The following is a 55,834-nucleotide window of genomic DNA, read 5'->3' on the forward strand; positions in this document are numbered from 1 at the left end:
TACGTCTCTCGAGGGCTTCAGATGCGTCCGTGCTTCTCACGAGCGATCGCCGTGAACTTCCCGGAGAGTAGCGGGTGCGTCGAACTCACATCCAGGTGTCGCCACAACTGTGGCGAATTTCAGCCGTCAACGGCAGCCGAATGCCACGATAGTTGACACGGTCTTGTCGCGGGCCGCAGGATCGCAGGGCCGCGTGAAGGCCGCAGAGGCAAGAGGGGTGACCTCCCGATGGCACATCAGGCAGGAGGGCAGCGGCCGGCACCGCGGCCCGTCCCCGACACCTGCGCGACCCAGGCGTACCTCCAGGACTACGCCGTACTGCTGGAATCCCAGGTCTGCCCGTCCCTGGTCGTCGACCACCGCTGGGACGTCGTCATGACCAACGGCGCGTTCGAGACACTTTTCCGCGGGATGCGCCGGCAGGCGACGGCCATGCCCGGGGACAACTTCCTGCGGTTCGTCCTCTTCCATCCGGACGCGGGTGACATCCTCGGCGAGCACGAGCAGGGCTGGTGCCTGCCGATGCTGGCCCACCTCAAGGCCGCCCTGGAGACGTACGGTCACGACCATGAACTCCAGGCCATCCGGCGGGACATCGCCCAGGACCCGCTCATGGAGGCCGCCTACCGCCAGGGCCTGCCGCACTGGATCCATGCCGTCGGCGAGCGCGCGACCCGGCTGGACGGGGCCGTCCGGCTGCTGCTCCACCCCGACCCGCGGCGCGGCCCCACCGAGTGCCGCGTCGTCGAGGAGACGCCGGAGATACTGCGCGACCTCGGCTACCGACGCCTTTCGATGGTCCTGCGCGAGAACCGCCGGCCCGCCGCCCCCGTACGCCGTCCGCGCCGCTCGCGCGGTACGGCGGCCCATCTCACGGTCGTCCCGGCCCCCGAGAACTGACCCGGCACCGCCGGCGTTCAGGTCGCCGGCGGCGCCGGGTCGAAGGGCGAGCGCCCCGCCACCCTTACGCAAGCCACTTGCATGACTTGCGCTACGCTTGCGCGCATGACACGACGACTTGCGGAAGTGGCGAAGAAGGTCGGCGTCAGCGAAGCGACCGTCAGCCGGGTGCTCAACGGCAAACCCGGCGTCTCCGACGCCACCCGGCAGGCCGTGCTGACGGCCCTTGACGTCCTCGGTTACGAGCGCCCCACCCAGCTGCGCGGCGAACGCGCCCGCCTCGTCGGCCTGGTCCTGCCGGAGCTGCAGAACCCCATCTTCCCGGCGTTCGCCGAGGTCATCGGCGGCGCGCTGGCCCAGCTCGGACTCACCCCGGTGCTGTGCACGCAGACCAAGGGCGGCGTCTCGGAGGCGGACTACGTCGAACTGCTGCTGCAGCAGCAGGTCTCCGGCGTCGTCTTCGCCGGCGGCCTGTACGCGCAGGCGGACGCCCCGCACGACCACTACCGGCTGCTCGCCGAGCGCAACATCCCCGTCGTGCTGGTCAACGCGGCCATCGAACACCTCGGTTTCCCGGGCGTGTCCTGCGACGACGCCGTCGCCGTCGAGCAGGCCTGGCGGCATCTGGCCTCTCTCGGCCACGAACGCATCGGGCTGGTCCTCGGCCCCGGCGACCATGTGCCCTCGGCACGCAAGCTGGCCGCCGCGCGGGCGATCGCCGCCGACCTGCCGGAGGAGTTCGTCGCCCGGGCGATCTTCTCCATCGAGGGCGGTCACGCGGCCGCCTCCCGGCTGATCGACCGGGGTGTCACCGGCATCATCTGCGCGTCCGACCCCCTGGCGCTCGGCGCGGTCAGGGCCGCCCGCCGCAAGGGGTACGGCGTGCCGGGGCGGATCTCGGTCGTCGGCTACGACGACTCGGCCTTCATGAACTGCACCGAGCCCCCGCTCACCACCGTCCGCCAGCCCATCGAGTCCATGGGCCGCGCGGCCGTGGAGCTGCTGAACGCGCAGATCGGCGGCACCGCCGTACCCGCCGAGGAGCTGCTGTTCGAGCCCGAGCTGGTGGTACGCGGATCCACCGCGCAGGCCCCGCGCGGCTGAGTTCCCGGGGGTGATCGGAAAGATCCAGCCAGCTGTCAAATAATTACAGAACTCGCGCGACATCTTGCGGACGGATGTCGGCGGTGCTTGAGTGTGCGGCGCCCACCGCTCCTGCCATGAGTGCCATCAGGGGGTCCACCGATGACAAGCACCGGGTTCCGCCGTACCTTCGTCGCGATCGGCGTCTGTTCCTCGCTCGCCCTCGCCGCCACCGCCTGCGGCTCGGGCAGCGGCGACGACTCGGCCGGCGGCAAGACACGCATCACCGTCAACTGCGAGCCGCCCAAGAGCGCCAAGGTCGACCGGAGGTTCTTCGAGGCCGACCTCGCCTCCTTCGCCAAGCAGAACCCGGACATCGACGTCGTCGCACACGACGCCTTCCCCTGCCAGGACCCGAAGACCTTCGACGCCAAGCTCGCCGGCGGCCAGATGGAAGACGTCTTCTACACGTACTTCACCGACGCCAGGCACGTCGTGGACATCCACCAGGCGGCCGACCTCACGCCGTACCTGAAGGACCTGAAGTCCTACGACACCATCCAGCAGCAGCTGCGCGACATCTACACCGTGGACGGAAAGGTCTACGGCATACCGCGGACCGGATACAGCATGGGGCTGATCTACAACCGCAAGCTCTTCCGGAAGGCCGGCCTCGACCCCGCCAAGCCCCCGACGACATGGGACGAGGTCCGCGCCGACGCCAAGAAGATCGCCGCCCTCGGAGACGGCACCGTCGGCTACGCCGACTACAGCGCCCAGAACCAGGGCGGCTGGCACTTCACCGCCGAGCTGTACTCACAGGGCGGCGACGTCGTCGGCGCCGAGGGCAAGAAGGCCACCATCGACACCCCCGAGGGCCACGCCGTCCTGCAGACCCTGCACGACATGCGGTGGACCGACGACTCGATGGGCAGCAAGCAGCTCCTCGTCATCAACGACGTGCAGCAGATGATGGGTTCGGGCAAGCTCGGCATGTATCTCGCCGCCCCCGACAACATCCCCATCCTGGTCAAGGAGAAGGGCGCGAACTACGACGACATCGCCATCGGCCCGATGCCCGGCGGCAAGGCCACGCTCATCGGCGGCGACGGCTACATGTTCAACAAGCACGACACGCCCGCCCAGATCCGGGCCGGCCTGAAATGGCTGGACCACATGTTCCTCACCCCGGGAACCGGTTTCCTCGGCGACTACGCCCGCGCCAAGAAGAACGACGCCCCCGTCGGCCTGCCCGAGCCGCGCCTGTTCACCGGCGCCGCCGACGCCAAGGACCAGCAGGTCAAGAAGGCCAACGCCAATGTGCCGGTCGGGAACTACCAGGCCTTCCTCGACGGCAACCAGCAACTGCGGATGAAGATCGAGCCGCCGGACGCCCAGCAGATCTACTCCGTCCTCGACTCCACCGTCTCCGCCGTCCTCACCAAGAAGGACGCCGACATCGACCAGCTCCTCAAGGACGCGTCCGGCAAGATCGACGGCATCCTGGCCCGGAGCTGACCGCCATGACGAAGACGGCCGAACGGCGGCCCGTGACGCCTGCCGCCGTCCACCCGGTCCCGGCGCCGCCCCCGGTAGGGGGCCGGAGGCGGCGCCGCCTCGCCGACCAGGCCCGCGCCTACGCCTTCCTCCTCGGCGGCCTCGTCTGCTTCGCCCTGTTCTCCTGGTACCCGGCGATCCGCGCGGTCGTCATCGCCTTCCAGAAGTACACGCCGGGCTCGGATCCCGAGTGGGTCGGCACCGCCAACTTCACCCGGGTGCTGCACGACCCCGAATTCGGCGCGGCCTGGCGCAACACCCTGTATTTCACCCTGCTCGCCTTGCTGATCGGCTTCGCGATCCCCTTCCTCCTCGCCCTCGTCCTCAACGAACTGCGCCACGCCAAGGCGTTCTTCCGGGTCGTGGTCTATCTGCCGGTGATGATCCCGCCGGTGGTCAGCGCCCTGCTGTGGAAGTGGTTCTACGACCCCGGAGCCGGCCTCGCCAACGAGGCGCTGCGCTTCCTCCACCTGCCGACGTCGAACTGGTCCAACGGCACCGACACCGCGCTCGTCTCCCTGGTCGTCGTGGCCACGTGGGCCAACATGGGCGGCACCGTCCTGATCTACCTCGCCGCCCTGCAGTCCATCCCGGGCGAGCTGTACGAGGCCGCCGAGCTGGACGGCGCGAACCTGCTCCAACGCGTCCGGCACGTCACCGTCCCGCAGACCCGGTTCGTGATCCTGATGCTGATGCTCCTGCAGATCATCGCCACCATGCAGGTGTTCACCGAACCGTTCGTCATCACCGGCGGCGGACCGGAGAACGCGACGGTGACCGTGCTCTACCTGATCTACAAGTACGCCTTCCTCTACAACGACTTCGGCGGCGCCTGCGCCCTCAGTGTCATGCTCCTGGTCCTGCTCGGCGCCTTCTCCGCCGTCTATCTGCGGCTCACCCGCACCGAGGGGGACAGCGCATGAGCACCCGCACCCTGATCTCCCCGGCCACCCTCGCCCGCCCGCGCGGCAGGGCCGTCTACTGGACCGTGTTCACGGCCGTCGTCGTCCTCTTCGCGCTGGCGTTCCTCTTCCCGGTGTACTGGATGGTGACCGGCGCGATGAAGTCGCCGGACGAGGTGGCCCGGACCCCGCCGACGATCGTCCCGGAACACTGGCGCCTCGGCGGCTACACCGACGCCTGGGACCTGATGCAACTGCCGCGGCACCTGTGGAACACGGTGGTGCAGGCGGCCGGCGCCTGGGCCTTCCAGCTGGTGTTCTGCACCGCCGCCGCCTACGCCCTGTCCAAGCTGAAGCCCGCCTTCGGCAAGGTGATCCTCGGTGGCATCCTGGCCACCCTCATGGTCCCGGCGCAGGCCCTGGTCGTGCCGAAGTACCTGACGGTCGCCGACCTGCCACTGCTCCACACCAGCCTGCTCAACGACCCCCTCGCCATCTGGCTGCCGGCGGTCGCCAACGCCTTCAACCTCTATCTGCTCAAACGGTTCTTCGACCAGTTGCCGCGCGATGTCCTGGAGGCCGCCGAGATCGACGGCGCCGGCAGGCTGCGGATCCTGTGGTCGGTGGTGCTGCCCATGTCCCGGCCGGTGCTCGGCGTGGTGTCGATCTTCGCGCTGGTCGCCGTCTGGCAGGACTTCCTGTGGCCGCTGATGGTCTTCTCCGACACCGACAAGCAGCCGATCAGCGTGGCCCTGGTCCAGCTGTCGCAGAACATCCAGCTCACCGTGCTCATCGCCGCGATGGTGATCGCCAGCGTGCCGATGGTGGCGCTGTTCCTCGTCTTCCAGCGGCACATCATCGCCGGGATCAGCGCGGGCAGCACCAAGGGCTGACGCCGCCGCGCCGCCTCACCGAAGGCGCCGCACCGCCTCACAGAAAGGTCAAGCTCCGTGGGACAGCCCACCCATGCCCGAAAGGACCGCGACTGGTGGCGCTCGGCCGTCATCTACCAGGTCTACGTCCGCAGCTTCGCGGACGGCGACGGCGACGGCGTCGGCGACCTCGCGGGCGTCCGCGCCCGGCTGCCGTATCTCGCCGAACTCGGCGTGGACGCCCTGTGGTTCACCCCCTGGTACCTGTCACCGATGAAGGACGGCGGGTACGACGTCGCCGACTACCGGACCATCGATCCGGCCTTCGGCACCCTCGCCGAGGCGGAGAAGCTCATCGCCGAGGCGAGCGAGCTGGGCATCCGGACCATCGTCGACATCGTGCCCAACCACGTCTCCGACCGGCATCCCTGGTTCCGCGCGGCGCTCGCCGCCGGGCCCGGCAGCCCGGAGCGCGCACTGTTCCACTTCCGGCCGGGCCGCGGAGCGCACGGCGAACTCCCGCCGAACGACTGGCCGTCGCAGTTCGCCGGCTCCACCGAACCGGTGTGGACGCGCCTGCCCGACGGGGACTGGTACCTGCACCTGTTCACGCCCGAGCAGCCGGACCTCAACTGGGCGCACCCGGCCGTCCGCCAGGAGCACGAGGACATCCTGCGGTTCTGGTTCGAGCGGGGCGTCGCCGGCGTCCGCATCGACTCGGCCGCCCTGCTCGCCAAGGACCCGGCCCTGCCCGACCTCGCCTCCCATCCCGAGCCGCACCCGTTCGTCGACCGCGACGAACTCCACGACATCTACCGCTCCTGGCGGCGCGTGGCGGACGACTACGACGGCGTCTTCGTCGGCGAGGTGTGGCTGCCCGACGCCGAGCGCTTCGCCCGTTATCTGCGCCCCGACGAACTCCACACCGCCTTCAACTTCTCCTTCCTGTCCTGCCCCTGGGACCCCGGCCGGCTGCGTGCCGCGATCGACACCACCCTCGCCGAGCACGCCCCCGTCGGCGCCCCGGCCACCTGGGTGCTGTGCAACCACGACGTCACGCGCACGGTCACCCGCTACGGCCGCGAGGACACCGGGTTCGACTTCGCTGCCAAGGCCTTCGGCACGCCGACCGATCCGGCGCTCGGCACCCGGCGGGCCCGGGCCGCCGCCCTGCTGTCGCTGGCCCTGCCGGGCGCGGTGTACGTCTACCAGGGGGAGGAGCTGGGGCTGCCGGAGGCCGAGATCCCCGTCGAGCGGATACAGGATCCGATGTACCACCGCTCGCGGGGAGCCGACCCCGGCCGGGACGGCTGCCGGGTGCCGCTGCCGTGGGCCGCCGGTTTGCCGTATGCGGGATTCGGCGCACAGCAGGAGCCCTGGCTGCCGCAGCCGGCCGACTGGCCCTCGTACGCGGTCGACCGTCAACAGCGGGACCCCGGCTCCATGCTCTCCCTCTACCGCGAGGCCATCGCCACCCGCCCGGTCTTCGGCGAGGGCCCCCTGACCTGGCTGCCCGCCCCCGAACAGGTCCTGGCCTTCACCCGTGCCGAGGGAGCGATGTGCGTGGTCAACTTCGCGCCCGCGCCCGTCGAACTCCCCGCGCACTCCCGACTCCTGCTGAGCAGCGGCCCGCTGGACGACGCGGGCCGGCTGCCCCAGGACACGGCGGCCTGGCTGCACGCCTGAGCCGCGCCCGCGCGCCGGACCCGGGCTCGGCCGGTCCGGTGCGCCGCACCAGCTGTCCCGCACACCCCCACCACGAAGGGATCAGCACATGCACAGCAGCACCGGAAATGTCAGGCGCATGCCAGCCGTCGGGGCGGTCGTCGCCCTCGCGGCCGGCATGCTGACCGCCATGGCCCCCGCCGCCCACGCGGCCTCGGGCGCCGCCCTCCCCTTCACCTCCGTGGAGGCCGAGTCGGCGACCACCACCGGCACGAGGATCGGCCCCGACTACACACAGGGCACCCTCGCCTCGGAGGCCTCCGGACGCCAGGCGGTCCGGCTGTCGGCCGGGCAGCGGGTGGAGTTCACCGCGCCACGGGCCTCCAACGCGCTGAACATCGCATACAGCGTCCCGGACGGTCAGTCGGGCTCGCTGAACGTGTACGTCAACGGCACCAAGCTCGCCAAGACCATCCCGGTCACCGCCAAGTACTCGTACATCGACACCGGATGGATCCCCGGCGCCAGGACGCACCACTTCTTCGACAACGCCCGGCTGCTGCTGGGCCAAAACGTCCTGCCCGGCGACAAGGTCGCCGTCGAGGCGACCGGTACCCAGGTCACGGTCGACGTCGCCGACTTCGAGCAGGTCGCGGCGCCCGCCTCCCAGCCCGCCGGCTCGGTGTCCGTCGTCTCCAAGGGTGCCGACCCCAGCGGCAACGGCGACTCCACCCAGGCCTTCCGGGACGCCATCGCCGCCGCCCAGGGCGGGACGGTGTGGATCCCGCCGGGTGACTACCGGATCACCTCGTCGCTCAACGGCGTGCAGAACGTGACCCTTCAGGGCGCCGGCAGCTGGTACTCGGTGGTGCACAGCTCCCGGTTCATCGACCAGTCGGGTTCCTCAGGGAACGTGCACATCAAGGACTTCGCGGTGATCGGCGAGGTCACCGAGCGCGTCGACTCCAGCCCCGACAACTTCGTCAACGGCTCCCTCGGCCCGAACTCCTCCGTCTCCGGCATGTGGATCCAGCACATGAAGTGCGGCATGTGGCTGACCGGCACCAACGACAACCTGGTGGTGGAGAACAACCGCTTCCTCGACACCACCGCCGACGGCATCAACCTCAACGGCACCGCCAAGGGCGTCGTCGTCCGCGACAACTTCCTGCGCAACCAGGGCGACGACGCGCTCGCCATGTGGTCGCTGTACGCGCCGGACACGAACTCCAGCTTCGAGAACAACACGGTCTCGCAGCCCAACCTCGCCAACGGCATCGCGATCTACGGCGGCACGGACCTCTCCGTGAAGAACAACCTGATCTCCGACACCAACGCCCTCGGCAGCGGCATCGCGATCTCCAACCAGAAGTTCATGGACCCCTTCCAGCCGCTGTCCGGCACCATCACGGTCGACGGCAACACCCTGGTCCGAGCCGGGGCGATGAACCCCAACTGGAACCATCCGATGGGCGCGCTGCGGGTCGACTCCTACGACAGCGCGATCAACGCGACCGTGAACATCACCAACACCACGATCACCGACAGCCCGTACAGCGCCTTCGAGTTCGTCTCCGGCGGCGGACAGGGCTACCCGGTGAGAAACGTCAACGTGACCGGCGCGACGGTGAAGAACACCGGAACGGTCGTCGTCCAGGCCGAGGCGCAGGGCGCCGCCACCTTCAAGAACGTCACCGCCACCCAGGTCGGCGCCGCCGGCGTCTACAACTGCCCCTACCCGGCGAACTCCGGCTCCTTCACCCTCACCGACGGCGGCGGCAACTCCGGGTGGGGCAGCACCTGGTCGGACTGCTCGACCTGGCCGCAGCCGGGCCAGGGCAACCCCGAACCGGACCCGAACCGCAACCTCGCCAAGGGCCGGCCGGCCACCGCGACCGGCTCCCAGGACGTCTACACGCCCGGCAAGGCGGTCGACGGCGACGCGAACTCCTACTGGGAGTCCACCAACAACGCCTTCCCCCAGTCCTGGACGGTCGACCTCGGCTCGTCCTACGCCGTACGCCGCCTGGTGCTGAAGCTGCCGCCGTCCTCGGCCTGGGGCGCCCGCACCCAGACCATCACGGTGCTCGGCAGCACCGACGGCTCGGCCTACTCGACCGTCGTGGGCTCCCAGGGCTACCGCTTCGACCCGGCGACCGGCAACACGGCCACGGTCGCCCTGCCGAGCACCACGAACCTGCGCTACCTCCGCCTCACCGTCAGCGCCAACACGGGCTGGCCGGCGGGGCAGTTCAGTGAGGTGGAGGCCTACCTGACGTCCTGATGCAGGCCCGCGTCACAGATCCAGCACCAGACGGGCGCCCCGGCAGCGGGACACGCAGATCATCATCGTGTCACCCGCCGACCGCTCCTCCTCGGTGAGGACGGAGTCCCGGTGATCCGGGGCGCCCTCCAGCACATCGGTCTCACAGGTGCCGCATGTCCCCTCCGTGCAGGAGTACAGCACCTCGACCCCGGCGGCGCGCACCGCGTCCAGCACGGACACCTCCGGCGGGACGGTGAGGGTACGACCGCTGCGGGCGAGGACGACCTCGAACTCCTCGTCGCTGCCAGCGGGTTGGTCCTTCGGCTGGAAGCGCTCCATCCGCAGCGCTCCGGCTGGGCAGCGCTCCTCGACGGCGTCCAGCAGGGGTCCCGGACCGCAGCAGTACACCAGGGTGCCGTCGGGCAGGTCGTCCAGTACCGGGCCCAGGTCGAGCAGGCCGGTCTCGTCCTGCGGGGCGAGGGTCACCCGGTCGCCGTAGCGGGCCAGCTCCCCCGTGAACGCCATCGAGGAGCGGGTGCGCCCGCCGTAGAGCAACGTCCAGTCGGCGCCCGCCCGTTCCGCCGCCGCGAGCATCGGCAGGATCGGGGTGATGCCGATGCCACCGGCGATGAACCGGTAGCGGGGCGCGGGCTCGTGCCGGAAGTGGTTGCGCGGACCGCGCACCCGTACCTTCCCTGCCTCGCCCAGCTGCTCGTGCACATAGGCTGATCCACCGCGCCCGTCCGGTTCACGCAGCACCGCGATCCGCCACGCCGACCGGTCCGCCGGATCACCGCACAGGGAGTACTGCCGCTCCAGCCCCGGCCCGAGCAGCAGGTCCACGTGGGCTCCGGGCTCCCAGGAGGGCAGCTCACGGCCCAGCGGATCGCGCAGCGTCAGGGTCAGCACCCCGTCGGCTGCGAACTCCCGGGCACCGACGACGAGTTCGAGTTCGGTCACCGTACGGCCTCTTCGCTGTCGTGTCCTTCGGGATGCGCCAGCATCCACTCCCACATTCGCACCGGGTCGTCGGCGGTGTGCTGCGCGCCGCAGTGACAGGTGCCGTGCAGCAGATCGGTGCCCGGCAGCCAGTCGATCCGGTAGACCTCGCCGGTGCCGGGACTCACCGGACCTCCTCGGCCGGCTTGTCGCCCTCCTCCACCAGCCGGGCCAGGATCCGGCGCGCGGCCAGACCGCCGGTGTCGATGTTGATGCTCAGCTCCTGGTAACCGGTGCGTTCGGTGCCGAGGGTGCGCTGCAGCAGGTTGAGCGCGTCCACGTCCTGCATGACGACGGTGTGGTTGTTGGCCCGCAGGAACTCGGTGACCTCGGCGTCCTCGGTCACCCAGTCCCGGGACACGGCCCAGAAGTCGTACACCTTGCCGTCGGCCGAGGGCGTGATGGCGTAGGTGATCTCGGTGTGGAAGCCGTGCGGGTCGCTGCCGTCCGGCTCGGGTACGACCCCCACCGGCGCGATCCGGCTGTGCAGCAGATACAGGCAGGGCGCGTGGTACTCGATGTCCTGCCAGCGGGTGATCCGGCCCTCGATCCCGGTCGAACGGGCGTAGAACGGTGGGCACTCGGCGTCCTCCATGTGCCGGCTGACCCGGACCACACCCGCGCCCTCGTCCGCCTCGGTGGTGATGGGGGTCTCGGCGACCTCCGGAGTGCCGATGTACCCGCCGTGCAGATACGTCTCGTGGGACAGGTCCAGGAGGTTGTCGACGAGCAGGCCGTAGTCGGCGTCGATGGGCTCCATGCCGCGTACGGTGGTCCAGCCGGGGGAGTCCAGGTGGCGGGCCCGCGGGATCGTCTGCGGATCGGCCAGCACCGGGTCGCCGATCCACACCCAGACCAGCGAGTCCTGCTCCACCACCGGGTAGGAGGCGACGCGCGCGGTGCGCGGGATGCGTTTCTGGCCCGGCACGTACACACAGGCGCCGGTGCGGTCGTAGGTGAAACCGTGGTAACCGCAGACGATCCGGTCGCCGTCCAGGCCGCTCGAGGAGAGCGGGTAGCGGCGGTGGACGCACCGGTCGTGCAGGGCGACCGGGCTGCCGTCCTCCTCGGCGCGGTAGAGGACCAGCGGCTCCCCGAGGATCGTCCGGCCGAGCAACTCGCGCCCGACCTCCTCACTGTAGGCGGCGACGTACCACTGATTCCTTGCGAAAGCGGTCATATGCGGCATGCTTGCGGCTCCCGTCCGTGGGTGGTGGCCACATCGTCGGGAGGCCCCGGCCCCGCCGCAATGCCCGCTTCCGCCTCGCGGAAGAACGGTTCGCCAGGGGTCTTGGCCGTCGGCCGCCGAAGTCCTGCCGTCGAGAGGTGACGTACGCATCGGCAGGCCGCCCGGCGCGGCGCTCGACGACCTGCCGGAGCCCGTCCCACCCTCGGAGCACACCCGGCGACCGGCACATCGGACCCGTGCCGGCGCGGGACCGGGCATGAGCCGCACCACCCCACCCCCGTCGTACCCCCGACTTTCACACGGGCGCCATCAGGCCCTTCCCTGACGTTTGTTGCTCTTGGAACACTCGCTCCGCGCACATTCCGTCACCTGGACGGTATCGCGAACGTCAGGACGAGAGGACCCGCAACACCATGCCCGAAGTCAATCGGCGCCGATTCCTCCAACTCGCGGGCGCCACCACGGCGTTCACCGCGCTGTCCAGCAGCATCCAGCGCGCGGCCGCACTGCCCGCGCACCATCGCACCGGTACGGTCCGGGACGTCGAGCACATCGTCGTCCTCATGCAGGAGAACCGATCCTTCGACCACTACTTCGGCACGCTCCGAGGCGTCCGCGGCTTCGGCGACCCCCGCTCCGTGACGCAGAACGGCCGCGCGGTCTGGAAGCAGTCCGACGGCACCAAGGACATCCTGCCCTTCCGCCCGGACGCCGACGACCTGGGCCTCGCGTTCCTCCAGGACCTGCCGCACGGCTGGCAGGACACGCACGCCGCGTTCAACGGCGGCAAGTACGACAAGTGGGTGCCGGCCAAGGGCACCACGACCATGGCGCACCTGACCCGCGAGGACATACCGTTCCACTACGCGCTCGCGGACGCCTTCACCATCTGCGACGCCTACCACTGCTCGTTCATGGGCTCGACCGACCCGAACCGCTACTACATGTGGAGCGGTTACGTCGGCAACGACGGCCAGGGCGGCGGCCCGGTCCTCGGCAACGACGAGAAGGGCTACGGCTGGACGACGTACCCCGAGCGGCTGGAGAAGGCCGGGGTCTCCTGGAGGATCTACCAGGACGTCGGCGACGGCCTGGACGCCGCCGGCGGCTGGGGCTGGATCGACGACGCCTACCGTGGCAACTACGGCGACAACTCCCTGCTCTACTTCAACCAGTACCGCGACGCCAAGCCCGGCGACCCGCTGTACGACAAGGCCCGCACCGGCACCGACGCACGCAAGGGCGAGGGCTTCTTCGACCAGCTGAAGGCCGACGTCAAGGCCGGCAAGCTGCCGCAGGTCTCCTGGATCGTCGCCCCCGAGGCCTTCACCGAGCACCCCAACTGGCCCGCGAACTACGGCGCCTGGTACGTCTCCCAGGTCCTGGACGCGCTCACCTCCAACCCCGACGTGTGGGGCAAGACCGCGCTGTTCATCACCTACGACGAGAACGACGGCTTCTTCGACCACGTGATCCCGCCGTACCCGCCCGCTTCCGGCGCCCAGGGCAAGTCGACCGTGGACGTCTCCCTCGACCTGTACAAGGGTGACGCGAGCCGTGTCGCCGGCCCGTACGGGCTCGGCCAGCGCGTGCCGATGCTGGTCGTCTCCCCGTGGAGCAAGGGCGGTTACGTCTGCTCCGAGACCTTCGACCACACTTCGATCGTCCGGTTCATCGAGCGCCGCTTCGGTGTGCAGGAGCCGAACATCTCCCCCTGGCGCCGCGCCGTCGTGGGCGACCTGACCAGCGCCTTCGACTTCTCCCGCAGGGACACCAAGCCGGTGGCGCTGCCGTCCACGGCCGCCTATGAGCCTCCGGACAAGGTCCGGCACCCCGACTACGTGCCCAAGCCGCCCGCCCACCCCGCCCTGCCCAGGCAGGAGCACGGCAGCCGGCCCACCCGCCCGCTGAAGTACGCCCCGGTGGTGGACGGTTCCGCGGACACCGCGGCCGGCACCTTCACGCTCACGTTCGCCTCGGGGGCCCACACGGGCGCCGCCTTCCTGGTGACCTCCGGCAACCGCACCGACGGCCCCTGGACCTACACCACCGCGGCCGGCAAGTCCCTGACCGACACCTGGAACTCGGCCTACTCCGGCGGTGTGCACGACCTCGCCGTGCACGGCCCCAACGGCTTCCTGCGCGTCTTCAAGGGCAAGGGCAAGACCGCGGGACCGGAGGCGACCGCACGGCACGCGGGCGACGACCTGGAACTCACCTTCACCAACAAGGGTTCCGGCATCGTGAAGCTGAAGGTGACCAACGGCTACGGCGGCGCTCCGGCCACCGTGACCGTGCGGCCCGGTGCGACCGTCAAGCACACCGTGGACCTCACGGCGAGCAAGCGCTGGTACGACGTGACGGTGACCAGCGAAGCCGACCCGGCCTTCCTGCGGGGCTTCGCCGGCCATGTCGAGAACGGTCGCCCCGGCGTCAGCGACCCGGCGATCGCCTCGGAGTGAACGGGCGATGAACACCGCTCCGTGCGGACTGGTCAGGTACCAGTCACATCAAGGTAGTGTGCCCCGGTGACCACGCAATCGAACACTCCGGCAGGCTGGTACCCGGATCCGCACGGAGCGCCGCAGACGCTCCGCTACTGGGACGGCGCGCAGTGGACCCAGCACACCAACCCGGCGGGGCAGCCCGCCGGTCAGGTGCCGCACCAGCAGGCCGCTCCCCAGCAGCAGGCTGTCCCGCAGCAGTACGGCGCCCCGCAGGCGCCGGCCGTCGACCCCAAGGTGCAGCGCCAGGTGCAGCAGCAGGCCGGGGTCGCGGCCGGCGGCCCCGGCGGCGGCACCCTCTTCACCGAGCCCGTCCTGGTCGTGAACCAGAAGGCCAAGCTGATCGAGCTGACCAACGAGTACAAGGTCATGGATCAGCACGGCCGGGACATCGGCTCGGTCACCGAGGTCGGGCAGGGCGCGCTGAAGAAGATCCTGCGCTTCGTCTCGAGCCTCGACCAGTTCATGACCCACAAGCTGGAGATCCGCGACGCCTACGGCCAGCCGCAGTTGCTGCTGACCCGGCCCGCGAAGTTCTTCAAGTCCCGCGTCATCGTGTCGCGTCCGGACGGCTCGCAGGTCGGCGAGATCGTCCAGCAGAACATGATCGGGAAGATCAACTTCGCGATGAACGCGAACGGCCAGCAGGTCGGCGCGATCAAGGCGGAGAACTGGCGGGCGTGGAACTTCGCGATCGTCGACCACGCGGACAACGAGGTCGCCCGGATCACCAAGACCTGGGAGGGCCTCGCCAAGACGCTCTTCACGACCGCGGACAACTACGTCCTGCAGATCCACTACCAGCTGCCCGAGCCGCTGCTGAGCCTCGTGGTGGCGACGGCCCTGACCGTCGACACCGCCCTCAAGCAGGACTCGCGGGGCTGGAACTGAACAGGCCCCGACGGGGGAGAACAAGACACGAAGAGCACGGCAACGGCGGCCGGTGCGCGCGGAGAACGCGCGCACCGGCCACCGTCGCGTGTCGTCGCGGTCTGGAACGAGGCGATGCGTACTGCGCCCCTCACAGCCGCCCGGTCGAGCAGGGACACGCCGCCGCTTTCCCGCCGGCCCGGATGCCCGGGGGCGCGGCCGCGCGAGAGGTCTAGGCGGCGAACGCGTCGACTCCCGTCAGTTCCGCCGACAGCGCCCACAGCCGAGCCGCCTGCTCCGGGTCGGTCGCCCAGTCCTTGACACCGGAACGCTCCTCGCCCTCCGGCGCGGGCTCGGCGATGTCGCAGTCCTCCAGGTAGACGCCACCGAGCCCGTCCAGCTGGGGCGAGGTCGCCGCCCACACCTGGGTGGCCGCGCCCTGCTGCGGGCTCTTGAAGCCCTCGGGATTGAGCACGTTGCCGTCCTCGTCGATCCAGCCGCGCTCGATCATCTCCTCCTTGGGCAGATGCCGTTGGAGCGGGGTGATGATGCCGCCCGGGTGCAGGGCGAAGGCGCGGACGCCGGCGTCACGGCCGAGCTTGTCGAGCTGGACCGCGAACAGGACGTTGGCGGTCTTGGCCTGGCCGTACGCCTCCCACTTGTCGTAGCCCCGCCGCCAGTGGACGTCGTCCCAGCGGATGCCGGAGAAGTGGTGGCCGCGGGAGGAGACGGAGACGACTCGGGCACCGCCCGGCGCGATCGCCGGCCACAGCCGGTTGACCAGGGCGAAGTGACCGAGGTGGTTGGTGGCGAACTGGGCCTCCCAGCCGGGCCCCACGCGCGTCTCCGGGCACGCCATGATCCCGGCGCTGTCGATCACCATGTCGATGGTCCGTCCGGAGGCGAGGAAGCGCTCGGCGAAGCCGCGCACGCTCTCCAGGTCGCCGAGGTCCAGCTCGTCCAGTTCGACACCGGGGATGCCGGCCACGGCCTGCTCGGCGGTGGCCGGGCGGCGGGCGGGCACGACCACGTGGGCGCCGGCCTTCACCAGCGAGCGGGTGGTCTCCAGGCCGATGCCCGAGTAACCGCCGGTGACGAGGGCGAGCTTTCCGGTCAGGTCGATGCCCCGCAGGACGTCGTCGGCGGTGCTGGTGGCGCCGAAACCCGAACCGATCTTGTGCTGTGCAGTACTCATGCCCGGAACGCTACGAATTCGAGTGCTCTCGAAGTCAAGCGGCCGAGCGGCGTGTCCGGGCGGGCCCACTCATGCCCCGGCCGGCCGGCGAGGCCCGTGCCCGCTCAGAGTGCCGTGAGGTGTCCGGGCTGTTCCGGCTGCCGTGGCACCAGGGCCGGTTCGGCGGTCGCCGTGTCCGGCTCCAGGGCCAGCACCGCCGCCACGGGATGATCGTCGTCCTCGGGCACCGGCTCCGCGGTCACCCGGGTGAGCAGGACCACGCCCCAGGAGGCCAGGCCCGCTCCGGCGAGGGCCAGCAGCACGCCGGCGGGGCCACCCTGGAGGCCCTGGCCGAGCAGGGTGAGGCCGATGACCGCGGCGGCCACCGGGTTGGCGAGGGTGACCACGGCCAGCGGCGCGCCGAGGCCGCCGCGGTAGGCGGTCTGCGAGAGCAGCAGCCCGCCGACGGCGAACGCGGCGACGAGCACGGCGACCACGATGACCTCGGTGCTCAGCACCGGGCCGGTGCGGTCCGTGGCCGCCACGGTCACCGTCTGGGTCAGCGCCGAGGCCACACCTGAGGCGAAACCGGAGGCCGTCGCATGGCGGAGGCCGGGCCGGGCGCCGGGCCAGGACAGCATGCCGATCGCGGCGGCGGTCGTACCCGCGACCGCCAGCGCCTCGGTCAGCGACAGCACCCGCGCGGGCGCCGGACCGCAGGCGGTGACGAGCAGCGCGGCGAGCCCGAGCAGCGTCAGCGCCGTACCGCGCCACTCCGCCGCGCTGACCCGGCGCCCGGCCGCCCGCGCGCCGAGCGGTACGGCCGCGACCAGGGTGAGCGCGCCCAGCGGCTGGACCAGGGTGAGCGGGCCGTACTTGAGGGCGACGACGTGCAGCAGGGCGGCGCCCGCGTTCAGGCCGACCGCCGACCACCAGGCGCCGGTGCCGAGCAGCCGCAGCAGGCCGGTACCGGCGCTGCGGGAGGCGAGGCGTTCCTGGGCGACGGCGGCCAGCGCGTACGCGACGGCCGAGACGAGGGAGAGGGCGACGGCGATCAGGGCGGCGGCGCTCATCGGCCCGCTCCCGCCAGGACGGGCTCGCGCGCCGCGAGCCGGCCGGCCCCGCGTCCCACCGGGCCGGCCGTCCGGTGCGGCGGGTGGATCACGGCGAGGGCGATGCCGAGCATGGCCGTCGCGACGACCGCGTCGAGCCAGTAGTGGTTCGCCGTGCCCACGATCACCAGCAGGGTGATCAGCGGGTGCAGCAGCCACAGCCAGCGCCACCGGGACCGGGTGGCCGCGATCAGGCCGATCGCCACCATCAGCGCCCAGCCGAAGTGCAGCGACGGCATCGCCGCGAACTGGTTGGACAGATGGTCGCTGGACGGCGGGCCGTACACGGACGGGCCGTAGAGGCGGGCGGTGTCCAGCAGGCCGTCGCCGGTCAGCATGCGCGGCGGGGCCAGCGGGAACGTGAACGGCAGCACCAGCGCGGCCGTGGTGACGACCGCGAGGACCCTGCGGGCCCACACGTAGTGCGCGGGCCGCCGGAGATAGAGCCACACCAGGAAGGCCAGCGTCGCCGGGAAGTGGACGGTGGCGTAGTACGTGTTCGCGAGGTGGACGAGGGTGTCGCCGTGCAGCAGTGCGGACTGCACGGCGTTCTCGTGGGGGAGACGCAGCGCCCGCTCCAGGTCCCACACGCGGTGGGCGTTGTGCAGGGCGTTCGCGGTGTGTCCGGTGGCCAGTTGCCGGCCGAGCTTGTAGACGAGGAAGAGCCCCGCGACGAGCAGGAACTCGCGCAGCAGGGGCGGCCGGGCTATCGCGTCCGGTGGCTCCGCTTCTGCCTCTGCAGGCTCGGTTCGGGCATTCATCCCCCGGCCCCTTCGCTGACGGTGGTGCGTGTGGTGGTGCTGGCGAGCCCCCGCCTGCGGGGCCGGAGCTCATCGATACGTCATCGTACCGATACGTCAGTGTACCGATACGGCCGAGTACCGGTACACTTGCGTATCGGTTGATGTGCGACACACTGGAACCACCGCCCGGAGCGCGGGTTCACGCCGTGCTTCGGCGGGCCGTGCAGGAATGACCTCAGGTCACGAGTGAGGGGAAACACCGCATGACGTCGCAGGCCGCGGACGGACCGGAGACGGTCGCCGCCTCGCGCCGCTCCAAGATCACGCCCGAGCGTGAGCGGGAGTTCTTCGACGCCGTGCTGGAGCAGATCCGCGAATGCGGTTACGAGTCCGTCACCATGGAGGGCGTCGCCGCCAGCACCCGGTGCAGCAAGTCCACGCTCTACCGGCAGTGGAAGACCAAGCCTCAGTTCGTCGCGGCCGCGCTGCGCGCCACCCGCCGGGTGCGATTCGCCGGCATCGACACCGGGTCGCTCGCCGAGGACCTGCGCCAGGCGGCGCGGGCCGCGGGGGACTGGTCCGGCAAGGACACCAGGCTGCTGCAGGCGCTCGGGCCCGCGGTGACGGCGGACCACGAGCTGGCCCAGGCGCTGCGCGAGGCGCTGGTGTACCCGGAGATCGCCGCGCTGCAGGAGATGCTCGCGCGGGGCGTGGCCCGGGGCGAGGTCCGGGCGGACCATCCGGCGCTGGAGTACATCCCCGCCATGATGTTCGGCGTGCTGCGCATCCGGCCGGTGCTCTGCGGCCAGTACGCCGACGGCAACTATCTCACCGGGTTCGTGGAAGCCACCGTGCTGCCCGCGCTCGGCCTGACCTGAGACCCAGGCCGCCGTTCACGGGATGACTGAACGGCGGCCTGACCGCGCCGCACCGTGGGGACGGGGGCGGCGCGCACCCACGGCCGGGTGGGGCTCCTCTTGAGCGGAGGGGAGCCCCGCCCGGCCGCGATCGTGTTCCGTCGGCCGGGGACCGGATCACGGTCGTCCGGCTGCGGATCAGACGTCCTGGCCGTTCCCGCCGCCGGACGAGACCTTGATCCCCTTGAGGATCTCGTCGATGACCGAGGTCTTCTGTCCGACGTCGATGCCGAAGCGCACCACCACGATCTGCTTGGTGTCGTCGGGCGAGGGGAAGGCGACCGACTCGACGAGGCCGTCGGCGCCCTTGCTGGTGACCGCCTTCCAGCGCACCATGTACCCCTTCTGCCCGGCCACCGTCACCGCGCCTGAGCCCAGCACCTGGTGCGAGGTGATGCTGCCGTAGGTGGTGCCGCCGTAGGACTGCTTGGCGTTGGCCGCGATGTCGGCCTTGGCGACCTTCTCGGCCGTGTCGCCCTTGATGCCCAGCGCCTGGGCGGGAGCCGAGTAGGCGCCGCCCGGGGTGCAGGTCTGGGTGGAGTTGCCGGGGCACTTGTAGGAGTCGTCCGAGGTCACCTCCGCGCCGACGCTGATCGTCTGCCCGGTCCAGCCGTCAGGCACCGGCAGGCTGATGCCGTTGACCGGGTCCGGCACCGTGCCGCCGCCCTTGACCTTGGGTGCCTCCGACTGGTTCGGAGAGGGTGAGGCGCCGCTGGACCCGCCCGGACCGCCGAAGCCGCCCGAGCCCCCGGAGCCGTTCGAGCCCCCGGATCCGCCCTGGCCGCCGAAGCCGCCGCCCGGCCCGCCCTGACCGCCGTCCTGTCCGCCCGCCGCACTGTGACCGGCCCCGGCCCGGTCGGCGCCACCGCCGTCGGGGTCCTTGGCGAGGGCCCATACACCGACCGCGATGCTCGCCAGAACCGCGGCCGCCGCCACGACGGCTATACCCGTGCGCACACCGCGCCGGGGCTGTCCGGCCGGCGGCGGGGCCGGGAAACCCGGATACGCCGGATACCCGGGCTGCGCGCCATAGGCGGGGGGAGCGGCCGGGTGCGGGCCGCCGGCCGGCGGCGGCTGCGTCGGGGGACCCCACGTGGCGGCCGTCCCGGCGGGGCGGGTCTGGTCCGTCCAGGCCTTGCCGTCCCACCAGCGCTCGGTGGGCGGACCGTCGTTCGTCTGCCCGGGGTCGGGGTACCACCCGGGGGGAGTCACCTGCGTCATGACCCCACCGTATGAGGCGACAGTGAAAGTGTGATGAGAGGATCCGCCGCCAATCGACCGGAGCGGACATTTCACCGCCGAGAATTTTCCCGTGCCCTGTTCCGGCTCCCGGTCACAGCCGTGCTACGGCCCCGGTTCCGCCCCCTCCACGACCAACGGCACCGGCCCGCGCAGCAACCGCCGCCCCGATCGCCCGTGCCCTGCCGGCATGCCGTCCGCGCCGTCCGCCGCCGAACGCCCGGATCACCGCGCCCCGCCGAACGGTTGACGCACCGTCCGCCGCCTGACCGGCTGCTCGGGCCGGGTGCGCGTCGAGTGTCCGCACCCGCTATCACCCGCCGGGGCAACAGCTGCCCCGAGCGTCCACCACGCACCCCACCGGACGGCTACGCTCAGGGTCTGTACGTCATTCGGGCGACCTGGGGAGGTAACGGGATGACGGAGGGACGGCCGCCGGCGGCCGCCTCGGCTTCCCTGTGGGAGCGGGACGCCGAGATCGGCACCGTCGTACAGGCACTCGACCTCCTGTGCGCCGACCAGTCGTCCGCGGGGAGTCTGCTGGTCTTCCGCGGCGAGGCGGGATTCGGCAAGACCGCGCTCCTGGCCGAGACACGCCGCATCGCCGAACGCCGAGGCTGCGCCGTGTGGTCCGCCCGCGGCGCGGAGACCCTGAAGTCCGTCCCGTTCAACGTGGTACGGCAGCTGCTCCAGCCCGCCCTGCTGTCGTTGCTGCCCGAGGAGGCCCGCGAGTACCTCGGCGACTGGTACGACATCGCCGGACCCGCCCTCGGCATAGCCGATCCCCAGGAGGGTACCGCCGACCCGCAGTACGTGTGCGACGGACTGGTCGCCGCGGTGCGCCGGCTCGCCCGCCGCGAATGGCCGCTCGTGCTGCTGATCGACGACGCGCACTGGGCCGACCAGGAGACGCTGCGCTGGCTCGCCGCGTTCGCCGAGCGCCTGGACGACCTCTCCGTGCTCGTCGTGGTCGCCCGCCGCCCCGGCGAGGTGAGCGGCGACAGCGCCCGCCACCTCGACGCGGTGGCCGCCGCCGCGGCCCGCCCCGTCAACAACCTCAGCGCCCTCACGCCCGACGCGGCGGCGGGGCTCACCCGTGCCACCCTCGGCCGCCACGCGGACGACGCGTTCTGCCGCGAGGTCTGGGCCGTCACCGCGGGCAACCCCTACGAGACCACCGAACTCCTCGCCAAGGTGCAGGACAGCGAACTGCAGCCGGTCGAGGCCCGGGCCGGTGAACTGCGCGCCCTCAACCGCGCCGCCCGCGGCGGCGGACTGGTCGACCGGCTCAAGGGGCTCGGCCTGGAGGCCACCCAGTTCGCCTGGGCGGCCGCCATCCTCGGCACCGGCATCACCGTCGGCATGGTCGCCCGCCTCGCCACCATGGACGAGTCCGTCGCCCGGCACTGCGCCGAACTGCTCTGCTCCGCCCGCATCCTCACCGAACCCGAGCCCGTCGGGACACAGGGCGCCGGCACCGAACGCGAGGAGGGCGAGCTGGAGTTCGTCCACCCGCTCATCGCCAGCGCCGTCTACAACTCCATCCCGTCCGGGGTGTGCACCGCCATGCACGGCGTCGCCGCCCAGATCATCACCGAGCTGGGCCGCGGCGCCGCCCAGGCCGCCCGGCACCTGCTGAAGGTGCATCCGGACGGCGACGAGGAACTCGTCGAGCAGCTGCGCGAGGCCGCGCGCGAACACCTCGCCGTCGGCGCGCCGGACGCGGCCCACACCTGCCTGGAACGCGCCCTGCAGGAGCCGCCGCTCCCCGAGGTCCACGCCCATGTCCTGTATGAACTGGGCTGCGCCACCCTGCTCACCGCGCCCGCCGTCACCATCGAGCACCTCCAGCAGGCCCTCGGCATGCCCGGCCTCGACGGCGAACGGCGGGTGGACGCCGTGGTCCGGCTCTCCCAGGCCCTGCTCCACAACGACCAGCTGGAGGAGGCCGTCCGCACGGTCGAGGCCGAGGCCGCCCGGCACGAACCCGGCCCCGTGAAGCTGCGGCTGCAGGCCGTGCAGTTCATGTGGGAGGGCATCCACGGCGAGACCGTCTCCCCGGCCCGCTCCCGGCGCCTCGCCGAACTCGCGAGCACCTGCACCGGCCGCGACAACGCCGAACGCGCCCTGCTCATCCTGCGCGGCTTCGACGCCATGACCCACGGCGAGAGCGCCGACGAGGTGCTCGAACTGTGCGACCGTGCCCTCGTCAACGGCCGTCTCGCCCCCGGCCTCGGCTGGACCGACCCCGAGTGGGGCATCGAGCTGCTGATGATGCTGGGCAGCGCCTACGCCTACACCGACCGGCTCGACCGCGCCGAGAGCCTCTTCGCCGAGGCCCTGCGCGTCTACACCGGTGCCGGCTGGCGCGGCGGCCACCTCTCCCTCGCCAACGCCTTCCTCGGGCTCGCCTACCGCAGGCAGGGCCGGCTGCGCGACGCCGAGTCCACCCTGCGCGAGGCCCTGGTCCTCGCCGAACGCGTCGGCCGCCGGCTGCCGCTGTACTGGTCGGCGACCTGCGGCCTGGTCGACACCCTGCTGGCCCGCGGCCGGGTCGACGAGGCCTGGTCGATCGCCGAGCAGTACGGCTTCGCGCCGCCCTACCCCTCCACGATCGTGCTGCCCGACATCCGCTGCGTACGGGGCCGGCTGCTGCTCGCCGTCGGCCGCACCGAGGAGGGCGTCCACGAGCTGGAGGCCGCCGAGAAGACCGCCGCCTCGCGCGGCGGCCACAACCCGGTCCTCTCGCCCTGGTCCATCGACCTCGCCAAGGCCCTCGCCGAACAGCACCCGGACCGTGCCGCGCAGCTCGCCGCCGACGCCCGCCGGCAGGCCGAACGCTTCGGCACGGACACCGCCATCGGCGAGGCCCTGCGCTGCGCCGCCGCCCTGGAGACCGGCGGGCGCGCGGTCCAGCTCGCCGCCCAGGCCGTCACCTACTTGGAGGCCTCACCCTGCCAGTACGAACACGCGGCGGCCCGCGTCGAGTACGGCATCGCCGCCCGCTCCGTCGCGGAACTGAACCGGGGCCTGGACCTCGCCCGGGCCTGCGGCGCGGAGGGACTCGTGGCCCAGGCGAGGGAGGTGCTGGAGACGGGACGCGGACTGCGCTAGCGCCCCGCCGCGGACCTCACACCGTGAGCAGCTGCTCCGTGACCGCCGCCAGCCGCTTGCGTACCTCCGGGTCGTACGCCTCCTCGTGTGCCCGGGCCCGCCGCGTGCCGTCGAAGTAGCCACCGCTGCCCAACTCCTCGGTGGCCAGGGCCAGGACGCCCGGTGCGCCGTCGGCGACCGAGTTCCACGGGGCGATCTCGCTCTCGCGGACCATCGCCGTGTCCATGAAGGTGGCCGGGTGCAGGACGTTCACCGACACCCCGCTGTCCGCGAGTTCCTCGGCGAGTGTGAAGGTGTGCGCGGCGAGCGCGAACTTGCTGCGGCAGTACGCCGACATGCCGGTGTAGCCGCGGGTGAGCTCCGGGTCGGAGAAGTCGAGGGGTTCCTGGCCGGCCGAGCCGACGTTCACGATCCGAGCCGGCGCGTTGGCCCGCAGGACCGGCAGCAGCGACCGGGTGAGGACGACGGGCGCGAGGTAGTTCACGGCGAGCCGCAGCTCGTGGCCGTCGGCGCTCAGCTCCCGTCCGGAGCCGGGCGCGCCGCCGCCCGCCGCCGCGTTGTTGATCAGCACGTCGAGGCCGGGGTGCGCCTCGGCGACCCGGGCGCCGAGCTCACGCACCTCGGCTAGGCGGGCCAGGTCGGCGACGAACCCCTCGGCCTCGCCCTCGGTGCGCAGCTCCGCGACCAGCCGCTCGGTGCGGTCCCGGTCCCGGCCGTGGGCGAGGACGACATGGCCGGAACGGACCAGTTCGAAGGCCACGTACCGGCCGAGTCCGGAGGTGGCGCCGGTGATCAGAATGGTGGACATGCTGCCACCCTAGGCACGGCCCGGCGCCGCGAGGCAGGTGCTGCTGTAGCTACGACCGGCAGGGTCACCCTCGGCCCTAGGCTCTGTCGTTAAATGTCACGCCCACATCAGCAGGGCTGCGAGGGTGACTGCTGCTTGACCCGCTGACCCTCCTGTACGCAGTTTGCGTACGGGGTGCGAAGGAAAGTACCGGTTTCGGTAGGGGGCGACTCGTTTCACCTCGCGACGGCCGAGCCTGCTGGATCCCCCAGTGGTTCAGGGGTCTGATGCAGGTTCGGGTGACAGGTTGTCACCCGATCGTGCGGCAGACCCGAGTTTTCGGTCAAGGGACGGGCGATCGCGCTCAAGGCTACCTTCGGGCATGCGCGTGCATGCGATCACTACACCACGTACAAGTCGTCCGTCACCTCGGCGGTCCTACGGTGTAACGGTTGGCGGATGAACGTCAGCGCACCTTCAGACGTAAAGGGCCATGACCGGACATGATTTCCACCCGCGCTTTCTGGCTCGCCGGCCGTCCGGCCAGCGGTGAGACGACCTTGGCTGTTACCTCCCCCTGGACCGGTCAGCTCATCGGAGAGGTCAGTGTGCCCACCGATGAGCAGGTGGACGAGGCGGTGGCGGCGGCGTACGCCGTTCGCGATGAGTTCGCGGCTACTCCCGCATATGTTCGTGCCGCCGCGCTCGACCACGTGAGCAAGCGCCTTATGGAGCGCAGCGAGGAGATCGCGCAGCTCATCTCCGCGGAGAACGGAAAGCCGATCAAGTGGGCTCGCGTAGAGGTCGGCCGTGCGGTGTCCGTGTTCCGGTTCGCCGCGGAGGAAGCCCGCCGCTTCAATAGCGGTGAGGCTCAGCGGCTCGACACTGACGCCGGCGGCCAGGGCCGACTCGCGCTCACCCGCCGTTTCCCGAAGGGCGTTGTGCTGGGGATCACGCCGTTCAACTTCCCGCTGAACCAGTGTGCCCACAAAGTCGCCCCGGCTATCGCGGCCGGCGCCCCGATCATCCTGAAGCCGGCGCCCGATACTCCGCTCTCGGGTCTGATCATCGGTGACCTCCTTGCCGAGACCGAACTGCCGGCCGGTTCATGGAGCATCCTGCCGGTCGCCAATGACCGGATGCCGGGACTGGTGCAGGACGAGCGCCTGCCCGTTATCTCGTTCACCGGCTCCGAGAGGGTCGGGTACGCCATCATGGACTCCGTTCCCAGAAAGCACTGCACGTTGGAGCTGGGCGGGAACGGTGCTGCCGTGGTGTTGGCCGACTTTACGAGCGACGAGGATCTTGACCGGGCCGCCGCGCGCATCGCTACGTTCTCCAACTACCAGGGCGGACAGTCCTGTATCTCTGTGCAGCGTGTGATAGCTGACGCCGCGGTGTACGACCGGCTGTTGCCGCGTATCGTCGCAGCCGTCAAATCTCAGGTCACCGGGGACCCTTCGAATGACAGAACTGATGTGGGTCCGCTTGTCAGTGAGGACGCAGCGTGCCGCGTCGAGTCATGGGTCGACGAAGCCGTCGGTTCCGGTGCCACGCTGTATACGGGCGGCAAGCGGGAGGGCGCCTCGTACACGCCTACAGTCCTCGCGGATGTTCCAGCAGACACGACCCTGGCCTGCGAGGAGGTCTTCGGGCCAGTTCTGACGGTACTCAAGGTGTCCAGCGAGGCCGAGGCCTTCGCGGCCGTGAACGACTCCAAGTACGGGCTGCAGACGGGGGTGTTCACACGCAACCTGCAGGCTGCCTTCCGGGCACATCGGGCTCTGGAAGTCGGCGGAGTCGTGATCGGCGACGTGCCCTCCTATCGCGCCGACCAGATGCCCTACGGCGGGGTCAAGCAGTCTGGTGTCGGCCGCGAAGGAGTGAAGTTCGCCATGGCGGACTACACCTATGAGCGTGTGCTGGTCCTCACCGATCTTTCGTTGTAGTAGGGCGCCCACAGCCCTCCGGGAGCCGCGTCCTCGCCGCTGGTTCACGCCGGAGTTCAAGGCCGAGATCGTCGAGCTGTGCCAATGCGGTGACCGCTCGGTCGGCCAGGTCGCCAAGTCAGGCTGATCCTTTGGAGTGGACACCGCGACAGTGGATCTTGATGGTCCAGGGAGGGATGTCCAGGTGGGACGCAGGTCTCCGTATCCGGAGGAGTTCAGGAAGGACGCCGTCGCGCTGTACCGCGCCGCGGCCGTAAGCGGACGTACGGGGCGGTGGCCGCGGATCTCGGCATCACCGCCGAGTCGCTTCGGGCCTGGGTGCGCAAGGATGAGGCCCATGCCGCGCCCGAGGGCCGCGATGGCAGAGGGAACGCGGCGGAGGAGCTGGCCCCGCTGCGGGCGGAGAACGCCCGGCTGCTCAAGGCCGAGCAAGAGTGGCAGCTGGAACGCGAGATCCTGCGCAGGGCAGCGGCCTATTTCGCCCGAGAGGTGAAGTGAGCCCCCACCGCTGGGACTTCATCTCCGAGAACCGCGCCGGCTTCGGCGTGCGGCGGATCTGCCGGGTGCTCGGAGCGTCCCGCGCCGGCTACTGCCGTCATCTGGCCACCGAGCAGGCCCGCGCCGAGCGGCGGGTCGAGGAGAAGCGGGCCGTGAGCGAGATCCGCGCCATCCACGCCGAACACCAGGGGGCGTACGGGGCGCCGCGCGTCCATGCTGAACTGCGTGCGAGGGAACGGAAGATCAGCGCAAGCGCGTCACCCGGCTGATGCGGATCAACCACATCGTCGGCCGGCACCTACGCAAGAAGAAGCGGACGACGATCGCAGACAGGACCGCGCCGCCCGCGCCGGACCTGGGCATGCGCGACTTCACCGCGGACACGCTGAATACCATGCGGTGCGGCGACATCACTTACACAGCCGTCGCCTCGACGTGGCTCTATCTCGCCACAGTGATCGACATCTGCTCCAGGAAGGTGGTGGGCTGGTCGATCGCCGACCACATGCGCACCTCGCTGGTCACCGACGCGATCGAGATGGCCGTGGCCGCCCGCGGCGGCCGGGTTCGCGGCGTCGTTTTCCACACGGACAGAGGCGCCCAATACAGCGCGGCCGCCTTCGCCGATGTCTGCCGCCGGCATGGCATCCGCCGCGGCATGGGCCGGGTCGGCTCAAGCTATGACAATGCCCTCGCCGACTCGTTCTTCCAAGGCCTCAAGCGCGAGTTGCTCCACGGAAGGCACTGGACCTCAAAGGCACAGACTCGGCTGGAGCTGTTCCGCTGGCTGTCGTACTACAACCGGCGCCGTCGGCATTCCGCGCTCGGCTACCTCACACCAGCCGAGTTCGAACAGCAACTGACCACATCCCATACACCGTCACTCGTCGCATGAAACCCGGTGTCCACTCCCAGGGATCAACCTCGGATTCCGGATGCCATCGTTTGCGTACACACTGACGGGGCTGCGCCCGCCCGTTAGGTTCGGTGTGACTACCGGTGTGATCGCGACGCGGACAGGGCGACTGTCGTCTTCGCCGGGACAGGCACAGCGCATCCTCTTGCGGCGATCAGATCTGGTTGAGTCCGCCATCCACGAAAAGCTCGGATCCGGTGACGAAGCTGCTCTCATTGCTGGCGAGGAACAGTGCGGCAGCAGCGGCCTCGTCCGGCTGCCCCATGCGACCCAGCGGAATCTGGCTGGCGAAGGCGTCCCTCATCTGTGCGGCCTGGTCGGCGTCGGCAGCCAGGCCGGTGATGCCCGGGGTGACGATCGGGCCGGGGACGAGGGTGTTCACCCGGATCGCGCGGCCGCTTAGTTCGTTGGCCCAGGTGCGCGAGAAGGAACGGACCGCAGCCTTGGACGCGGCGTACACGCCAAAGGCGACGCCCCCTGAGGTCGCGGCAGTCGATCCGGTCAGGATCACCGAGGCGCCGTCGTTGAGCAGCGGAATGGCCTTCTGAACAGTGAAGAGCATTCCCCGTACGTTGATGTTGAAGGTGGCGTCGAAGTGCTCCTCGGTGACCTGCTCAAGAGCAGCGAACTCACCGCCGCCCGCGTTGGCGAACAGTACGTCGATGGGGCGGCCTCGCTCGGCGACAGCCGCGTAGAGGCGGTCGATGTCCGCGAGATCCGCGACGTCGCCCCTGACGGCGGTGGCTTCGCCGCCGATCTCGGCCAGCGCGGCGTCGAGGGCCTCCTGCCGGCGGCCGGTGATGAACACGTGGGCGCCTTCACGTGCGAATCGCTTGGCGGTGGCCAGTCCGATTCCGCTGTTGCCTCCGGTGATGACTGCCGTCTTCCCGTCAAGCTGTCCCATGATCGTTTACCCCTGTCCGGTGCGAACGCCAGAAGTCGTGCACCAAGTGTCACTGCAGTTTTAAGGCCCGAACCGGACGGCCCCGAGCCCAGTTATGGACTATACGGTAAAGAACCTTGTTATGGACCGCACGGACAAAAACGTGACCGCGGACACGCTGTCGAGGCGCGACAGGGTGGCCGGCGCAGGCCTGTCCGCGAGGGCGCCGGGAAAACCCCTGACGGAGAGCCATGCATTGCACCCCCCTATCGCCCGGCCTCACCCTGCACGGCGCCCCGCACGGCGGCGACGAAGGGGCCGCCCAGGTCCTCCCGCGTCACCACGAGCAGCCCGGGCCAGTGCTGCGCGCCCGACGATCTGGACCGCTAGGTCAAGAAGGGCGTATGCTCTTGTCATGGGACGACCGCGGAATTTCGATGACAACCAGGTACTGGAGTCTGCGCGCGAGCAGTTCTGGAATCAGGGATACGCGGCTACATCACTGCAGAACCTGACGGACGCCACCGGACTGGGCAAGGGAAGTCTCTACGGCGCCTTCGGCGACAAGCGGCAGCTGTTCTTGCACGTACTGGACGGCTACCGCGAGGAACAGCTGAACGGCGTCCGGGCGGTCCTCACCGGGCCCGGGACGCCCTTCGAACGCCTGACCCTGCTCGTTGAGGGGGTGGCCAAGGGATTCACGGAGGACCCGCAGCGCCGCGGCTGTCTTCTGGTCAACAGCACGTCCGAGCTGCACAGCAACGATCCGGATGTGGTCTCCCGGGCCCGGACCACCTATCAGGCGGTCGAAGATCTTCTGATCGCCTGCGTAAAGGAAGCCCAGGACGACGGGACGGTCGAACCGAGCGCGGACGCCCAGGAGCTCGGGCGACTGCTCCTCGCCGTCATGCAGGGCATCGAGTTTCTCGCCAAGACCGACATGGACGGCTCAGCTCTGCTGCAGATAGGCCAGGCCGCCCTCAAGCAGCTGTCCCGGCACTGACCATCCTGCGGGTCGGCATCGTCCACAGGTGATATGCCGACAAACAGCGATCCGGATGGGCCCGCCTGGGTCGGCACGCGAGCGTCCAGCTCATCTGCCCTCCGAACGTTCCCACGAGTGGCCCGGCCGCCCACCCCGGCACAGTTGGCGGCCCGCCCCTTTCGTCACGCCCTTGAGTGGGCCCTCTTCGGCCGTGCGGCTGCGCCTCACCGCGGGCCGGACGACGCTCTGGCAGCCGACGGCGCCGGACCGTTTCACACGAGCGCTGAGGGCGAGCTCTACGGATTCCCGCACAGGACCTTGTTCGCGGCTCTCTTTCGCATGCCGACGGCGCGGCGAGCGCTCAAATAGTGCATTGATCGACTGACTTCGCAAGGCACGTGAAGGAGACATACGTTCTTGACTGTGCGGTCCATAAACTCTACCTTTGAACTGCGACCCGCGGATTCGCTACTGCAAGGGGGCGTCGGGTCGGCGGTAGACAGGTACAGACTGTTCCGCTGCACGGCAGGGAAACGCCGGGCGGGACTGCGCGAGGATCTCGCGTGCCCCTCCGCAAACGACTGCACACCCTCAACGAAAAGTGATCACCATGACCACCCCTCCCCAGCCGCTCTTCACCTACAGCCTCCACAACGTGACGATTTCCGTCAGTGACCTCGACGCGTCGATCCAGTGGTGGAACCGGGTGTTCGGCCTCACCCTGCTGGCAAAGTCCCGCTTCGACGCCATCGGAGCGGACGTTGCCTTCTTGGAGGGGCCCGGTTTCCGGCTGGAGCTCCTTCAGCCCGCAAACGGTGTGCGGATCCCTGAACTGACGGCAGAGCCCCCCGCCCACATCCGCCCAATCGGCAACAAGGCCCTGGTCTTCCGTGTCGAGGACCTCGACAGCGTGACCCGCACCTTCCGTGATCTGGGGGTGACGACCGTCTGGGAGCAGATGGACCTCGGCGACGGCAGTATCTCGACCGCGATCCGTGACAACGACGGAAATCTCATCAACGTCTTCCAGCAAGGCGCAAGCCCGGTCGGCTGACACGGCGAACCGATCAACCTGGCCGCCGAGCCAGATTCAGCCGCTCCGGATGTAGTTGTCCGGGACATGGTTCGGGGGCGCCCGACCGCCGCCGCTGCCTAACGCAGGTGTGCGGCGGCCGACCGGCGAATGCCCTTTGCGCATGCGGCCGACGCGCGGTCTGTCAGGCGATGAGCCGGCGCTCCCGGGCGGCCGATTCACAGCGCCGATTCCCAGCAGTTCCAGCGGTAGTGCTGCCGTTCACCGGAGCGCGAGCCGCCGCTAACTCCGCGCGAACTCAAGCAGGTCTTTGTTGAAGATCTCGGCGTACTTGGGCACCATCGCAAGGCCATGAGGTGCGCCCTCGTAGACCTTGTACTGCGCGCCCTTGACGATCTTGGATGATTTGGCGCCCGCGGAGACGATGGGCACGATCTGGTCGTCGTCGCCATGCACGATCAATGTCGGCACATCGACCTTCTTCAGGTCCTCGGTCGTGTCCGTCTCGGAGAACGCCTTGATGCAGTCGTAGGCGCCCTTGATGCCGACTGTCATGCTCCAGAGCCAGAACTCGTCACGCGTTCCCTGGGAGACGGTCGAGCCCTCACGGTTGGCACCGTAGAACGGGGCACTGAGGTCCTTGTAGTACTGCGAGCGGTCCGTGAGCACACCCTGGCGGATCTCGTCGAACACCTCGATCGGCAGGCCCTCAGGGTTGGCTTCCGTCTTCAGCATCAGCGGCGGGATCGCGCCGAGCAGGACCAGCTTGGCGACCCGTGCCGTGCCGTGCCGGCCGATGTAGCGGGTGACTTCGCCGCCGCCGGTGGAGTGCCCGACCAGAATGACGTCGTGCAGATCCTCGGTTTCGATGACCGCGGCCAGGTCGTCGGCGTACGTGTCGAGGTTGTTGCCGTCCCAGGGCTGACCGGAGCGGCCGCCACCGCGCCGGTCGTGGGCGATGGCGCGGAATCCGTTGTCCACCATGAGCTTCATCTGGGGGTCCCAGGCGTCGGCGGTGAGCGGCCAGCCGTGGGAGAAGAGCACGGGCTGGCCCGAGCCCCAGTCCTTGTAGAAGATCTGCGTGCCGTCCTCGGCGGTGGCGAAGGGCATGGTTGCGCTCCTCTCGATGTCCGCTCGCGGGCCCCTTACGTCACGCCCTCCGGGGATGTGACGCGAAAGCGGCGCCGCATGAGGTCAACATAGTTGTCGGGCAGCGATTCAGCGCGTCTGGAACCACCGCCTCGGTACGAGTGGGACGGCCGTTGCCTGACAGGCGAGGAAGTGGTCTGTCTCGTACGGTGGTCCTTGCGGTCAGGAGAATTCACCGGTCACGCCACCCGAGTGAACTCCCGGGCACGGTCACCCACCCGCCCTGAGCATCACCACCGGTGGCGGGCGGCAGCCAGGTGATCACGGGTCGTTACTACTCGTTCTGTGACACGCGGAGGGCAGGACATGGGATCCGACGTTGAGGTGCTGGTCGTCGGTGCTGGTCCAGCGGGGTTGCTGCTCGCAGGTGACCTGGCCGAGGCCGGAGTGCGCTGCACCGTCGTGGAACGGCGAGAAGGGGAATCCCAGCTGACACGCGCATTCGCCGTTCACGCCCGAACGATGGAGCAACTGGACGCCCGCGGCCTGGCCGACGACCTGCTGCTGACCGGCCTCCGCAACCCGATCTTGCAATTTCTGCGGATCGATCTGTCGCACCTGCCGACCCGTTACCCCCACGTGCTCGTGACGCCCCAGTACAACACCGAGCGACTGCTCCTGTCCCGCGCCCTGACACACGGCGTGAACATCATGCGGGCCCACGAAGTGACTGGCGTCCAGCAAGACCCGAGCGGTGTCGACGTCACCGTGAAGACACCAGCCGGCACTGAACACAGCCTGCGCGCAGACTTCGTCGTCGGCGCAGACGGACGGAACAGCTGCGTGCGCCAGTCCCTCGGCCTCCCATTCCCCGGCCGCTCCGCCGTTCGCTCCATGATGCTCGCAGACGTCCGGATGGCTGATCCGCCGAAGAAGCCGCCCACCGTGGCAGCGACCGGAGACGCCTTCGCCATTGTCGTCCCGTTCGGCGACGGCTGGTTCAGGGTCATGGCCTGGAATCGCCACCACCCCATGCCCGACAACGCATCGGTCGATCTGGAAGAAATCAAAGACGTCGCCCGCCAGGCGCTCGGCAGCGACTTCGGCATGCACGACCCTCGCTGGCTCTCCAGATTCCACAGCGACGAACGCCAGTCACCCCGCTACCGAGTAGGCCGAGTATTCCTCGTCGGCGACGCCGCCCACGTCCATTCCCCGGCCGGCGGCATGGGCCTCAACACCAGCATCCAGGACTCCGCAAACCTGAGCTGGAAACTCGCAGCCGTTCAGCGTGGCCGCGCACCAGACACCCTGCTCGACACCTATCAGAACGAACGGCACCCGGTGGGACACCGGGTTCTGCGGATGAGCGGGGCACTGCTCCGCGGCGTCCTCACCACACCACGGGCATTGTGCGGCCTCCGTGACTTGTCAGCGCGTACGGTGCTGCAAACCCCACCAGTGGCCCGACGACTGGCCATGGCAATCTCGGGAATCGACATTTCCTACGCCGCCGCGGTCGGCGCGCATCCCCTTGTCGGGAAGCGGGCACCTGACGTCCCCCTCAGCGACGGACGCAGACTCTACGAAGCCCTCCGTAAGCGACGGTTCGTCCTTGTCACACCGTCCGACACGGAGCGCTTCCCCTCACTGATCACAGAGTGGGCCGGCGAGGTGGAGATCGTATCCCCGAAGGGCGCTACCAAAAAGAGTGTTCTGGTCAGACCAGACGCCTATATCGCATGGGCCATCTCGGACGAGTCACCTGAACATCGCATCGACGCGGCCCGTCAAGCATTGACCGAATGCTGCGGCACACAGGGCTCCAGCTCTGTAGCCCCTTCACCCGACTAGGGTCTGTCTTCAAATGATCTTGAGTGGCCATGAACTGTCCGATGCTGAATGGGAGTTCGTCCGGCCGTTGCTGCCCATGTCGTCGCGTGGGCGCAACCGGCTGGACGACCGCAGGGTCCTCAACGGGATCGTGTGGAAGTTCCGTACAGGCACGGCCTGGCGGGACGTGCCCGAGCGGTACGGGCCGTGGGCCACGCTGCACACCCGTTTTCGCCGGTGGGCGGCGGACGGCACGTTCGAGCGGATGCTCCGCGCCGCCCAGATCCGGGCGGACGCCGCCGGGGACATCGACTGGCTGGTGTCGGTCGACTCCACGATCGTCCGCGCCCACCAGCGTGCCGCCGGCGCCCGAAAAGGGGGCTCCGCAACCCGGCGCTCGGACGCTCCCGAGGCGGCCTGACCAGCAAGATTCACCTGGCCTGCGACGGCGCCGGCCGCCCGCTCGCCTTCACCGTCACGGGCGGCAACACCAACGACTGCACACAGTTCATCGCCGTGATGGAGCGATCCGGGTGCCCGAGATGGGTCCGGGACGGCCCCGGGTGCGACCCTCACACGTCCTGGGCGACTAGGCCTACAGCTCCAGGGCGATCCGAAGCCGGCTGCGTCGGCGCGGGATCAGCCGCACCATTCCCGAGCGAGCCGACCAGGTCCGCAACCGGTTGAACCGCGGCAGCCGTGGTGGACGGCCCCCGGCCTTCGATCGCGACGCCTACAAGCGGCGCGACGTGGTGGAACGGTGCTCCAACAAGCTGAAGCAGTGGCGCGGCATCGCCACCCGGTACGACAAGACCACCGAGTCCTACCAAGCAGCAGTCACCCTCGCAGCCCTGCTGATGTGGGCGTGACATTTCACGACAGAACCTAGGCCCGCCCCTCCTCCTCGTCCGCCTCGGCGAGGACCCGCTGGGCCGTCGCGAACGCGGAGTTGGCGGCCGGCACCCCGCAGTACACGGCGGTCTGCAGCAGCACCGCGCCTATCTCCTCGGGCGTCAGCCCGTTGCGGCGCGCCGCCCGGACGTGCATGGCCAGTTCGTCGTAGTGGCCGTGCGCGACCAGCGCGGTCAGCGTGATCATGCTGCGCTCGCGCCGGGACAGCGTCGGATCGGTCCAGATCTCGCCCCAGGCGTAGCGGGAGATGAAGTCCTGGAACCGGGCGGTGAACGGGGTCTGCCGGGCCTGCGCCCGGTCCACGTGCGCGTCGCCCAGCACCTCCCGGCGCACCGCCATGCCGCTCGCCCAGGGCCCGTCGAGCTGGGTGCGCAGCGCCGTCAGCACGGCCCGAGGGCACTCGGCGGGCGCCAGATGGGAGGCGCCGGGCAGCTCCACCAGCGTCGAGCCGGGCACCGCGTCGGCGATCTCCCGCAGATGCGCGGGCGGTGTCGCGGGATCCTGCTTGCCCGCCACGAGGAGTGTCGGTACGGCGATGTCGCCGAGCCGGTCGCGCAGGTCGAACGCGGCGAGCGCGTCGCAGCAGGCGGCGTACGCCTCCGGATCGGCCTCCCGGTGGTCCCGGACCAGCCCCGGCACGCTGAAGCCGGGGGTGAACCAGCGCGCGTCGGCGCTCTCCACCAGCCACTCCATGCCCTCGCCGCGCACCCGCTGAGCCCGCTCGCGCCAGGCCGTGGCGCCGCCGAAGTGGGCGGAGGAGCACAGCACGGCCAGCGAGGTCAGCCGGTCGGGGTGGTGCACGGCCAGGTGGAGGCCGACGGCGCCGCCGAGGGAGACGCCGGCATAGGCGAACCGGTCGATGCCGAGCGCGTCGGCGAGGGCCAGCACCAGCGCGGCCAGGTCGCCGACGGTCGCACCCGGCCCGATCAGCTCGGGCGCCGATCCGCCGTGGCCGGGCAGGTCCCAGCGCACCACGCGACGGGCGGCCGACAGCTCCGGCGCGACCGCGTCCCACAGGGCGTACGAGGTGCCGAGCGACGGCCCCAGCAGCAGCGGGGGCGCCGAGGCGGGGCCTTCTGCCCGGTGGTTGAGGAGTTTCTCGGTCAACGTCGCTCCAGGGCACGGTCGGTGAGGGCACCGGCGAAACCGGTGTAGCGGGTGGGATCGGTGAGGGCGGCCAGGTCCACGTCCTTCAACTCCGGCTCCTCGGCGAGTAGTTCACCGAGCGAGCGGCCCTCGGCGTGGGTGCGGCGGGCGAGGTCGGTGAGCAGCGCCTTGGCCCGGGCGCGGCCGAGCCGGGGCGCGAGGGCGGCGGACAGCCGCTCGGAGACGATCAGCCCGCCGGTGACGTGCAGGTTGCGGCGCATGACCTCGGCGTTCACGCGCAGGCCCTCGGCCAGCTCGGCCGCGTGGGAGGCCGAGCCGCCCGCCAGCCGGAGCAGGTCGCGCAGCGGCTCCCACTCGGCATGCCAGGCGCCGGCCGGCCGCTCGTCCTCGGCGGCGACGGAGCCGTACAGCGTGGCCGCGAGCTGAGGGGCACGCCGGGCGGCGGCCAGGAGGAGCGTGGAGTGCACGGGGTTCGCCTTGTGCGGCATGGCCGACGAACCGCCGCCGCTGCCCTCGCTCACCTCGCCGATCTCGGTGCGCGACAGCGTCAGTACATCCACGGCGAGCTTGCCCAGGGCGCCCGTGGTGAAGGCCAGGCACCCCGCCAGGTCGGCGATCGGCGTGCGCAGCGTGTGCCAGGGCAACGCCGGTGCGGCAAGACCTGCCTCGCGGGCGTACGCCGCCGTCAGCGCGGCTGCGTCCTGGGCGCCGTACGCCTGGAAGGCCGCCAGCGTACCGGCCGCGCCGCCGAGTTGGGCAGGGAGCGAGTCCCGTACCCGGGTGACGCGGTCCGTTGCGTCCAGGACCAGCGAGCGCCAGCCGGCCGCCTTCAGCCCGAACGTGGTCGGTACGGCGTGCTGGGTGAGCGTCCGTCCCGGCATCGCCGTGTCCCGGTGCTCGGCGGCGAGCCGGGCCAGCGCCCGCTCGGTGCGGCCCAGGTCGGCCAGGACCGGGCCGAGGGCGCGCACGGCGACCAGCATCGTCGCCGTGTCCATGATGTCCTGGCTGGTGGCGCCCCTGTGCACGTAGGGGCCGTACTGGTCGCCGACCTCCCTGGTCAGGTCGGCGACCAGCGGGATGACCGGGTTGCCGCCGGCCGGGGTCCGAGCCGCCAGGGAGCGGATGCCGAACCGGTCCGGCACGGCAGCCTCGGTCACCGCCGCCGCGGCCTCGGCCGGGGCGAGCCCCAGCGCGGCCTGCGCGCGGGTCAGCGCCGCCTCGGCGTCGAGCAGCGCCCGCAGATACGCGTGGTCACTGGTCGCGGACGCGGCGCCCGACTGCCCCCACTCGGGCGCGAGCAGGCCGGTGTCGGCGTACGGAGGGGACGCAGGTGTCACTGGAACTCCAGGAAGACCGTCTCGCCCTCGCCCTGAAGGCGGATGTCGAAACGGTAGGTGCCCGGGCCCTCCTCGGCGGCGATCAGTGTGTCGCGCCGGTCGCCCACCCGGGTGAGCAGCGGGTCGGCGGCGAGCGCCGCGGCGTCGTCAGGCAGGTAGACGCGGGTGAACAGGTGGACCAGCAGGCCGCGCGCGAAGACGCAGACGCTGAGGTACGGTGCGCTCTGCCCACGGGTGCCGGGGCGGAGCGTACGGGCGTACCAGTGGCCGTCGGCGTCGGTCTGGATGCGGCCCCAGCCGGTGAACTCCACGCCGTTGCGGCCGAGGTAGCCGCCGGTGGCCGGGTCGCGCCGGATGGAACCGTCGACCCGCGGCACCGTGCCGTCGGGGCGCGGCCCCCACAGTTCGACCAGGGCGTCCGGCAGCGGCTCGCCCTCGCCGTCGAGGACATAGCCGTGCACGGTGATCGTGTCCGGGTGGCCGAGCGGGGCGATCTCCTCGCCGCCGCGGAAGGGCAGGGCGTAGCCGTAGAACGGGCCGACCGTGTGGGACGGGGTGGGCAGCACCTGCTCCGGGCTGCTCGTGTCGATCTTCGTCATGGCGGTCAGCGTCCTTCCTCGATCCAGGTGGCGGCCGGGCCGTCCAGCACGATGTCCCAGTGGTAGCCGAGCGAGAACTCCGGCACCGACAGACCGTGGTCGTAGGTGGCGACCAGCCGCTGCCGGGCCGCGTCGTCCGTCACCGACTGCAGGATCGGGTCGTACGGGAACAGCGGGTCGTTCGGGAAGTACATCTGCGTCACCAGCCGCTGGGCGAACGCCGTGCCGAACACCGAGAAGTGGATGTGGGCCGGACGCCAGGCGTTCACATGGTTGCGCCACGGATAGGGGCCGGGCTGGATGGTGGTGAAGTGGTAGCGGCCCTCGGCGTCGGTGAGGGTGCGGCCGAAACCGGTGAAGTTCGGGTCGAGCGGTGCGTCGTGCTGTTCGCGCTGGTGGGCGTAGCGGCCGGCCGAGTTGGCCTGCCAGATCTCGACGAGCTGGCCGCGCACCGGGCGCCCGGCGCGGTCCAGCAGCCGCCCGGAGACGGTGATCCGCTCGCCTATCGGCTCGCCCCTGTGGTGCCGGGTGAGGTCGTTGTCGATCCCGGTGATGTCGCGCTCCCCGAAGGCGGGGGAGTGCAGCTCCACCAGTTCCGGGTCCTGGGCGGTGTCGATGGCGACCAGGGGCTGCTTGGGGTGGCGGAGCACCGAGGAGCGGTAGGGCGCGTAGTCGCGGCGCGGGTGGTGCTCGACGGGGGCGCCGTCGGCGACGCGCTTCTCGTACGCGGCGTGCTCGGTGGCGATTTCGAGGTCGATGTCGGCCTGGGTGAGAGTCATGGGACGTCCTAGGGGGTCAGCGTTCGAGGACGAGGGCGAGGCCCTGGCCCACGCCGATGCAGAGGGTGGCCACGCCGGTGCCGGTGCCGCGGCGGGCGAGCTGGTGGGCGACGGTGCCGGCGAGCCGGGCGCCGGAGGCGCCGAGCGGGTGGCCGAGCGCGATGGCGCCGCCCTGGGGGTTGAGGATCGCCGGGTCGAAGTCGGGCCATTCGGCGAGGCAGCCGAGGACCTGGGCGGCGAAGGCCTCGTTCAGCTCCAGCACCGACAGGTCGTCGAATCCCTTGCCGGCCTTGGCGAGCGCCCGGTTGACGGCCTCGACGGGGGCGAGGCCGAAGTAGTGCGGGTCGGTGGCGGAGACTCCGGTCGCGGAGATCCGGGCGAGCGGTTCGCGGCCGGTCGCCTTCAGGCCGGCCTCGTCGGCCAGCAGCAGGGCGGCGGCGCCGTCGTTGAGCGGGGAGGCGTTGCCGGCGGTGACCGTGCCTCCCCCAGCCTTCGGCCGGGGGGACCCCCATCTCGCTTCGCTCGCGGTGCGGAAGGACGGCTTCAGCTTCGCCATCGCGGTGAGGGAGGCGTCGGGGCGTACGCACTCGTCGGCGGCGAAGGGGACCGGCTCGCCCGTGCGCTGCGGGACGGGCACGGGCGTCACCTCGGCGTCGAACAGGTGCTGTTCCTGGGCTGCTGCGGCCTTGTGGTGGCTGTGCAGGGCGAACTCGTCCTGCTGCTCGCGGCTGATCTTGTGCTTGTCGGCGATCAGTTCGGCCGACTCCCCGAGCGGGATGGTCCATTGCGGGTTCATCGCCGGGTTGACCATGCGCCAGCCCAGGGTGGTGGAGTAGAGCTCGGCGTGGGCGGCCGGGAAGGGGCGGTCGTTCTTGGGCAGGACGTAGGGGGCGCGGGTCATGGACTCCACGCCGCCCGCGAGGGCGAGGTGCGCGTCGCCGACGGCGATGGCGCGGGCCGCCTGGACGACGGCCTCCAGGCCGGAGGCGCACAGCCGGTTGACGGTCACGCCCGGCACGCTGGTGGGCAGTCCGGCGAGGAGCGCGGCCATGCGGGCGACGTTGCGGTTCTCCTCGCCGGCGCCGTTGGCGTTGCCGACGTAGACGTCCTCGATCCGGGCCGGGTCCAGCGCTGGTGTGCGGGCGAGGAGGGCGCGGATCGCGTGGGCGGCGAGGTCGTCGGGGCGTACGGAGGCCAGGGCGCCGTTGTAACGCCCGATGGGGGTGCGGACGGCGTCGACGAGGTAAACGGTGTTGAGCCTGTTGACGACGTTCACAGCAGATTCTCCGGGATGGTGAGTTCGGCGTCGGTCCGGGCGACGACGTCGTCGACGGTGACGCCGGGGGCGGTCTCCACGAGGGCCAGGCCTGCCTCGGTGACGTCCAGCACCGCAAGGTCGGTGATGACTCGGTTCACACAGGACTTGCCGGTGAGCGGCAGCGTGCACTCCTTGAGGATCTTCGGGGATCCGTCCTTGGCGGTGTGGGTCATCACCACGATCACCTGACGGGCGCCGTGGACCAGGTCCATCGCGCCGCCGATCCCGGTGACCAGCTTGCCCGGCACCGCCCAGTTGGCCAGGTCGCCGCCCGCGGAGACCTGCATGGCGCCCAGCACGGCCACGTCGATGTGCCCGCCGCGGATCATCGCGAAGGACAGCGCCGAGTCGAAGAACGACGCGCCCGGCAGGACGGTGACGGTCTCCTTGCCCGCGTTGATCAGGTCCGGGTCGACCTGCTCCTCGGTCGGGTAGGGGCCGGTGCCCAGGATGCCGTTCTCCGACTCCAGGACGACCTCGACGCCCTCAGGGAGGTGGTTCGGGATCAGCGTGGGCAGGCCGATGCCCAGGTTGACGTACTGGCCGTCGCGCAGCTCCCGCGCCGCCCGCGCGGCGATCTCCTCGCGTGTCCAGGCCATCAGCTGCTCACCGTCCGCTGCTCGATCTTCTTGTCCGCCGCCTGCTGCGGGGTCAGGGCCAGCACCCGCTGCACGAAGACGCCGGGCAGGTGTACGGCGTCCGGGTCGATCTCGCCGGGTTCGACCAGCTCCTCCACCTCGGCGATCGTGACCTTCCCCGCCATGGCCGCGAGGGGGTTGAAGTTCCGGGAGGACTTGTTGAAGACCAGGTTTCCGTGCCGGTCGCCCTTCGCGGCCCGAACCAGCGCGAAGTCGGTGCGGATCGCGCGCTCCAGGACGTACTCCACGCCGTCGAAGACCCGCACCTCCTTCGGCGGCGAGGCCAGCGCGACACCGCCGGAGCCGTCGTAGCGCCAGGGCAGCCCGCCCTCGGCGACCTGGGTGCCGACCCCGGCCGGCGTGTAGAAGGCGGGAATGCCCGCGCCGCCCGCGCGCAGCCGCTCCGCCAGCGTGCCCTGCGGGATCAGCTCCACCTCCAGCTCACCGGCCAGGTACTGCCGTGCGAACTCCTTGTTGCCGCCGATGTAGGAGCCGGTCACCCGGCTGATGCGCCCGGCGGCCAGCAGCACCGCGAGTCCGGAGTCCATGGCCCCGCAGTTGTTGGAGACGACCGAGAGAGCGCCGACCCCGCGCTCGTACAGCGCCTGGATCAGCACGTTCGGCACACCGCTCAGCCCGAATCCGCCGACCGCGAGGGACGCGCCGTCCGGCACATCGGCCACCGCCTCCAGGGCCGTGGCGACCACCTTGTCCATCCGTGAAGCCTCATCTCTTCGCCATTAGTCAGCGCACTGAGTATTTCCGCGAGGTGTTCTCACACGCTGCCACCGGAGACGATGTCCGTCAAGGCATGGAGTATTTGCACTTCGCGTAGGAGACAGGAGGCCCGATCGCCGAGTATTGTTCAGTGCACCAACGAAGTGATCGGGGAGCGCACATGGCCGCGGTGGACCTCACCACCCATCCCGGGCACCTGGCCCGGCGGCTGCAGCAGGCGCACTACCTGCTGTGGAACACGATGGTCTCCGAGGAGATCACCTCGCCGCAGTTCGCGGTCATGAACGCGCTCGTCGCCGAGCCGGGCCTCGACCAGCGGACCGTGGGCGAGCGGGTGGGCCTGGACCGCTCGACCATCGCCGAGGTCATCAGCCGGCTCGGCCGTCGAGAGCTGCTGACCAAGGTGCGCGACCCCGAGGACGGCCGGCGTTTCCTGCTCCGGCTGACCGACGACGGCCTGCGCGTCCACCGCAAGCTGACCGTGCGTACCGCCCGGATGAACCAGGTCTTCCTGGCGCCGCTGTCCGCCCAGGAACAGACGGTGTTCTTCGACCTGATCCGCCGGGTCGCGGACGCGGCCGAGGGCCTGCGCAACCCGGCCGAGCCGCTGGCCACGCGGGGCTGACCGGTCGGGTACGGCGGTTCGCCGGCCGGTCCGCCACGGCGGTTCAGGGCGCCGGCGCGAACACCACCCACACCTGGCCGTCGGCGAAGTCCATCCGGCTGCCGTCCGCCGCCGTGAACGTGGTGCCGTCCGTCGCCGCCGGCCGTGACCAGGAGGCGTCGAAGGACCGGCCGTCGCGCAGCACCTGCGCCTTCCCCGAGCCGACCGTCTCGGTGTACGGCGTGTGGTTGCCGAGCACGTCGTGGTAGCGGGAGCTGCGGATCCTCACGTACTGCACGACGACCGTCGCCGGCGCCACCCGCGCGCCGTCCGTCGTCACCGTGGGCGTGCCGTCCATCGCGACCAGCCAGCGGTGCCGCTCGGCGGACCAGGTGAAGGTGAAGCGGGCGGCCGGGTAGCGGACCGTGCGCGAGGTGGTCGGGGTGCCGCCGGACGGGGCCGGGCCGTAGCGGAAACCGGTCGTCAGCGCCGCCTTGCCCGGAGCGGACGGCAGCAGCTTGGCGGGGTGCAGATAGAGGTTGTGCGGGGCGGCCTTGCCGGTGCCCCGGTAGTAGGCGGCGGGAGCCTCGTCGGGGGACTCCGCCCGCAGCGGCGCCTTGTCGATCAGCGGCAGCAGCTTGTGCTGGGCGCCGGAGAAGGCGAGCGTCGGCCGGTGGAACTGGCGCAGCAGCTCCAGATCGGACTCGCGGGCGCTGCGCACCGGTCCGACGGTCTGCGGGAGCCGGGTCGCGTACACCGCCATCAGCCGGCTCAGACCGCCCTCCACCTGCTCGGCGTACACCACGTCCGCCGCGTCGAGCCCGGTCTGCGGGCGGGCCGCGGACACGTTGTCGATCTTCACGGCGAGTGGGGAACCGGCCGCGGTGACCGAGGGCGTCGGAGTCGGAGCCTGCGACGTGGGTGTCGGCGTGTGCTGCGGCGCGCGGTCGTCCTGCCGGCCGTGGTGCGTGCAGCCGGCCGTGAGGGAGACGGTCAGCGAGGCCGCCAGCGCGGCCACCGTCAGCGTCGCGCGTCGTCTGCGCGCTCTGTGTCCTGTGCCCACCCTGACCACCCCCGTTTGTTTTTCCGATTGTGCGCTCATCGGGTCATCGCTGGCCATATCCGAACGCGTACGGTTCTGCGAGGTCCGTGGGCGTCCTGGGCTCCGTCGCGAGGGGTTCGGTGCTGATGGGCGCGGGTACCCGGGCGCCACCGCCAAACGCCCACGCGATCGAGGGAGCGGGATCCCATGAAGGCAGTCACCTGGCAGGGGCGGCGGGACGTCCGGGTCGAGGACGTGCCCGACCCACGGATCGAAGAGCCCACCGACGCCGTCATCCGCATCACGTCCACCGGGCTGTGCGGCTCGGACCTGCACCTGTACGAGGTGCTCACCCCGTTCATGACACCGGGCGACATCCTCGGCCACGAGCCGATGGGCATCGTCGAGGAGGTCGGCGCCGGAGTGCCGGATCTGAAGGCGGGGGACCGGGTCGTGGTGCCGTTCCAGATCGCCTGCGGCACCTGCTGGATGTGCCTGACCGGGCTGCCGACCCAGTGCGAGACCACCCAGGTCACCGGCGAGGGAATGGGCGCCGCCCTGTTCGGCTACACCCGCCTGTACGGTGCTGTGCCCGGCGCGCAGGCCGAGTACCTGCGGGTGCCGCAGGCGCAGTTCGGGCCGATGAAGGTGCCCGAGGGCCCGCCGGACGATCGCTTCGTCTATCTCTCCGACGTCCTGCCCACCGCCTGGCAGGCCGTCGAGTACGCGGCCGTCCCGCCCGGCGGCACCCTCGCCGTCCTCGGCCTCGGCCCGATCGGCGACATGGCCTGCCGGATCGCCAAGGCACGCGGCGCGGAGCGGGTGTTCGGCATCGACCTGGTGCCGGAACGGCTCGCGCGCGCCGGCCGGGACGGCGTGGAGACCTACGACCTGCGGGCCTTCGACGACGAGAAGGCGCTGGTCCACGCGATCCACGACGCGACCGGCGGCCGGGGCCCGGACGCCGTGATCGACGCCGTCGGCACCGAGGCCCACGGCAGCGCCGCCGCCAAGCTCGCACAGACGGCCACCGGGCTGCTGCCCCGCAAGATCAGCGCGCCCCTCGCGGAACGCTTCAGCGTCGACCGGCTCGCCGCCCTCCACATGGCGATCGACCTGGTACGGCGCGGCGGCACCATCTCGCTGAGCGGCGTGTACGGCGGCATGGCCGATCCGATGCCGATGCTCACCCTCTTCGACAAGCAGATCCAGCTGCGCATGGGCCAGGCCAACGTCCGCCGCTGGAGCGACCAGATCATGCCGTATCTGACCGACGAGGACCCGCTCGGCGTCGACGACTTCGCCACCCACCGGCTGCCGCTTTCCGAGGCACCGCACGCCTACGACATGTTCCAGCACAAGCAGGACGGCGCCATCAAGATCCTCATGCAGCCGTAGGGCTCCGCTCCGGGGCCCCTGCCCGGCTCAGCCCCGGTCCTTCTCGCCCAGGATCTCCGCGAGGTCGTAGCGCACCGGCTCCTCCAGCTGGGTGTAGGTGCAGCTCTCCGGCGTGCGGTCCGGACGCCAGCGGCGGAAGCGGGCGGTGTGCCGGAAGCGCTGCCCGTTCTCCATGTGGTCGTAGGCCACCTCGGCGACCCGCTCCGGCCGCAGCGGCACCCAGGACAGGTCCTTCTTGCCGGACCAGCGGCTCGGCGCGCCCGGCAGCCGAGCCGTCTCATGGGCGGCCTCGTCCGACCAGGCCGCCCACGGGTGCCCGGCCACGTCCTCCATCCGCAGCGGCTCCAGCTCCTCGACCAGTTCGGCCCGCTTCTTCATGGGGAAGGCGGCCGACACGCCCACGTGCTGGAGCTGCCCCCGGTCGTCGTACAGGCCGAGCAGCAGCGAGCCCACCACCGGGCCGGTCTTGTGGAACCGGTACCCGGCCACGACGACATCCGCCGTCCTCTCGTGCTTGACCTTGAACATGACCCGCTCGTCCTGCCGGTAGCGCAGATCGAGCGGTTTGGCGACCACTCCGTCGAGGCCGGCGCCCTCGTAGTGCTCGAACCACCGCTGCGCCACCTCGATGTCGGTCGTCGCGGGCGCCACGTGCACCGGCGGCGTCGCGTCGGCGAGCGCCTGCTCCAGCAGGGCCCTGCGGTCGGTCAGCGGGACGTCGAGCAGGGAGTGGTCGTCCAGGGCGAGCAGGTCGAAGGCGACGAAGGACGCCGGTGTCCTCTCCGCCAGCATCCGCACCCGGGAGTCGGCCGGATGGATCCGCTCGGTCAGCGCGTCGAAGTCCAGATGGCCCTCCCGCGCGATCACGATCTCCCCGTCCAGCACGCACCGCCCCGGCACCCGCTCCTTCAGCGCCGCCACCAGCTCGGGAAAATACCTGGTCAACGGCTTCCCGGTGCGGCTGCCCAACTCGACCTCGGCCCCGTCCCGGAACACGATCGAACGGAACCCGTCCCACTTCGCCTCGTAGTGCATCCCCGGCGGAATCTTCGCCACCGACTTGGCGAGCATGGGCTTCACAGGCGGCATGACGGGGAGATCCATGGATCCGATTCTGCTCGCACACGCCGCGTGCCGCCCGGTATGCGAGCCGTGCGGGGTGCGCCTACCGTGGCCGCATGGGTGATGCGGTGGAACTGGAGGTGGACGGCCGGACCGTACGGCTGTCCAGCCCGGGCAAGGTCTTTTTCCCCGAGCGGGGCTTCACCAAGCTGGACCTCGCGCGGTACTACGTCGCCGTCGGCCCCGGCATCCTGCGGGCGCTGCGCGACCGCCCCACCACCCTGGAGCGCTACCCGGACGGCGTGGGCGGCGAGTGGTTCTTCCAGAAACGGGCCCCGAAGGGCATGCCCGACTGGATCCCGACCGCCCACATCACCTTCCCCAGCGGCCGCAGCGCCGACGAGATGTGCCCCACGGAGCAGGCCGCCGTCGTGTGGGCCGCCCAGTACGGCACGCTCACCTTCCACCCCTGGCCGGTGCGCGCCACGGACGTCGACCACCCCGACGAGCTCCGCATCGACCTCGACCCGCAGCCCGGCACCGACTACGACGACGCGGCCCGCGCCGCCCAGGAACTGCGCGCCGTCCTCGACGAGTTCGGCGGCCTGCGCGGCTGGCCGAAGACCTCCGGCGGCCGGGGCCTGCATGTCTTCGTCCCGATCGAGCCACGCTGGACCTTCACCCAGGTGCGCCGCGCCGCGATCGCCGTCGGCCGGGAGATGGAACGCCGGATGCCCGACCACGTGACGATCAAGTGGTGGAAGGAGGAACGGGGCCGCCGTATTTTCCTGGACTACAACCAGACGGCCAGGGACCGCACCATCGCCTCCGCCTACTCCGTACGCCCCCAGCCGAACGCCACCGTCTCGGCCCCCCTGCGCTGGGCGGAGGTCGGCGTGGCCCACCCCGCCGACTTCGACCTCGCCACCATGCCGGCCCGGTTCGCCGAAGTCGGCGACGTGCACGCCGACATGGACGACCACGCCTACTCCCTGGACGCCCTGCTGGAGCTGGCCCGCCGCGACGAGCACGACCACGGCCTGGGCGATCTGCCGTACCCGCCGGAGTACCCGAAGATGCCCGGCGAACCCAAACGCGTCCAGCCGAGCCGGGCCCGGCGGGAGCAGACGTCCTGAGGCGTGCGAAGCAACGCCGTAGCGGATGTTCCCCCGGCGGAGGCGGTGCTGGAGTGGCGGCGGCGCGAGGACGACCGGCGCGCGTATCAGCGGGAGGGCCGGGGCCACCGAGGGGCCATCTCGGCCGGACAGGCGGCCGTGTGGGGACGCCGGGCCGGGCGCGACCCGTCCCGGGCCCCGCTGCTCGCCCAGGCGGACGGCTGTGCCGGACGGCACGTCACGAGCCTCGGCGCCGACGCCCGGCACCCGGCGCGAGCGAGCACGGCCGCGCCTGAATCACGGCACCGACGGGGTCTGCACCGCGCGGTTATCCTGACCGGCAGCCGCCGATGAGGAGTCCCGAAGTGACCGAGGCAGTGTCGCGTCCCACGCTGGAGGCCGTGGCCGCGCGGGCCGGGGTGTCCCGGGCCACCGTGTCGCGGGTGGTCAACGGCGGCGACGGGGTGCGCGAACCCCTGGCCGAGCGCGTCCGGCAGGCCGTGGCGGAGCTGGGTTACGTCCCCAACCAGGCGGCGCGCAGCCTCGTCACCAAGCGGCACGACGCCGTCGCGGTGGTCATCGCCGAGCCCGAGACCCGGGTCTTCGCCGACCCCTTCTTCGCGCTGCAGCTGCGCGGCATCAGCAAGGAACTGACCGCGCACGACAACCAGTTGGTGCTGCTGCTCACCGAGGGCCGTGACGATCACGCGCGCGTGGCCCGGTATCTCTCCGGAGGCCATGTCGACGGCGCGCTCGTCTTCTCCCTGCACCTCGACGACCCGCTGCCCGGCCTCATCCACGACGCCGGCGTGCCCACCGTGTTCGGCGGACGGCCCGGCTGGGGCGACGACGGCCGCGCGGCCGGACCCGCTCGCCCCAGGGCGAAGGACCCGGACGTGGTGTACGTCGACTGCGACAACCGGGGCGGGGCGCGCGCGGCCGCACGGCATCTCGTGGGCCTCGGCCGCAGCCGCATCGCGCATCTCACCGGCCCGCTGGACCAGACGTCGGCGGTGGACCGGCTCGACGGCTACCGGGACGTCATGGGCGAGCTGCCGGGCGGCAACGACCCCCGGCTGGTGGTGGAGAGCGACTTCACCCCGGCCGGCGGCGAACGCGCCATGCGCGAACTCCTCGACCGCTGCCCGGAGGTGGACGCCGTCTTCGCCGCCAACGACCTGACCGCGCTCGGCGCCCTGCGCGTGCTGCGCGCGAGCGGCCGCCGGGTGCCCGAGGACGTGGCCGTGATCGGCTTCGACGACATGCTGCCCGTCACCGAGGAGGCCGACCCGCCGCTGACGACGGTCCGTCAGGACATCGAGGAAATGGGCCGCCTGATGGCCCGCCTGCTGCTGCGCGGACTGTCCGACGGCCGCGACCGGACCGGGACCACGGCGGACGCAGCGCCGCCCTCCGGCGGCGTGATCCTCCCGACCACGCTGATACGGCGGGCGTCCGCCTAGCCGCCCCGCACGCGCAAGGCGGCCCCGGTCCGGTCGGCCGACCGGATTCAGCCCTGTGGCGCCTCGCTCTTGATCACCGCGAAGCGGGCGCCGTACGGGTCGGTGAGCCGGGCCATGCGGCCGACGCCCTCCATGGTCGTCGCCGGCACACGCACCGTTCCGCCGAGTTGCTGCGCCTTCTCCACGACCGCGTCGGTGTCCTCGACCTCGAAGTACGGCAGCCAGTACGGGCCGCCCTGGGCCTCGGCCGGGTCGTCGGCCAGCGGCACGATCCCGCCGAACATCGCATCTTCGCCGCCTTCGGCGGGGTTGACGCACGTGTACGTCCCGCCCGGGAAGGGTGCGGCGGAGGTCTCGAGGTCCAGCACCTGGTGGTAGAAGGCGGCGGCCGCCGCGATGTCCGGGGTGTACAGCTCGACCCAGCACAGCGAGCCCGGCTCGCTCGCGATGTCGACGCCCTTGGTCCGGCCCGGCTGCCAGATCCCGAACGGCACGCCCGCCTGGTCGGCGAGGACCGCCATGTGTCCCTCGCCCATGACGTCCATCGGCTGGAACAGCACGCGGCCGTGCGCCTGTTCGGCGGCCTTGGCGGTGGCCTGCGCGTCCGCGCTCTGGAAGTACACCGTCCAGGACGGCGGGCCCTGCTCGGGGCCGGACTGCATGCCGCCCGCGACGGTCCTGCCGCCCAGTTGGAAGAAGCCGTAGCCTCCGGCGTCCGGTCCCGCCGACTGGAACTGCCAGCCGAAGAGACCGCCGTAGAAGGAGGTGGCGCCGTCGATGTCGGGGGTGCTGATGTCGAGCCAGTTCGGGGCGCCGTTGACGAAACGGGTGGTGAGCATCTTCGCCCTCCTCGAAAGGGGTCCCGTCCTCTGCACTGCCGAGTCTGGCACCCCCCACTGACAATCGCCGCCGTAGCGCCGCGACGCGCCGGACGGATCCCGTTCCCACGCCGGCGGCCGGGCACGTTCCTCGGGTTTTCGCCGCGCCCCGCGCGCCGCCGTGCACCGGTGCGATCCCGGGGAGCATCATCGGAGGCGGCCGGAGGCCCTGCCGGCGGCGTTGACCCGGCGTTGATCGAACGTTTTTCGCCACGCGGCACGATCCTGGGCATGCACTTCGAGACGATCACCCCTGCCGACGACGCCTGGCAGGCGCAGGCCCTGTGCGCGCAGACCGGGCCGGACTTCTTCTTCCCCGAGCCCGGCAGCTCGGTGCGCGAGGCGAAGCGCATCTGCGCCATGTGCGAGCTGCGCCCGGCCTGCCTGGACTACGCGCTGGCCAACGACGAGCGCTTCGGCGTCTGGGGCGGGCTGTCCGAGAAGGAGCGCCTCGCCCTGCGCCGTACGTCCCACTGACGTCGTGTGCCGACGCCCGCCCGCCACCCGTCCTTTACGGAAGGGCGGGCCCGGCGAGCGTCGGGCGCCGGCGTGCGTCAGGCCCCGGCCCGTGCCGCCATCCGGGCCTTGCGGGCGGCCAGCTTCTCGTCGAACTTGAGAGCCTCCGCGTCCAGGCCCCCCATGAACAGGCCGAGTTCCTCCTGCGCCTGGCGTCCCTCGGGGCCGAGGCCGTCGATCTCCATGACCCTCAGGAAGCGCAGGACGGGCTGCAGCACGTCGTCGTGGTGGATGCGCAGGTTGTAGACCTCGCCGATGGCCATCTGCGCGGCGGCCCGCTCGAAGCCGGGGATGCCGTGGCCGGGCATGCGGAAGTTCACCACGACGTCCCGGACCGCCTGCATGGTCGGATCGGGGGCCAGTTCGAAGGCGGCCTTCAGCAGGTTGCGGTAGAAGACCATGTGCAGGTTCTCGTCGGTCGCGATGCGGGCCAGCATGCGGTCGCAGACCGGATCGCCGGACTGGTGGCCGGTGTTGCGGTGCGAGATCCGGGTGGCCAGCTCCTGGAAGGCGACGTAGGCGACCGAGTGCAGCATCGAGTGCCGGTTGTCGGACTCGAAACCCTCGCTCATATGGGCCATGCGGAAACGTTCCAGCTTGTCCGGGTCAACCGCGCGCGAGGCGAGGAGGTAGTCGCGCATCACGATGCCGTGCCGGCCCTCCTCGGCCGTCCAGCGGTGCACCCAGGTGCCCCAGGCGCCGTCGCGGCCGAAGAGCGTGGCGATCTCGTGGTGGTAGCTCGGCAGGTTGTCCTCGGTGAGCAGGTTGACCACGAGGGCGATGCGGCCGATCTCGGTCACCTTGGACTGGTCCTTGTCCCAGGCCTCCCCGTCCTCGAACAGGCCGGGGAAGTTGCGGCCGTCGCTCCAGGGCACGTACTCGTGCGGCATCCAGTCCTTGGCGACCTTCAGATGCCGGTTCAGTTCCGTCTCGACCACTTCCTCCAGCGCGAAGAGCAGCCGCGCGTCGGTCCATGCGGACGGGCTGCCGAGGTGAGGGGAAGTGATCGTCACGGGAACTCCAGGGGGACGGCGAACAACGGGGGAGGAAAAGGGGACGGCCGGCGAGCGGTGCCGGAAACCTACGTGATCGTAGGCTACGAATCCGTAGGTTACGAAGCCGTAGGTTAAGGCCGTTGTAAAGATCGCTGATCAGTACGGCCGGACGGATGGCTTCCGCTGCGTGTCCCCGTGCCGTCCCGCGCCTCTCCCGCATATGCCGACGGCCCCGGGAGCTGCGGATCCCGGAGCCGTCGCGGTATGGGGGACCGTCCGTCAGGCGTACAGCTCCCGCAGCCGCACCGAGAGGCACGTCACACAACCCTCGAGCTTCTCGAACTCGCTGATGTCCACCGTGACCACCTCGTGGCCGAGGTCGGTCAGCAGTTCCGCGGTCTTCGGCGCGCTCGCCGCCATCAGCACCTTGTGGCCACCGAGCAGCACCACGTGCGAGCCGGACTCCTCCGGCACCGACAGGAAGCCGGGGAAGAGCGACGGCCGGTCGACCTTCGGGATGTGCCCGATCACCGTGCCGTCGGGCAGCGCGGTCACCGCGGACTTCAGGTGCAGCACCTTGCTCACGGGAACGGCCACCACGCGTGCGCCCAGCGGCTCGAACGCGGCCCGCACCTGCTGCACACCGGCCGTGTTGGTACGCCCGCCACGGCCGACGTACACCGTGTCGCCGACCTTCAGGACGTCACCGCCGTCCAGCGTGCCCGGCTCCCAGATCCAGTTGACCGAGCAGCCGAGGCGCGCCACCGCCTCCTCCACGCCGGCGGTCTCGGCACGCCGGGACTCCGCGCCGGGCCGGGTGATCAACGCCACGTTCTTGTACATGACGACGGTGTCCTCGACGAACACCGAGTCGGGGCAGTCGTCCTCCGGGTCGACCTCGATCGTCTCCCAGCCGTGCGTGCGCAGGGCCTCGACGTAGGCCTCCCACTGCTCGACGGCGAGCCCGACATCGACCTTCTCCCGCTCGATGTGCGTCACCAGGCCTTCGGCGAGGCGGGGGCTTGGGCGGCGGACGAGGGCCTTCTTGCTGGGCACGAGGGGCCTTTCGAATCGATGGTGCGGTTTTCCGGTGCCGGTGAGACGGCACCGGTCCGCCATCATGCAATCCGCCCCGGCCACGACAAAACCCTCGTTGTCAGGCTGTGGCCCTCCTGAGACGTCGGGTCCTAGGCCGAGACCCCGATGTCGTCCGGCGAGATCTCCTTCAGCACCCCCTCCTCCATCAGCAGCCAGCGGGTGATGCCGATCGACTCGAGGAACGGCAGGTCGTGGCTCGCCACGAGCAGCGCGCCCTGGTACGAGTCCAGAGCCGAGGTCAGCTGCCGCACGCTCGCCATGTCCAGGTTGTTGGTCGGCTCGTCGAGCAGCAGCAGCTGGGGTGCCGGCTCGGCGAGCATCAGCGCGGCCAGGGCCGCCCGGAACCGCTCGCCGCCCGACAGGGTGCCCGCCTTCTGGTCGGCCCGCCCACCCCGGAACAGGAAGCGGGCGAGCCGCGCCCGGATCCGGTTGTTCGTGGCGTCAGGCGCGAAACGGGCCACGTTCTCGGCGACCGTCAGCGCGTCGTCCAGCACGTCCAGCCGCTGGGGCAGGAAACGCAGCGGGACATGCGCCAGCGCCTCGCCGGTCACCGGCGCCAGCTCCCCGGCGACGGTCCGCAGCAGCGTCGTCTTGCCGGCGCCGTTGCGGCCGACCAGCGCGATGCGCTCCGGGCCGCGCAGATCCAGAATGCCCTCCACGCGCGCGTGGTAGGCCGTTTCCAGGTTCTGCAGGGTGAGCACCTGCCGGCCGGGCGGAACGGCCGTGTACGGCAGGTCGACGCGGATCTCGTCGTCGTCCCGTACCGCCTCCACCGCCTCGTCCAGGCGCTCCCTGGCCTCGGCGAGCCGCTCCTCGTGCATGATGCGGTGCTTGCCCGCCGACTCCTGGGCGGCGCGTCTGCGGGCGCCCATGACGATCTTCGGCTCGCGCTTGGAATCCCACATCTTCTGCCCGTACCGCTTGCGGCGGGCCAGCTTGACCTGGGCGTCGGCCAGTTCGCGCCTCTGCTTGCGCACATCGGCCTCGGCGACGCGCACCATCCGCTCGGCCGCCTCCTGCTCGACGGCCAGAGCCTCCTCGTACGCCGAGAAGTTGCCGCCGTACCAGGTGACCTCCCCGGAGCGCAGTTCCGCGATCCGGTCGACCAGGTCGAGCAGCTCCCGGTCGTGGCTCACCACGACCAGGACGCCCGGCCACGCGGAGACGGCCTGGTACAGCCGTCGGCGCGCGTACAGGTCGAGGTTGTTGGTGGGCTCGTCCAGCAGCAGCGCGTCCGGGCGGCGCAGCAGCAGCGCCGCCAGCCGCAGCAGCACCGACTCGCCGCCGGAGACCTCGCCGACCGTGCGGTCCAGGCCGATGTGGCCGAGACCGAGTTCGCCGAGCGTGACGAGGGCGCGTTCCTCGACGTCCCAGTCGTCGCCGAGCGTCTCGAAGTGCTCCTCGGCGGCGTCGCCCGCCTCGATGGCGTGCAGCGCGGCCCGCCGTTCGGCGATGCCGAGGGCCTGGTCGACGCGGAGCGGGGTGTCGAGGCTGACGTTCTGCGGGAGGTAGCCGACCTCGCCGGACACCTTGACGGTGCCGTCGGCCGGGGTGAGTTCACCGGCCAGCAGCTTCAACAGGGTTGTCTTCCCCGATCCGTTGGCGCCGACGAGACCGGTCCGGCCGGGCCCGAAGGCGATGTCGAGGCCGTCGAAGACGGCGGTGCCGTCGGCCCAGGTGAAGGACAGGGACGCACAGGTGAGGGAAGATGACATGAGGGCCTCGCGAGGGGTTTCGTGCGGTCGGTGGGCGCATGTCGAGACACCGCGAGGCGGAAACCGAAAGGTCGTGGGGCACGAGGAGGCCATGAAAAAGGCCTGTGCCGGAGGACGGCTCGGACGCCGAGGTCGTACGCCGCGCACACCTCAACCGGTGCGACGCGATGCCTCAGGACCTCAGACGAGCAACGTCCTTCTCCAATCGACGGCAACAGGACCGACGTCCACGGTAGGAGGGGGCCTGACGGCTGTCAACGCAATTAATGGCGGCCCCGTCCGTTCATGGCGGCCCCGTCCGTGCAGCGGCTGCCGCCCGGGGCGTGCCCACGCTCATGTCGGATTCCTGCCAGCCCACGGCCCGCGCCGAGTGGTTGGCTGGACCCATGACGCATCAGCACCCGCTTCGCGAGACCGCCCTCGCCTTCCACGCCCTGCACGTGCCCGGCCGGCCGCTCGTGCTGCCCAACGCCTGGGACGCGGTCAGCGCCGCCGTCGTGGCGCAGGCCGGCGCCGCGGCGGTCGCGACCACCAGCGCCGGGCTGGCCTGGTCGCTCGGCGCCGCCGACGGCGACCGGCTCGACCGCGACCACGCCATCGAGGCCGTGGCGCGCATCGCCGCCGTCGTACGAGTCCCGGTCAGCGCGGACATCGAGTCCGGTTACGCCACGGACCCGGCCGGGGTCGCCGACACCGTACGGGCGGTGCTCGCCGCGGGCGCGGTCGGCATCAACATCGAGGACGCCTCGCACGGGGAGGGCGGCGAACCGCTGCGGCCCATGGCCCAGCAGGCGGAGAGGATCGCCGCGGCCCGTGCGGCCGCCGACGAGGCGGGCGTGCCGCTGTTCGTCAACGCGCGCATCGACACGTTCCTGCGCGGCGCCGGGGGAGTGGAGGCGACCCTGGAGCGGGCCGCGGCCTTCCGCGCCGCGGGCGCCGACGGGATCTTCGTCCCCGGGGCCGTCGACCCGGGGACGGTGAAGGAACTGGTCGAGGGCATCGACGGCCCGGTCAACGTGATGGTCTTCCCCGGCGCGCCCTCCGTCGCCGAGCTGGCCGCCCTCGGCGTCGCCCGGATCAGCGCGGGCTCCGGACTCGCCCAGGCCGCCCACGCCCTGGTCCGCCGCGCCGCGCGGGAGCTGCTGGAGGCGGGGACGTACGGGACGCTGGCCGACGGTTACGACTACGGGGAGCTCAACACCCTGCTCACGCGCCCGGCGGGCTGAACGCGCCGGCCGCGCACCCGGGCTTCACGCGCGGAGCGCTCAGCAGGCGTCCCGCATCAGTTCGGCCAGGTCGTGGTCCAGGTCGAGCTGGAGGTGTTCGAGGCCCACGGGGACGAGCTCGCCGGTCGACTCCAGGAAGCGCCGGATCTCCCCCGAGCGCACGTGCACGATCGCGGTCCCCTCGGGGGCGTGGAACTCCAGCACCGTGCGGTCGTAGCCGTACGGCCGCACCCGGACGTCCCCGTGCCCCTCCGGGCCCAGCAGCCCGGCCGTGAGCAGCTCGCGGGAGAAGGTCCAGCACACGTCGACCCCTTCGAGGGTGGCCGGGGCCGGGAAGGTCATGACGACGGCGAACGGATCGCGCCGGTCGTAGCGCAGCGTCGCGGGAATGCTCGGCATGCGCGGTGCGGCGGCGACGAGACGGGCCTCTACGGGCTGCTCGATGACGGTGGACAACGCCTTGCTCCCTCGTGACGGCTGGACTACGTCCGGGTGCGCGGCACCCGGCACCGGAAGAGACGACGGATCCGGCCGATCCGTGCACAGGAAACACGAGTGACCTCGGTCACCGCGTTCATGCACGGCGCGCGATCGCTCGATTCCGCCCGCGGCGGACGGCAGTTGGCCTCTGGACGGCGTCGGTCGGGTGGGCTAGCTTCGCCCGCCATGAGGCGCTTGGGGAGCACGCGACGCAGAGGACGCAGCAGCAGGCTGGTGGCGGCGGGAGTGGCGTGCGGGGCGGCACTGGCCGCGCTGACCGTGCCCGCCGCCGAGGCGGGGCCCCTCGGGCAGGGCAGTCCGCACTGGGCGCCGAAAGACCCGGGCACCCCGCAGGTCCGCTTCCGGGGCCTCGCGGCCGTCGACCGGCACACCGCCTGGCTGGCCGGCACCGGCGGCACGGTGCTGCGCACCACCGACGGCGGAGCGAGCTGGCGGAACGTCTCTCCGCCGGGCGCGGCCGATCTGCAGTTCCGGGACGTCGAGGCGTTCGACGCGCGGCGCGCGGTGGTGCTGGCCATCGGCGAGGGCGAGGCCTCCCGCGTGTACCGCACCGATGACGGCGGTGCGACCTGGACGGAGTCCTTCCGCAACACCGACCCGAAGGCGTTCTACGACTGCCTGGCCTTCTTCGACCGCCGGCACGGCCTCGCGATGAGCGACCCCGTGGACGGCAGGTTCCGCATCCTGTCCACGAGCGACGGCGGCCGCTCCTGGCGGGTGCTGTCCTCGGCGGGCATGCCGCCCGCACTGGACGGTGAGGCGGGCTTCGCCGCGAGCGGCCAGTGCCTGGTCACCTCGGGCCCGAAGGACGTCTGGCTGGCCACCGGCGGCGGCGCCCACGCGCGCGTGCTGCACTCCGCCGACCGCGGACTGACCTGGACGGCCGCCGACACGCCGATCCCGGCCGGCGATCCGGCCAAGGGGGTCTTCGCACTCGCCTTCCGCGACCGCGACCACGGCCTCGCCGTCGGTGGCGACTACCGCCCCGACCAGGCCTCGCCGCAGGCCGCCGCGGTCACCGGCGACGGCGGCCGCACCTGGGCACCGGCCGCCACGCCTCCGCCCGCCTACCGCTCCGGGGCCGCCTGGCTGCCGCACAGCCGCAGGGGCGCGCTCGCCGTCGGCCCCACCGGCACCGACCTCACCACGGACGCCGGGCGCACCTGGCGCACGATCGACACCGGCTCGTACGACACCGTGGACTGCACGCCCGACCTCAGCTGCTGGGCGGCCGGCGAGCAGGGGAGGGTCGCGCGGCTGGAACGCTGAGGTGAGCGGCCGGAACCGGGTACTCGGGTCGCACGGGAACCGTGAACGAAGGGAGCCATCATGCCCGCGGGTTCCAGCTCCAAGCGCGAGCGTCAGTACGAGCACATCAAGAAGAGCGCGCAGGACCGGGGCGAAAGCACCGGGCGCGCCAAGGAGATCGCCGCGCGGACCGTGAACAAGGAACGTGCCCGTTCCGGCGAGTCCAAGACCGCGAGCCGCAGCTCGAAGCAGGACATGTCGTCCAGCAAGCGCGGCGGTCAGCGGTCGGGCAACCGGGTCGGCTCCCATGGCCCGACCCGCGACCAGCTGTACAACGAGGCGAAGCAGCGCGGCATCGAGGGCCGTTCGCACATGAACAAGGACGAGCTGCAGCGCGCGCTGAACGCCAAGAAGGGATGAGCGGCGGTCAGTCGAGTGTCTGCCGGTGGCGGGCCAGCTCCGGAGC

48 protein-coding genes and 2 pseudogenes (1 of these 50 only partly in view) are annotated in these 55,834 nt (G+C 71.0%); 25 read left to right on the plus strand and 25 right to left on the minus strand.

The genetic code is table 11. From position 1 onward, the window contains the following. Window positions 1–228 precede the first annotated feature (228 nt). The 7 genes from ACQPXS_RS38695 to ACQPXS_RS38725 all read left to right on the plus strand — a co-directional run bounded on the left by ACQPXS_RS38695 (window position 229) and on the right by ACQPXS_RS38725 (window position 9,263). On the plus strand, window positions 229–900 hold the full coding sequence (locus ACQPXS_RS38695) for a hypothetical protein (RefSeq protein ID WP_433454101.1): 672 nt from the start codon (window positions 229–231) through the stop codon (window positions 898–900). 105 nt (window positions 901–1,005) lie between these two features. Next, on the plus strand, window positions 1,006–2,004 hold the full coding sequence (locus ACQPXS_RS38700) for a LacI family DNA-binding transcriptional regulator (RefSeq protein WP_433454103.1): 999 nt from the start codon (window positions 1,006–1,008) through the stop codon (window positions 2,002–2,004). A gap of 141 nt (window positions 2,005–2,145) precedes the next feature. Further along, window positions 2,146–3,501, plus strand: coding sequence for an ABC transporter substrate-binding protein (locus ACQPXS_RS38705; protein WP_433454104.1), 1,356 nt, complete (start codon window positions 2,146–2,148; stop codon window positions 3,499–3,501). 5 nt (window positions 3,502–3,506) lie between these two features. After that, a complete protein-coding gene (locus ACQPXS_RS38710; protein WP_356317377.1) occupies window positions 3,507–4,463 on the plus strand; it encodes a carbohydrate ABC transporter permease in 957 nt (318 codons plus the stop codon). Further along, the gene (locus ACQPXS_RS38715) at window positions 4,460–5,335 is read left to right on the plus strand and encodes a carbohydrate ABC transporter permease (protein ID WP_433454105.1); all 876 of its coding nucleotides are present in this window, start codon (window positions 4,460–4,462) and stop codon (window positions 5,333–5,335) included. Before ACQPXS_RS38710 ends, ACQPXS_RS38715 begins: the two co-directional genes overlap by 4 nt. 57 nt (window positions 5,336–5,392) lie before the next feature. Then, window positions 5,393–7,000 carry a glycoside hydrolase family 13 protein gene (locus ACQPXS_RS38720; RefSeq protein WP_433454107.1) on the plus strand — a complete coding sequence of 536 codons (1,608 nt, stop codon included), beginning with the start codon at window positions 5,393–5,395 and terminating at the stop codon, window positions 6,998–7,000. An 88-nt stretch (window positions 7,001–7,088) separates the two neighbouring features. Further along, a complete protein-coding gene (locus ACQPXS_RS38725) occupies window positions 7,089–9,263 on the plus strand; it encodes a discoidin domain-containing protein (RefSeq protein ID WP_433454108.1) in 2,175 nt (724 codons plus the stop codon). 12 nt (window positions 9,264–9,275) lie between these two features. On the opposite strand, the gene ACQPXS_RS38730 is transcribed toward ACQPXS_RS38725, so the two are convergent. Genes ACQPXS_RS38730 through ACQPXS_RS38740 form a run of 3 tightly spaced genes read right to left on the minus strand, consistent with a single transcriptional unit; the run spans window position 9,276 to window position 11,433 of the window. After that, entirely contained in the window at window positions 9,276–10,205 is a 930-nt protein-coding gene (locus ACQPXS_RS38730) for a PDR/VanB family oxidoreductase (protein ID WP_433454110.1), read from the minus strand. Beyond that, window positions 10,202–10,372 (minus strand): hypothetical protein, encoded by a 171-nt coding sequence (locus ACQPXS_RS38735; RefSeq protein WP_351806917.1) that lies wholly within the window; start codon window positions 10,370–10,372, stop codon window positions 10,202–10,204. The genes ACQPXS_RS38730 and ACQPXS_RS38735 overlap by 4 nt, the downstream gene beginning before the upstream one ends. After that, complete coding sequence (locus ACQPXS_RS38740) at window positions 10,369–11,433, minus strand: Rieske 2Fe-2S domain-containing protein (protein WP_433454112.1); 1,065 nt, start codon at window positions 11,431–11,433, stop codon at window positions 10,369–10,371. The genes ACQPXS_RS38735 and ACQPXS_RS38740 overlap by 4 nt, the downstream gene beginning before the upstream one ends. 413 nt (window positions 11,434–11,846) lie before the next feature. On the opposite strand from ACQPXS_RS38740, the gene ACQPXS_RS38745 reads away from it, so the two are divergent. Together ACQPXS_RS38745 and ACQPXS_RS38750 are read left to right on the plus strand one after the other, a co-directional pair. After that, window positions 11,847–13,895, plus strand: a complete 2,049-nt coding sequence (locus ACQPXS_RS38745; RefSeq protein ID WP_433454114.1) for a phosphocholine-specific phospholipase C — start codon at window positions 11,847–11,849, stop codon at window positions 13,893–13,895. A gap of 66 nt (window positions 13,896–13,961) precedes the next feature. Beyond that, entirely contained in the window at window positions 13,962–14,828 is an 867-nt protein-coding gene (locus tag ACQPXS_RS38750; RefSeq protein ID WP_356317392.1) for a phospholipid scramblase-related protein, read from the plus strand. A 211-nt stretch (window positions 14,829–15,039) separates the two neighbouring features. On the opposite strand, the gene ACQPXS_RS38755 is transcribed toward ACQPXS_RS38750, so the two are convergent. The 3 genes from ACQPXS_RS38755 to ACQPXS_RS38765 form a co-directional block, all read right to left on the minus strand. After that, the gene (locus tag ACQPXS_RS38755) at window positions 15,040–16,002 is read right to left on the minus strand and encodes an SDR family NAD(P)-dependent oxidoreductase (RefSeq protein ID WP_433454116.1); all 963 of its coding nucleotides are present in this window, start codon (window positions 16,000–16,002) and stop codon (window positions 15,040–15,042) included. 104 nt (window positions 16,003–16,106) lie between these two features. Next, window positions 16,107–17,054: a hypothetical protein gene (locus ACQPXS_RS38760; protein ID WP_433454118.1), complete on the minus strand. Its 948-nt coding sequence runs from the start codon at window positions 17,052–17,054 to the stop codon at window positions 16,107–16,109. Next, complete coding sequence (locus ACQPXS_RS38765) at window positions 17,051–17,854, minus strand: phosphatase PAP2 family protein (protein WP_433454120.1); 804 nt, start codon at window positions 17,852–17,854, stop codon at window positions 17,051–17,053. Before ACQPXS_RS38765 ends, ACQPXS_RS38760 begins: the two co-directional genes overlap by 4 nt. Window positions 17,855–18,099: 245 nt before the next feature. Between ACQPXS_RS38765 and ACQPXS_RS38770 the strand changes: the two genes are divergently transcribed. Further along, the gene (locus tag ACQPXS_RS38770) at window positions 18,100–18,714 is read left to right on the plus strand and encodes a TetR/AcrR family transcriptional regulator C-terminal ligand-binding domain-containing protein (protein ID WP_433454122.1); all 615 of its coding nucleotides are present in this window, start codon (window positions 18,100–18,102) and stop codon (window positions 18,712–18,714) included. A 177-nt stretch (window positions 18,715–18,891) separates the two neighbouring features. Here ACQPXS_RS38770 and ACQPXS_RS38775 read toward each other — a convergent pair whose 3' ends face one another. Then, window positions 18,892–19,974: a DUF2510 domain-containing protein gene (locus tag ACQPXS_RS38775; protein ID WP_433454124.1), complete on the minus strand. Its 1,083-nt coding sequence runs from the start codon at window positions 19,972–19,974 to the stop codon at window positions 18,892–18,894. Window positions 19,975–20,409: 435 nt separating this feature from the next. On the opposite strand from ACQPXS_RS38775, the gene ACQPXS_RS38780 reads away from it, so the two are divergent. Next, window positions 20,410–23,106, plus strand: a complete 2,697-nt coding sequence (locus ACQPXS_RS38780) for an ATP-binding protein (RefSeq protein ID WP_433454125.1) — start codon at window positions 20,410–20,412, stop codon at window positions 23,104–23,106. A gap of 16 nt (window positions 23,107–23,122) precedes the next feature. On the opposite strand, the gene ACQPXS_RS38785 is transcribed toward ACQPXS_RS38780, so the two are convergent. Then, window positions 23,123–23,914: an SDR family NAD(P)-dependent oxidoreductase gene (locus tag ACQPXS_RS38785; protein WP_433454127.1), complete on the minus strand. Its 792-nt coding sequence runs from the start codon at window positions 23,912–23,914 to the stop codon at window positions 23,123–23,125. Between the two features lie 482 nt (window positions 23,915–24,396). Between ACQPXS_RS38785 and ACQPXS_RS38790 the strand changes: the two genes are divergently transcribed. Then, window positions 24,397–25,842, plus strand: a complete 1,446-nt coding sequence (locus tag ACQPXS_RS38790) for an aldehyde dehydrogenase family protein (RefSeq protein WP_433454129.1) — start codon at window positions 24,397–24,399, stop codon at window positions 25,840–25,842. Window positions 25,843–26,026: 184 nt separating this feature from the next. Further along, window positions 26,027–27,235 (plus strand): annotated as a pseudogene (locus tag ACQPXS_RS38795) (IS3 family transposase). A gap of 175 nt (window positions 27,236–27,410) precedes the next feature. Here ACQPXS_RS38795 and ACQPXS_RS38800 read toward each other — a convergent pair. After that, entirely contained in the window at window positions 27,411–28,160 is a 750-nt protein-coding gene (locus ACQPXS_RS38800; protein ID WP_433454131.1) for a glucose 1-dehydrogenase, read from the minus strand. 394 nt (window positions 28,161–28,554) lie between these two features. Between ACQPXS_RS38800 and ACQPXS_RS38805 the strand changes: the two genes are divergently transcribed. After that, complete coding sequence (locus ACQPXS_RS38805) at window positions 28,555–29,142, plus strand: TetR/AcrR family transcriptional regulator (protein ID WP_316768582.1); 588 nt, start codon at window positions 28,555–28,557, stop codon at window positions 29,140–29,142. A gap of 592 nt (window positions 29,143–29,734) precedes the next feature. Continuing rightward, window positions 29,735–30,178: a VOC family protein gene (locus ACQPXS_RS38810; protein WP_147474078.1), complete on the plus strand. Its 444-nt coding sequence runs from the start codon at window positions 29,735–29,737 to the stop codon at window positions 30,176–30,178. A gap of 261 nt (window positions 30,179–30,439) precedes the next feature. Here ACQPXS_RS38810 and ACQPXS_RS38815 read toward each other — a convergent pair whose 3' ends face one another. Further along, entirely contained in the window at window positions 30,440–31,267 is an 828-nt protein-coding gene (locus ACQPXS_RS38815) for an alpha/beta fold hydrolase (RefSeq protein ID WP_030172753.1), read from the minus strand. Between the two features lie 345 nt (window positions 31,268–31,612). Between ACQPXS_RS38815 and ACQPXS_RS38820 the strand changes: the two genes are divergently transcribed. Beyond that, window positions 31,613–33,100 (plus strand): FAD-dependent monooxygenase, encoded by a 1,488-nt coding sequence (locus ACQPXS_RS38820; RefSeq protein ID WP_433454134.1) that lies wholly within the window; start codon window positions 31,613–31,615, stop codon window positions 33,098–33,100. A 13-nt stretch (window positions 33,101–33,113) separates the two neighbouring features. After that, window positions 33,114–33,948 (plus strand): annotated as a pseudogene (locus ACQPXS_RS38825) (IS5 family transposase). 16 nt (window positions 33,949–33,964) lie between these two features. On the opposite strand, the gene pcaD reads toward ACQPXS_RS38825, so the two are convergent. From pcaD to ACQPXS_RS38860, 7 genes are read right to left on the minus strand one after another with little or no spacing between them, the layout of a single operon-like run. Continuing rightward, entirely contained in the window at window positions 33,965–35,098 is a 1,134-nt protein-coding gene (gene pcaD / locus ACQPXS_RS38830) for a 3-oxoadipate enol-lactonase (RefSeq protein WP_433454136.1), read from the minus strand. Then, on the minus strand, window positions 35,095–36,435 hold the full coding sequence (gene pcaB / locus ACQPXS_RS38835; RefSeq protein WP_433454138.1) for a 3-carboxy-cis,cis-muconate cycloisomerase: 1,341 nt from the start codon (window positions 36,433–36,435) through the stop codon (window positions 35,095–35,097). The genes pcaD and pcaB overlap by 4 nt, the downstream gene beginning before the upstream one ends. After that, the gene (gene pcaG / locus ACQPXS_RS38840; RefSeq protein ID WP_433454139.1) at window positions 36,432–37,034 is read right to left on the minus strand and encodes a protocatechuate 3,4-dioxygenase subunit alpha; all 603 of its coding nucleotides are present in this window, start codon (window positions 37,032–37,034) and stop codon (window positions 36,432–36,434) included. Before pcaG ends, pcaB begins: the two co-directional genes overlap by 4 nt. A gap of 5 nt (window positions 37,035–37,039) precedes the next feature. Continuing rightward, window positions 37,040–37,813 carry a protocatechuate 3,4-dioxygenase subunit beta gene (gene pcaH, locus ACQPXS_RS38845; protein ID WP_365322906.1) on the minus strand — a complete coding sequence of 258 codons (774 nt, stop codon included), beginning with the start codon at window positions 37,811–37,813 and terminating at the stop codon, window positions 37,040–37,042. A 16-nt stretch (window positions 37,814–37,829) separates the two neighbouring features. Beyond that, a complete protein-coding gene (locus ACQPXS_RS38850; RefSeq protein WP_433446828.1) occupies window positions 37,830–39,089 on the minus strand; it encodes a thiolase family protein in 1,260 nt (419 codons plus the stop codon). Then, window positions 39,086–39,730, minus strand: a complete 645-nt coding sequence (locus tag ACQPXS_RS38855) for a CoA transferase subunit B (protein WP_433454141.1) — start codon at window positions 39,728–39,730, stop codon at window positions 39,086–39,088. The genes ACQPXS_RS38850 and ACQPXS_RS38855 overlap by 4 nt, the downstream gene beginning before the upstream one ends. Beyond that, the gene (locus ACQPXS_RS38860; RefSeq protein WP_433454143.1) at window positions 39,730–40,485 is read right to left on the minus strand and encodes a CoA transferase subunit A; all 756 of its coding nucleotides are present in this window, start codon (window positions 40,483–40,485) and stop codon (window positions 39,730–39,732) included. The genes ACQPXS_RS38855 and ACQPXS_RS38860 overlap by 1 nt, the downstream gene beginning before the upstream one ends. Before the next feature lie 182 nt (window positions 40,486–40,667). Between ACQPXS_RS38860 and ACQPXS_RS38865 the strand changes: the two genes are divergently transcribed. Next, window positions 40,668–41,132, plus strand: coding sequence for a MarR family winged helix-turn-helix transcriptional regulator (locus ACQPXS_RS38865; RefSeq protein ID WP_433454144.1), 465 nt, complete (start codon window positions 40,668–40,670; stop codon window positions 41,130–41,132). Between the two features lie 43 nt (window positions 41,133–41,175). Here the strand turns inward: ACQPXS_RS38865 and ACQPXS_RS38870 are convergent, their stop codons facing one another. Beyond that, complete coding sequence (locus ACQPXS_RS38870) at window positions 41,176–42,213, minus strand: DUF3048 domain-containing protein (RefSeq protein WP_433454146.1); 1,038 nt, start codon at window positions 42,211–42,213, stop codon at window positions 41,176–41,178. A gap of 147 nt (window positions 42,214–42,360) precedes the next feature. Between ACQPXS_RS38870 and ACQPXS_RS38875 the strand changes: the two genes are divergently transcribed. Beyond that, window positions 42,361–43,551, plus strand: coding sequence for a zinc-dependent alcohol dehydrogenase (locus ACQPXS_RS38875; RefSeq protein ID WP_433454148.1), 1,191 nt, complete (start codon window positions 42,361–42,363; stop codon window positions 43,549–43,551). A 27-nt stretch (window positions 43,552–43,578) separates the two neighbouring features. On the opposite strand, the gene ACQPXS_RS38880 is transcribed toward ACQPXS_RS38875, so the two are convergent. Continuing rightward, on the minus strand, window positions 43,579–44,655 hold the full coding sequence (locus tag ACQPXS_RS38880; RefSeq protein WP_366488804.1) for an ATP-dependent DNA ligase: 1,077 nt from the start codon (window positions 44,653–44,655) through the stop codon (window positions 43,579–43,581). A gap of 74 nt (window positions 44,656–44,729) precedes the next feature. Between ACQPXS_RS38880 and ligD the strand changes: the two genes are divergently transcribed. Both ligD and ACQPXS_RS38890 read left to right on the plus strand, forming a co-directional pair. Further along, window positions 44,730–45,749 carry a non-homologous end-joining DNA ligase gene (gene ligD / locus ACQPXS_RS38885; RefSeq protein ID WP_433454150.1) on the plus strand — a complete coding sequence of 340 codons (1,020 nt, stop codon included), beginning with the start codon at window positions 44,730–44,732 and terminating at the stop codon, window positions 45,747–45,749. 344 nt (window positions 45,750–46,093) lie between these two features. Continuing rightward, window positions 46,094–47,191, plus strand: a complete 1,098-nt coding sequence (locus tag ACQPXS_RS38890; RefSeq protein ID WP_433454152.1) for a LacI family DNA-binding transcriptional regulator — start codon at window positions 46,094–46,096, stop codon at window positions 47,189–47,191. A 47-nt stretch (window positions 47,192–47,238) separates the two neighbouring features. On the opposite strand, the gene ACQPXS_RS38895 is transcribed toward ACQPXS_RS38890, so the two are convergent. Next, on the minus strand, window positions 47,239–48,030 hold the full coding sequence (locus ACQPXS_RS38895) for a VOC family protein (RefSeq protein ID WP_433454154.1): 792 nt from the start codon (window positions 48,028–48,030) through the stop codon (window positions 47,239–47,241). A gap of 270 nt (window positions 48,031–48,300) precedes the next feature. Between ACQPXS_RS38895 and ACQPXS_RS38900 the strand changes: the two genes are divergently transcribed. Then, on the plus strand, window positions 48,301–48,546 hold the full coding sequence (locus ACQPXS_RS38900) for a WhiB family transcriptional regulator (protein WP_351806980.1): 246 nt from the start codon (window positions 48,301–48,303) through the stop codon (window positions 48,544–48,546). A 77-nt stretch (window positions 48,547–48,623) separates the two neighbouring features. On the opposite strand, the gene ACQPXS_RS38905 is transcribed toward ACQPXS_RS38900, so the two are convergent. The 3 genes from ACQPXS_RS38905 to ACQPXS_RS38915 all read right to left on the minus strand — a co-directional run bounded on the left by ACQPXS_RS38905 (window position 48,624) and on the right by ACQPXS_RS38915 (window position 52,393). Beyond that, a complete protein-coding gene (locus tag ACQPXS_RS38905) occupies window positions 48,624–49,598 on the minus strand; it encodes an acyl-ACP desaturase (protein ID WP_399174694.1) in 975 nt (324 codons plus the stop codon). A gap of 261 nt (window positions 49,599–49,859) precedes the next feature. Further along, window positions 49,860–50,636, minus strand: a complete 777-nt coding sequence (ddaH, locus tag ACQPXS_RS38910) for a dimethylargininase (protein WP_433454156.1) — start codon at window positions 50,634–50,636, stop codon at window positions 49,860–49,862. A gap of 131 nt (window positions 50,637–50,767) precedes the next feature. Beyond that, window positions 50,768–52,393 (minus strand): ABC-F family ATP-binding cassette domain-containing protein, encoded by a 1,626-nt coding sequence (locus tag ACQPXS_RS38915; RefSeq protein WP_433454157.1) that lies wholly within the window; start codon window positions 52,391–52,393, stop codon window positions 50,768–50,770. A 386-nt stretch (window positions 52,394–52,779) separates the two neighbouring features. Between ACQPXS_RS38915 and ACQPXS_RS38920 the strand changes: the two genes are divergently transcribed. Next, complete coding sequence (locus ACQPXS_RS38920; RefSeq protein WP_433454159.1) at window positions 52,780–53,619, plus strand: isocitrate lyase/PEP mutase family protein; 840 nt, start codon at window positions 52,780–52,782, stop codon at window positions 53,617–53,619. 39 nt (window positions 53,620–53,658) lie between these two features. Here ACQPXS_RS38920 and ACQPXS_RS38925 read toward each other — a convergent pair whose 3' ends face one another. After that, on the minus strand, window positions 53,659–54,075 hold the full coding sequence (locus tag ACQPXS_RS38925; RefSeq protein ID WP_351806987.1) for an SsgA family sporulation/cell division regulator: 417 nt from the start codon (window positions 54,073–54,075) through the stop codon (window positions 53,659–53,661). A gap of 210 nt (window positions 54,076–54,285) precedes the next feature. Between ACQPXS_RS38925 and ACQPXS_RS38930 the strand changes: the two genes are divergently transcribed. Then, window positions 54,286–55,389, plus strand: coding sequence for a WD40/YVTN/BNR-like repeat-containing protein (locus ACQPXS_RS38930; RefSeq protein ID WP_433454161.1), 1,104 nt, complete (start codon window positions 54,286–54,288; stop codon window positions 55,387–55,389). Window positions 55,390–55,449: 60 nt separating this feature from the next. Further along, the gene (locus tag ACQPXS_RS38935; protein WP_365322876.1) at window positions 55,450–55,788 is read left to right on the plus strand and encodes a plasmid stabilization protein; all 339 of its coding nucleotides are present in this window, start codon (window positions 55,450–55,452) and stop codon (window positions 55,786–55,788) included. A 7-nt stretch (window positions 55,789–55,795) separates the two neighbouring features. Here ACQPXS_RS38935 and ACQPXS_RS38940 read toward each other — a convergent pair whose 3' ends face one another. Continuing rightward, window positions 55,796–55,834, minus strand: partial view of a YciI family protein gene (locus ACQPXS_RS38940; protein WP_433454163.1) — the final stretch only. 258 nt of this gene lie beyond the right edge of the window; the window shows 39 of its 297 coding nt (coding positions 259–297); its start codon lies off the right edge, out of view; its stop codon occupies window positions 55,796–55,798.

The sequence above is a fragment of the Streptomyces sp. CA-142005 genome (genome assembly GCF_050942335.1).
Classification (GTDB): domain Bacteria; phylum Actinomycetota; class Actinomycetes; order Streptomycetales; family Streptomycetaceae; genus Streptomyces.

Bases quoted from the DNA above. Each gene is read 5' to 3' on its own strand.
- ACQPXS_RS38695 (WP_433454101.1), top strand. From the start codon at position 229: ATGGCACATCAGGCAGGAGGGCAGCGGCCGGCACCGCGGCCCGTCCCC.
- ACQPXS_RS38700 (WP_433454103.1), top strand. From the start codon at position 1,006: ATGACACGACGACTTGCGGAAGTGGCGAAGAAGGTCGGCGTCAGCGAA.
- ACQPXS_RS38705 (WP_433454104.1), top strand. From the start codon at position 2,146: ATGACAAGCACCGGGTTCCGCCGTACCTTCGTCGCGATCGGCGTCTGT.
- ACQPXS_RS38710 (WP_356317377.1), top strand. From the start codon at position 3,507: ATGACGAAGACGGCCGAACGGCGGCCCGTGACGCCTGCCGCCGTCCAC.
- ACQPXS_RS38715 (WP_433454105.1), top strand. From the start codon at position 4,460: ATGAGCACCCGCACCCTGATCTCCCCGGCCACCCTCGCCCGCCCGCGC.
- ACQPXS_RS38725 (WP_433454108.1), top strand. From the start codon at position 7,089: ATGCACAGCAGCACCGGAAATGTCAGGCGCATGCCAGCCGTCGGGGCG.
- ACQPXS_RS38740 (WP_433454112.1), bottom strand. From the start codon at position 11,433: ATGCCGCATATGACCGCTTTCGCAAGGAATCAGTGGTACGTCGCCGCC.
- ACQPXS_RS38745 (WP_433454114.1), top strand. From the start codon at position 11,847: ATGCCCGAAGTCAATCGGCGCCGATTCCTCCAACTCGCGGGCGCCACC.
- ACQPXS_RS38755 (WP_433454116.1), bottom strand. From the start codon at position 16,002: ATGAGTACTGCACAGCACAAGATCGGTTCGGGTTTCGGCGCCACCAGC.
- ACQPXS_RS38760 (WP_433454118.1), bottom strand. From the start codon at position 17,054: ATGAGCGCCGCCGCCCTGATCGCCGTCGCCCTCTCCCTCGTCTCGGCC.
- ACQPXS_RS38765 (WP_433454120.1), bottom strand. From the start codon at position 17,854: ATGAATGCCCGAACCGAGCCTGCAGAGGCAGAAGCGGAGCCACCGGAC.
- ACQPXS_RS38770 (WP_433454122.1), top strand. From the start codon at position 18,100: ATGACGTCGCAGGCCGCGGACGGACCGGAGACGGTCGCCGCCTCGCGC.
- ACQPXS_RS38775 (WP_433454124.1), bottom strand. From the start codon at position 19,974: ATGACGCAGGTGACTCCCCCCGGGTGGTACCCCGACCCCGGGCAGACG.
- ACQPXS_RS38780 (WP_433454125.1), top strand. From the start codon at position 20,410: ATGACGGAGGGACGGCCGCCGGCGGCCGCCTCGGCTTCCCTGTGGGAG.
- ACQPXS_RS38785 (WP_433454127.1), bottom strand. From the start codon at position 23,914: ATGTCCACCATTCTGATCACCGGCGCCACCTCCGGACTCGGCCGGTAC.
- ACQPXS_RS38790 (WP_433454129.1), top strand. From the start codon at position 24,397: ATGATTTCCACCCGCGCTTTCTGGCTCGCCGGCCGTCCGGCCAGCGGT.
- ACQPXS_RS38800 (WP_433454131.1), bottom strand. From the start codon at position 28,160: ATGGGACAGCTTGACGGGAAGACGGCAGTCATCACCGGAGGCAACAGC.
- ACQPXS_RS38805 (WP_316768582.1), top strand. From the start codon at position 28,555: ATGGGACGACCGCGGAATTTCGATGACAACCAGGTACTGGAGTCTGCG.
- ACQPXS_RS38810 (WP_147474078.1), top strand. From the start codon at position 29,735: ATGACCACCCCTCCCCAGCCGCTCTTCACCTACAGCCTCCACAACGTG.
- ACQPXS_RS38815 (WP_030172753.1), bottom strand. From the start codon at position 31,267: ATGCCCTTCGCCACCGCCGAGGACGGCACGCAGATCTTCTACAAGGAC.
- ACQPXS_RS38820 (WP_433454134.1), top strand. From the start codon at position 31,613: ATGGGATCCGACGTTGAGGTGCTGGTCGTCGGTGCTGGTCCAGCGGGG.
- pcaG (WP_433454139.1), bottom strand. From the start codon at position 37,034: ATGACGAAGATCGACACGAGCAGCCCGGAGCAGGTGCTGCCCACCCCG.
- pcaH (WP_365322906.1), bottom strand. From the start codon at position 37,813: ATGACTCTCACCCAGGCCGACATCGACCTCGAAATCGCCACCGAGCAC.
- ACQPXS_RS38855 (WP_433454141.1), bottom strand. From the start codon at position 39,730: ATGGCCTGGACACGCGAGGAGATCGCCGCGCGGGCGGCGCGGGAGCTG.
- ACQPXS_RS38860 (WP_433454143.1), bottom strand. From the start codon at position 40,485: ATGGACAAGGTGGTCGCCACGGCCCTGGAGGCGGTGGCCGATGTGCCG.
- ACQPXS_RS38865 (WP_433454144.1), top strand. From the start codon at position 40,668: ATGGCCGCGGTGGACCTCACCACCCATCCCGGGCACCTGGCCCGGCGG.
- ACQPXS_RS38870 (WP_433454146.1), bottom strand. From the start codon at position 42,213: ATGAGCGCACAATCGGAAAAACAAACGGGGGTGGTCAGGGTGGGCACA.
- ACQPXS_RS38875 (WP_433454148.1), top strand. From the start codon at position 42,361: ATGAAGGCAGTCACCTGGCAGGGGCGGCGGGACGTCCGGGTCGAGGAC.
- ACQPXS_RS38880 (WP_366488804.1), bottom strand. From the start codon at position 44,655: ATGGATCTCCCCGTCATGCCGCCTGTGAAGCCCATGCTCGCCAAGTCG.
- ligD (WP_433454150.1), top strand. From the start codon at position 44,730: ATGGGTGATGCGGTGGAACTGGAGGTGGACGGCCGGACCGTACGGCTG.
- ACQPXS_RS38895 (WP_433454154.1), bottom strand. From the start codon at position 48,030: ATGCTCACCACCCGTTTCGTCAACGGCGCCCCGAACTGGCTCGACATC.
- ACQPXS_RS38900 (WP_351806980.1), top strand. From the start codon at position 48,301: ATGCACTTCGAGACGATCACCCCTGCCGACGACGCCTGGCAGGCGCAG.
- ACQPXS_RS38915 (WP_433454157.1), bottom strand. From the start codon at position 52,393: ATGTCATCTTCCCTCACCTGTGCGTCCCTGTCCTTCACCTGGGCCGAC.
- ACQPXS_RS38920 (WP_433454159.1), top strand. From the start codon at position 52,780: ATGACGCATCAGCACCCGCTTCGCGAGACCGCCCTCGCCTTCCACGCC.
- ACQPXS_RS38930 (WP_433454161.1), top strand. From the start codon at position 54,286: ATGAGGCGCTTGGGGAGCACGCGACGCAGAGGACGCAGCAGCAGGCTG.
- ACQPXS_RS38935 (WP_365322876.1), top strand. From the start codon at position 55,450: ATGCCCGCGGGTTCCAGCTCCAAGCGCGAGCGTCAGTACGAGCACATC.